Source organism: Mesorhizobium sp. M0676, from assembly GCF_040320535.1.
In the GTDB taxonomy this organism is placed as follows: Bacteria; Pseudomonadota; Alphaproteobacteria; order Rhizobiales; family Rhizobiaceae; genus Mesorhizobium.
Window position 1 is genome coordinate 114,257 of sequence record NZ_JAMYPU010000007.1, and the last position, 55,611, is coordinate 169,867.

Annotated in this window: 57 protein-coding genes and 1 pseudogene (2 of these 58 only partly in view); 25 read left to right on the plus strand and 33 right to left on the minus strand. The window is 63.4% G+C overall.

What is annotated here, in order from left to right; all coding sequences use genetic code 11:
• Positions 1–114 carry the 5' end (the start) of a LysR family transcriptional regulator gene (locus NKI35_RS09825; RefSeq protein ID WP_023725309.1) on the minus strand. The gene continues 765 nt to the left of window position 1, outside the view, so 114 of the gene's 879 nt are visible here — the first part of the coding sequence; the start codon lies at positions 112–114; its stop codon lies off the left edge, out of view.
• A gap of 151 nt (positions 115–265) precedes the next feature.
• Between NKI35_RS09825 and NKI35_RS09830 the strand changes: the two genes are divergently transcribed.
• The 4 genes from NKI35_RS09830 to NKI35_RS09845 all read left to right on the plus strand — a co-directional run bounded on the left by NKI35_RS09830 (position 266) and on the right by NKI35_RS09845 (position 2,605).
• Entirely contained in the window at positions 266–877 is a 612-nt protein-coding gene (locus NKI35_RS09830; protein ID WP_352739762.1) for a LysE family translocator, read from the plus strand.
• Between the two features lie 120 nt (positions 878–997).
• The gene (locus NKI35_RS09835) at positions 998–1,594 is read left to right on the plus strand and encodes an NADPH-dependent FMN reductase (protein ID WP_023673195.1); all 597 of its coding nucleotides are present in this window, start codon (positions 998–1,000) and stop codon (positions 1,592–1,594) included.
• Positions 1,591–2,304 (plus strand): orotidine-5'-phosphate decarboxylase, encoded by a 714-nt coding sequence (pyrF, locus tag NKI35_RS09840; protein ID WP_023755354.1) that lies wholly within the window; start codon positions 1,591–1,593, stop codon positions 2,302–2,304. The genes NKI35_RS09835 and pyrF overlap by 4 nt, the downstream gene beginning before the upstream one ends.
• Before the next feature lie 13 nt (positions 2,305–2,317).
• On the plus strand, positions 2,318–2,605 hold the full coding sequence (locus NKI35_RS09845) for a DUF1330 domain-containing protein (RefSeq protein ID WP_023681317.1): 288 nt from the start codon (positions 2,318–2,320) through the stop codon (positions 2,603–2,605).
• Between the two features lie 18 nt (positions 2,606–2,623).
• Here the strand turns inward: NKI35_RS09845 and NKI35_RS09850 are convergent.
• The 8 genes and pseudogenes from NKI35_RS09850 to NKI35_RS09885 form a co-directional block, all read right to left on the minus strand.
• A pseudogene (locus tag NKI35_RS09850) lies at positions 2,624–3,876 on the minus strand (low temperature requirement protein A).
• Between the two features lie 91 nt (positions 3,877–3,967).
• Positions 3,968–5,029 carry a D-alanine--D-alanine ligase family protein gene (locus NKI35_RS09855; protein WP_352739764.1) on the minus strand — a complete coding sequence of 354 codons (1,062 nt, stop codon included), beginning with the start codon at positions 5,027–5,029 and terminating at the stop codon, positions 3,968–3,970.
• Positions 5,030–5,132: 103 nt separating this feature from the next.
• Positions 5,133–6,008 carry an SMP-30/gluconolactonase/LRE family protein gene (locus tag NKI35_RS09860; protein WP_352739901.1) on the minus strand — a complete coding sequence of 292 codons (876 nt, stop codon included), beginning with the start codon at positions 6,006–6,008 and terminating at the stop codon, positions 5,133–5,135.
• A complete protein-coding gene (locus NKI35_RS09865; RefSeq protein ID WP_352739766.1) occupies positions 6,008–6,649 on the minus strand; it encodes a 2-dehydro-3-deoxy-6-phosphogalactonate aldolase in 642 nt (213 codons plus the stop codon). Before NKI35_RS09865 ends, NKI35_RS09860 begins: the two co-directional genes overlap by 1 nt.
• Positions 6,650–6,671: 22 nt before the next feature.
• Positions 6,672–7,616 carry a 2-dehydro-3-deoxygalactonokinase gene (locus tag NKI35_RS09870; protein ID WP_352739903.1) on the minus strand — a complete coding sequence of 315 codons (945 nt, stop codon included), beginning with the start codon at positions 7,614–7,616 and terminating at the stop codon, positions 6,672–6,674.
• A 5-nt stretch (positions 7,617–7,621) separates the two neighbouring features.
• Positions 7,622–8,389: an SDR family NAD(P)-dependent oxidoreductase gene (locus NKI35_RS09875; protein ID WP_352739768.1), complete on the minus strand. Its 768-nt coding sequence runs from the start codon at positions 8,387–8,389 to the stop codon at positions 7,622–7,624.
• A 169-nt stretch (positions 8,390–8,558) separates the two neighbouring features.
• A complete protein-coding gene (locus NKI35_RS09880) occupies positions 8,559–9,908 on the minus strand; it encodes a putative bifunctional diguanylate cyclase/phosphodiesterase (RefSeq protein WP_023673185.1) in 1,350 nt (449 codons plus the stop codon).
• A 100-nt stretch (positions 9,909–10,008) separates the two neighbouring features.
• Positions 10,009–11,808: a GtrA family protein gene (locus NKI35_RS09885; RefSeq protein ID WP_352739770.1), complete on the minus strand. Its 1,800-nt coding sequence runs from the start codon at positions 11,806–11,808 to the stop codon at positions 10,009–10,011.
• Between the two features lie 124 nt (positions 11,809–11,932).
• On the opposite strand from NKI35_RS09885, the gene NKI35_RS09890 reads away from it, so the two are divergent.
• The 3 genes from NKI35_RS09890 (at position 11,933) to gshB (ending at position 14,349) form a co-directional block, all read left to right on the plus strand.
• Positions 11,933–12,937, plus strand: coding sequence for a glycosyltransferase (locus NKI35_RS09890; RefSeq protein ID WP_023673183.1), 1,005 nt, complete (start codon positions 11,933–11,935; stop codon positions 12,935–12,937).
• A 4-nt stretch (positions 12,938–12,941) separates the two neighbouring features.
• Positions 12,942–13,316 (plus strand): GtrA family protein, encoded by a 375-nt coding sequence (locus NKI35_RS09895; protein WP_023681308.1) that lies wholly within the window; start codon positions 12,942–12,944, stop codon positions 13,314–13,316.
• Positions 13,317–13,395: 79 nt separating this feature from the next.
• A complete protein-coding gene (gene gshB / locus NKI35_RS09900; protein WP_352510691.1) occupies positions 13,396–14,349 on the plus strand; it encodes a glutathione synthase in 954 nt (317 codons plus the stop codon).
• 92 nt (positions 14,350–14,441) lie between these two features.
• Here the strand turns inward: gshB and NKI35_RS09905 are convergent, their stop codons facing one another.
• On the minus strand, positions 14,442–15,515 hold the full coding sequence (locus NKI35_RS09905) for a glycosyltransferase family 2 protein (RefSeq protein WP_352739773.1): 1,074 nt from the start codon (positions 15,513–15,515) through the stop codon (positions 14,442–14,444).
• A gap of 184 nt (positions 15,516–15,699) precedes the next feature.
• On the opposite strand from NKI35_RS09905, the gene NKI35_RS09910 reads away from it, so the two are divergent.
• Entirely contained in the window at positions 15,700–16,764 is a 1,065-nt protein-coding gene (locus tag NKI35_RS09910; RefSeq protein ID WP_352739775.1) for a glycosyltransferase, read from the plus strand.
• A 247-nt stretch (positions 16,765–17,011) separates the two neighbouring features.
• Positions 17,012–18,544, plus strand: coding sequence for a YifB family Mg chelatase-like AAA ATPase (locus NKI35_RS09915; RefSeq protein WP_023701949.1), 1,533 nt, complete (start codon positions 17,012–17,014; stop codon positions 18,542–18,544).
• A 205-nt stretch (positions 18,545–18,749) separates the two neighbouring features.
• On the opposite strand, the gene NKI35_RS09920 is transcribed toward NKI35_RS09915, so the two are convergent.
• Positions 18,750–20,921 (minus strand): malate synthase G, encoded by a 2,172-nt coding sequence (locus NKI35_RS09920; RefSeq protein WP_352739777.1) that lies wholly within the window; start codon positions 20,919–20,921, stop codon positions 18,750–18,752.
• A 123-nt stretch (positions 20,922–21,044) separates the two neighbouring features.
• The gene (locus tag NKI35_RS09925; RefSeq protein WP_352739779.1) at positions 21,045–23,066 is read right to left on the minus strand and encodes a hydantoinase/oxoprolinase N-terminal domain-containing protein; all 2,022 of its coding nucleotides are present in this window, start codon (positions 23,064–23,066) and stop codon (positions 21,045–21,047) included.
• Between the two features lie 195 nt (positions 23,067–23,261).
• On the opposite strand from NKI35_RS09925, the gene NKI35_RS09930 reads away from it, so the two are divergent.
• The 3 genes from NKI35_RS09930 to NKI35_RS09940 are packed head-to-tail and all read left to right on the plus strand — an operon-like array spanning position 23,262 to position 25,245.
• On the plus strand, positions 23,262–24,239 hold the full coding sequence (locus tag NKI35_RS09930; protein WP_352739781.1) for a threonine ammonia-lyase: 978 nt from the start codon (positions 23,262–23,264) through the stop codon (positions 24,237–24,239).
• Between the two features lie 8 nt (positions 24,240–24,247).
• The gene (locus tag NKI35_RS09935) at positions 24,248–24,628 is read left to right on the plus strand and encodes a nuclear transport factor 2 family protein (protein ID WP_023681284.1); all 381 of its coding nucleotides are present in this window, start codon (positions 24,248–24,250) and stop codon (positions 24,626–24,628) included.
• 17 nt (positions 24,629–24,645) lie between these two features.
• Positions 24,646–25,245, plus strand: a complete 600-nt coding sequence (locus NKI35_RS09940) for a DNA-3-methyladenine glycosylase (protein ID WP_352739783.1) — start codon at positions 24,646–24,648, stop codon at positions 25,243–25,245.
• Positions 25,246–25,249: 4 nt separating this feature from the next.
• On the opposite strand, the gene NKI35_RS09945 is transcribed toward NKI35_RS09940, so the two are convergent.
• From NKI35_RS09945 to NKI35_RS09960, 4 genes are read right to left on the minus strand one after another with little or no spacing between them, the layout of a single operon-like run.
• A complete protein-coding gene (locus tag NKI35_RS09945) occupies positions 25,250–26,386 on the minus strand; it encodes an ABC transporter permease (RefSeq protein ID WP_023681282.1) in 1,137 nt (378 codons plus the stop codon).
• Entirely contained in the window at positions 26,383–27,303 is a 921-nt protein-coding gene (locus NKI35_RS09950; protein ID WP_023673289.1) for an ABC transporter ATP-binding protein, read from the minus strand. The genes NKI35_RS09945 and NKI35_RS09950 overlap by 4 nt, the downstream gene beginning before the upstream one ends.
• On the minus strand, positions 27,300–28,253 hold the full coding sequence (locus tag NKI35_RS09955) for an HlyD family secretion protein (RefSeq protein ID WP_352739785.1): 954 nt from the start codon (positions 28,251–28,253) through the stop codon (positions 27,300–27,302). The genes NKI35_RS09950 and NKI35_RS09955 overlap by 4 nt, the downstream gene beginning before the upstream one ends.
• The gene (locus tag NKI35_RS09960) at positions 28,250–28,954 is read right to left on the minus strand and encodes a CerR family C-terminal domain-containing protein (protein WP_352739787.1); all 705 of its coding nucleotides are present in this window, start codon (positions 28,952–28,954) and stop codon (positions 28,250–28,252) included. The genes NKI35_RS09955 and NKI35_RS09960 overlap by 4 nt, the downstream gene beginning before the upstream one ends.
• Before the next feature lie 91 nt (positions 28,955–29,045).
• Between NKI35_RS09960 and NKI35_RS09965 the strand changes: the two genes are divergently transcribed.
• The 3 genes from NKI35_RS09965 (at position 29,046) to NKI35_RS09975 (ending at position 31,410) form a co-directional block, all read left to right on the plus strand.
• Positions 29,046–29,543 (plus strand): CYTH domain-containing protein, encoded by a 498-nt coding sequence (locus NKI35_RS09965; protein ID WP_352739789.1) that lies wholly within the window; start codon positions 29,046–29,048, stop codon positions 29,541–29,543.
• A gap of 86 nt (positions 29,544–29,629) precedes the next feature.
• Positions 29,630–30,568 (plus strand): CHAD domain-containing protein, encoded by a 939-nt coding sequence (locus tag NKI35_RS09970; RefSeq protein ID WP_352562441.1) that lies wholly within the window; start codon positions 29,630–29,632, stop codon positions 30,566–30,568.
• 41 nt (positions 30,569–30,609) lie between these two features.
• Positions 30,610–31,410, plus strand: coding sequence for a YiiX/YebB-like N1pC/P60 family cysteine hydrolase (locus NKI35_RS09975; RefSeq protein ID WP_023732784.1), 801 nt, complete (start codon positions 30,610–30,612; stop codon positions 31,408–31,410).
• Between the two features lie 7 nt (positions 31,411–31,417).
• Here NKI35_RS09975 and NKI35_RS09980 read toward each other — a convergent pair whose 3' ends face one another.
• The gene (locus tag NKI35_RS09980; RefSeq protein ID WP_023732785.1) at positions 31,418–32,008 is read right to left on the minus strand and encodes a TetR/AcrR family transcriptional regulator; all 591 of its coding nucleotides are present in this window, start codon (positions 32,006–32,008) and stop codon (positions 31,418–31,420) included.
• Between the two features lie 123 nt (positions 32,009–32,131).
• Here NKI35_RS09980 and NKI35_RS09985 point away from each other — a divergent pair, with 123 nt between their 5' ends.
• Together NKI35_RS09985 and NKI35_RS09990 are read left to right on the plus strand one after the other, a co-directional pair.
• On the plus strand, positions 32,132–32,959 hold the full coding sequence (locus tag NKI35_RS09985; RefSeq protein WP_023673282.1) for an oxidoreductase: 828 nt from the start codon (positions 32,132–32,134) through the stop codon (positions 32,957–32,959).
• A 64-nt stretch (positions 32,960–33,023) separates the two neighbouring features.
• Entirely contained in the window at positions 33,024–33,320 is a 297-nt protein-coding gene (locus tag NKI35_RS09990) for a YciI family protein (protein WP_023703852.1), read from the plus strand.
• Between the two features lie 142 nt (positions 33,321–33,462).
• Here the strand turns inward: NKI35_RS09990 and NKI35_RS09995 are convergent, their stop codons facing one another.
• Together NKI35_RS09995 and NKI35_RS10000 are read right to left on the minus strand one after the other, a co-directional pair.
• Complete coding sequence (locus tag NKI35_RS09995; protein WP_023673280.1) at positions 33,463–34,839, minus strand: adenylate/guanylate cyclase domain-containing protein; 1,377 nt, start codon at positions 34,837–34,839, stop codon at positions 33,463–33,465.
• Between the two features lie 174 nt (positions 34,840–35,013).
• A complete protein-coding gene (locus NKI35_RS10000) occupies positions 35,014–35,814 on the minus strand; it encodes a helix-turn-helix domain-containing protein (RefSeq protein ID WP_352739793.1) in 801 nt (266 codons plus the stop codon).
• A 116-nt stretch (positions 35,815–35,930) separates the two neighbouring features.
• Between NKI35_RS10000 and NKI35_RS10005 the strand changes: the two genes are divergently transcribed.
• Positions 35,931–36,788, plus strand: coding sequence for an NHL repeat-containing protein (locus tag NKI35_RS10005; protein ID WP_023692976.1), 858 nt, complete (start codon positions 35,931–35,933; stop codon positions 36,786–36,788).
• A gap of 18 nt (positions 36,789–36,806) precedes the next feature.
• Here NKI35_RS10005 and NKI35_RS10010 read toward each other — a convergent pair whose 3' ends face one another.
• The 4 genes from NKI35_RS10010 to NKI35_RS10025 form a co-directional block, all read right to left on the minus strand.
• The gene (locus NKI35_RS10010) at positions 36,807–38,528 is read right to left on the minus strand and encodes a SulP family inorganic anion transporter (protein ID WP_352739795.1); all 1,722 of its coding nucleotides are present in this window, start codon (positions 38,526–38,528) and stop codon (positions 36,807–36,809) included.
• Between the two features lie 79 nt (positions 38,529–38,607).
• Complete coding sequence (locus NKI35_RS10015) at positions 38,608–38,877, minus strand: helix-turn-helix domain-containing protein (protein ID WP_023825831.1); 270 nt, start codon at positions 38,875–38,877, stop codon at positions 38,608–38,610.
• Positions 38,878–39,165: 288 nt separating this feature from the next.
• The gene (locus tag NKI35_RS10020; RefSeq protein WP_023687516.1) at positions 39,166–39,876 is read right to left on the minus strand and encodes a phosphatase PAP2 family protein; all 711 of its coding nucleotides are present in this window, start codon (positions 39,874–39,876) and stop codon (positions 39,166–39,168) included.
• Between the two features lie 4 nt (positions 39,877–39,880).
• Complete coding sequence (locus tag NKI35_RS10025) at positions 39,881–40,222, minus strand: hypothetical protein (RefSeq protein WP_023673273.1); 342 nt, start codon at positions 40,220–40,222, stop codon at positions 39,881–39,883.
• A 240-nt stretch (positions 40,223–40,462) separates the two neighbouring features.
• Here NKI35_RS10025 and NKI35_RS10030 point away from each other — a divergent pair, with 240 nt between their 5' ends.
• Positions 40,463–40,687 carry a hypothetical protein gene (locus tag NKI35_RS10030; RefSeq protein ID WP_023673272.1) on the plus strand — a complete coding sequence of 75 codons (225 nt, stop codon included), beginning with the start codon at positions 40,463–40,465 and terminating at the stop codon, positions 40,685–40,687.
• Positions 40,688–40,702: 15 nt separating this feature from the next.
• Here the strand turns inward: NKI35_RS10030 and NKI35_RS10035 are convergent, their stop codons facing one another.
• From NKI35_RS10035 to NKI35_RS10045, 3 genes are all read right to left on the minus strand, one after another.
• Complete coding sequence (locus NKI35_RS10035; RefSeq protein WP_352739797.1) at positions 40,703–41,383, minus strand: GNAT family N-acetyltransferase; 681 nt, start codon at positions 41,381–41,383, stop codon at positions 40,703–40,705.
• Entirely contained in the window at positions 41,380–41,865 is a 486-nt protein-coding gene (locus tag NKI35_RS10040) for a MarR family winged helix-turn-helix transcriptional regulator (RefSeq protein ID WP_352739799.1), read from the minus strand. The genes NKI35_RS10035 and NKI35_RS10040 overlap by 4 nt, the downstream gene beginning before the upstream one ends.
• A gap of 394 nt (positions 41,866–42,259) precedes the next feature.
• Positions 42,260–43,462, minus strand: coding sequence for a flavin-containing monooxygenase (locus tag NKI35_RS10045; protein WP_352739801.1), 1,203 nt, complete (start codon positions 43,460–43,462; stop codon positions 42,260–42,262).
• A gap of 132 nt (positions 43,463–43,594) precedes the next feature.
• Between NKI35_RS10045 and NKI35_RS10050 the strand changes: the two genes are divergently transcribed.
• Complete coding sequence (locus tag NKI35_RS10050) at positions 43,595–44,626, plus strand: phosphatidylglycerol lysyltransferase domain-containing protein (protein ID WP_352739803.1); 1,032 nt, start codon at positions 43,595–43,597, stop codon at positions 44,624–44,626.
• A 192-nt stretch (positions 44,627–44,818) separates the two neighbouring features.
• Here the strand turns inward: NKI35_RS10050 and NKI35_RS10055 are convergent, their stop codons facing one another.
• Positions 44,819–45,580, minus strand: a complete 762-nt coding sequence (locus NKI35_RS10055) for an ABC transporter permease (RefSeq protein ID WP_023703863.1) — start codon at positions 45,578–45,580, stop codon at positions 44,819–44,821.
• Positions 45,577–46,503, minus strand: a complete 927-nt coding sequence (locus NKI35_RS10060; protein ID WP_023692970.1) for an ABC transporter ATP-binding protein — start codon at positions 46,501–46,503, stop codon at positions 45,577–45,579. Before NKI35_RS10060 ends, NKI35_RS10055 begins: the two co-directional genes overlap by 4 nt.
• 270 nt (positions 46,504–46,773) lie before the next feature.
• Here NKI35_RS10060 and NKI35_RS10065 point away from each other — a divergent pair, with 270 nt between their 5' ends.
• Positions 46,774–48,135 carry a cytochrome ubiquinol oxidase subunit I gene (locus NKI35_RS10065; protein WP_352595227.1) on the plus strand — a complete coding sequence of 454 codons (1,362 nt, stop codon included), beginning with the start codon at positions 46,774–46,776 and terminating at the stop codon, positions 48,133–48,135.
• Positions 48,136–48,243: 108 nt separating this feature from the next.
• The gene (locus NKI35_RS10070; protein WP_023739830.1) at positions 48,244–49,248 is read left to right on the plus strand and encodes a cytochrome d ubiquinol oxidase subunit II; all 1,005 of its coding nucleotides are present in this window, start codon (positions 48,244–48,246) and stop codon (positions 49,246–49,248) included.
• A gap of 246 nt (positions 49,249–49,494) precedes the next feature.
• On the opposite strand, the gene msrA is transcribed toward NKI35_RS10070, so the two are convergent.
• From msrA to NKI35_RS10085, 3 genes are all read right to left on the minus strand, one after another.
• Positions 49,495–50,220 carry a peptide-methionine (S)-S-oxide reductase MsrA gene (gene msrA / locus NKI35_RS10075; RefSeq protein WP_352739806.1) on the minus strand — a complete coding sequence of 242 codons (726 nt, stop codon included), beginning with the start codon at positions 50,218–50,220 and terminating at the stop codon, positions 49,495–49,497.
• A gap of 111 nt (positions 50,221–50,331) precedes the next feature.
• On the minus strand, positions 50,332–50,616 hold the full coding sequence (locus tag NKI35_RS10080) for a hypothetical protein (RefSeq protein ID WP_023824047.1): 285 nt from the start codon (positions 50,614–50,616) through the stop codon (positions 50,332–50,334).
• 81 nt (positions 50,617–50,697) lie between these two features.
• Positions 50,698–51,399 carry a DUF1223 domain-containing protein gene (locus NKI35_RS10085; protein ID WP_352739808.1) on the minus strand — a complete coding sequence of 234 codons (702 nt, stop codon included), beginning with the start codon at positions 51,397–51,399 and terminating at the stop codon, positions 50,698–50,700.
• A 194-nt stretch (positions 51,400–51,593) separates the two neighbouring features.
• On the opposite strand from NKI35_RS10085, the gene NKI35_RS10090 reads away from it, so the two are divergent.
• Together NKI35_RS10090 and lepA are read left to right on the plus strand one after the other, a co-directional pair.
• Positions 51,594–51,965, plus strand: a complete 372-nt coding sequence (locus tag NKI35_RS10090; protein WP_023681256.1) for an endonuclease domain-containing protein — start codon at positions 51,594–51,596, stop codon at positions 51,963–51,965.
• Positions 51,966–52,104: 139 nt separating this feature from the next.
• The gene (gene lepA, locus NKI35_RS10095) at positions 52,105–53,910 is read left to right on the plus strand and encodes a translation elongation factor 4 (protein ID WP_023687530.1); all 1,806 of its coding nucleotides are present in this window, start codon (positions 52,105–52,107) and stop codon (positions 53,908–53,910) included.
• On the opposite strand, the gene NKI35_RS10100 is transcribed toward lepA, so the two are convergent.
• Positions 53,894–54,319: a very short patch repair endonuclease gene (locus tag NKI35_RS10100; protein ID WP_352626622.1), complete on the minus strand. Its 426-nt coding sequence runs from the start codon at positions 54,317–54,319 to the stop codon at positions 53,894–53,896. The two genes, lepA and NKI35_RS10100, sit on opposite strands and share 17 nt — an antisense overlap.
• Positions 54,320–54,328: 9 nt before the next feature.
• Positions 54,329–55,441, minus strand: a complete 1,113-nt coding sequence (locus tag NKI35_RS10105) for a DNA cytosine methyltransferase (protein ID WP_352626624.1) — start codon at positions 55,439–55,441, stop codon at positions 54,329–54,331.
• Positions 55,442–55,576: 135 nt separating this feature from the next.
• Here NKI35_RS10105 and NKI35_RS10110 point away from each other — a divergent pair, with 135 nt between their 5' ends.
• Positions 55,577–55,611, plus strand: the 5' portion of a protein-coding gene (locus NKI35_RS10110) for an ATP-binding protein (RefSeq protein WP_352626626.1). 1,390 nt of this gene lie beyond the right edge of the window; only the first 35 of its 1,425 coding nucleotides appear in the window; the start codon lies at positions 55,577–55,579; its stop codon lies beyond the right edge, outside the window.

The following is a 55,611-nucleotide window of genomic DNA, read 5'->3' on the forward strand; positions in this document are numbered from 1 at the left end:
GCTTATGGCCGATTGAGAAAGACAGAGCCGCTCGGCGGTTTTGGTGAAGCTGCGCGTCTCGCTGAGCGATGTCAGGACGCGCACCATCGTGATGTTGATATTAGCTTTGTTCATGGCTGCCGAAATATGTTCATTTCGCTCATATTAAAGAGCGCTGTAGGTTTTGTGAAGGTGAGGGAAACGACCCTCGAAATCGGCGAGCGGCTTTCCTGGCCTCTCCGGCATGTAGGCGTGCGGTACGACGAGCCTGAAATTGGAGCATCGCATGAGCTACCTTCCGCAATTCCTGACCCTTGCTTCGGTCTTCCTGCTCGGCGCCATGAGCCCCGGACCCGATTTTGTAGCCGTGACTTCCCATGCGCTGATCAGCCGTCGCGCGGGGTTCCATGTGGCGCTTGGCATTGCCGCAGCGATCATGGTGTGGGCGGCTCTCGCGATGTTTGGCCTGGGCCTCGTGCTGACGCAGATTGCATGGGCTCACCTTGCCGTCCGGATCGCCGGTGCCGTGTATCTCGGTTACCTGGGCAGCAAGATCCTTTTGTCGGCTTGGCAGGCGCGGCCACCGCTGGCCGTCGGTGGCGCAGAGACTACGGCTCCTTGGCGAAGCGGATTCGTTGTCGGAATTACAAATCCGAAGACGGCCGCGTTCTTCGCGAGCCTGTTCATATCGGTATTGCCGATGCAGGCTCCGATCTGGGTCCAGGCAGTGTCGCTGGCCATAATCGGGCTGGTCGCGATGGCGTGGTTTGGGCTTGTCGCGCTAATGTTCTCCACAAGAAGGGTTCGGTCGGTATATGGCAGCGTCCGCAGGCCGATAGATGCCTTGCTCGGAGTTGCACTCATCGCGCTGAGTGCAAGAATTGCGGTCACCCACTAGCAATAGCCCAGCTGCTCGGCACACCTTCGCGCGCTTGCCCCCCGATCGTTTCCGTTTTTTGAGCCAGTGCGTTGATTTGCGCAGCCTCTGGCTGTACCTGTCCGGGAACAAGAGTGGCCAATGGCTGTGATCGCGAAAATCCTCGTCTTCGCCGGCTCGGTGCGCAGCGGCGCCTTCAGCGGCAGGACCGCCGATGTGGCGCAGAAGGAGCTGGCCATGCAAGGCGCCGAGGTGACGCGCATTTCGCTGGCCGACTATCCGCTGCCGATCATCGACGAGGACCTCGAAAAGGAAAAAGGCGTTCCCGACAACGCCGTGAAGCTCGGCCGGCTGATCGCCGCCCATGACGGGCTACTGATCGCGACGCCGGAATATAATGGCTCGATCCCGCCACTGCTCAAGAACACGATCGACTGGGTAAGCCGGGTGCGCCTCGATGGCGGCTGGCCGGTGAGGCCGCTTGTCGGCAAGGTCGCCGGCCTGTGCTCGTCTTCCAACGGACATTTCGCCGGGATCCGCTGCATCAACCATCTGCGCGCCGTGCTGGTGCGCTGCCAGCTGGAGATGGTGACGCCGGAATGCTCGGTATCCGATGGCGGCAGTGCCTTCGACGGCGACGGCAATTTCAGGGATGAGAGACTGACCAAATCGATGGAGCACCTATGCCGCACGCTGATCGAAACCTCGCGCATGCTGTCGACCCGGACCGGGGCATGATTTCCACAGCCATGCAGGCCCATACCATGAGAGAAAGGCTGATCGTCGGCCTCGACGTGCCGACGGTGAAAGAGGCCGAACAGGCGGTGCAGGAGCTCGACGGCGTCGTCTCCTTCTACAAGATCGGCTATCAGCTGGCCTTCGCCGGCGGGCTCGACTTCGCCAGGGAGTTGGCCAGCGGCGGCACGAAAATCTTCCTCGACATGAAGCTGCTCGACATCGACCACACGGTGGCGAAGGGTGTCGAGAACATCGTGCGCATGGGCATGACCATGCTGACCATCCACGCCTATCCCAAGGCGATGCGAGCCGCGGTGGAGGCCGCCAGGGGCAGCGACCTCTGCCTGCTGGCGGTCAGCGTGCTGACCTCGATGGACGAGCAGGACGTGATCGACGCCGGCTATGAATACGACCCTCACACGCTGGTGCTGAGACGCGCCGAACAGGCGTTGCATGCCGGCATGGGCGGCGTCGTCTGCTCGGCCGAGGAGGCGGAAGCGGTGCGCCGCATCGTCGGACCCGACCTGGCGGTGGTGACACCGGGGATACGGCCCAAGGGCAGCGACCATGGCGACCAGAAACGCGTGGTGACGCCCGGCCAGGCGATCCGCAACGGCTCCAGCCATCTTGTTGTGGGCCGGCCAATCGTGGCGGCAAGCGACAGGCGCGCGGCGGCGGAAGCCATACTGGAAGAGATGCGCGCCGCGTAACGAGGAGAAGAAAATGCCCAAGGGATACTGGATAGCCCGCGTCGATGTGCGCGACGCCGAAGGCTACAAGGACTATGTCGCTGCCGCCAAGCTCGCTTTCGACCGTTTCGACGTGAAGTTCCTTGCCCGTGGCGGTGAGCATGAAAAGGCCGAGGGGCCTGGCCGCGCCCGCAATGTCATTATCGAGTTCGAATCGCTCAGCGCGGCGCACGATTGCTACCACTCGCCGGAGTACCAGCGCGCCGTCGCCATCCGTCAGAAAGTAGCCGATGGCGAGATCGTGCTGGTCGAGGGTATCTGACGCGCGAAGCTGCTCTGCTCAGTGCGGCGCTTCCTCCTGCGCCAGCACCTCCAGTTGATGGCGGTGCCCCGACAGCTCATAGCCGACAACGGTGACGGCCGGCGCTAGCGTGAGTAAGATGAGGCAGACCGCCATGTCGACGCCGGCAAGGGCGGCGATGATGGCAAGTGCGACGACCGCAGCCGTTCCCGCCAGCAGCCAGACATGGAGGGGATCGAAGCGCTGGACGAGATAATAATACAGCGCGTAGATCGCCCCCAGGAACACGCCTAGCGGAATGGCGACCGAGAGCAGGGTCGCTACCGGGCCGATATGGGCCTTGTGCTCGATGAAATAGGCCGCGACATGCAGCCCGGCGCCGGTGGCGACGATGGCCGCCACGATCAGCATCTGGCCATAGCCCCAGACAAAAGAGCGATTGCGGTGCTGGTGCAGCACCGTCCCCGAGGGCAGCATGTAATAGACCCACCACATGCCGAAGGTGAGACCCATTCCGGCAATGCCGATCAGGCGGCATCGAGGTTCCAGCCCTGCTCCTCGACCACGGCCGACAGCGTCGCCAGCGTGCCGACCACCCCTTCGCCCAGCGCGATGATGGCGAAGAGGCTGTAGCGCTCGGCGACGTGATGCGCGTGCCAGGGCGTGCCGCCATCCCGGCGTTCGGCGATGACCGGTCCGGCAAGCTCGATGAGAAGCAGGACCGCGCCGAAAGCCAGGCTCGTCGCCAGCGAGAAATCGACCAGGATCTGAACCACCCAGCCGATCTGGGCGATCGCGATGGCGATGGCATAGGTGAGACAGGCACGCCGCCGCCCAGGGTCCTGCCGCGCCGCGCGCAGCCATTGGAAGATCATGGCGACGCGCATGATGACGTAGCCCAGCACCATCACCGAATTGTTGAGGTGTTCGCCATGCTCGATCGAGGCGAACATGCGCGGCAGGCCGATGGCCAGCACCAGCACGCCGATCATCTGCACCATGGTGACGAGGCGGAAGATCCAATCGTCGGTGTCACAGGCGGAGGAAAACCAGGAGAAATTGATCCACGCCCAGCAGATCGCGAAGCTGGCAAAGCCGAAGCCGATCAGCGCCGCCGCGTAGTGGCCCTCGGCCAAGGCATGCGCCAGTTGCGACGAGGCAAGGCTGAAGGCGGTGACGAAGGTCAGATCGAACAGCAGCTCGAGCGGCGTGGCGACGCGATGCGCCTCATGCGGATCGCGCCCGGCCATGCGCCTTATGTGATGATGGAGGGAGCTTGCTGGTGTGCTCATCGCGCGGCCTTGCCTGAGGACTGTCCCGCGACACTAAAGGTGGAGCAAAAGCCGTCAAGGCGCGGTAGGTCGTGCCGGTCCCCGCGGCCTTTCAGATCGCCTGTCGGTTCAGTCGGTTCGCCGCCGTCTCGGCAACCGCATCGGCCAGCGTCATGCTCCATTGCAGCCGGCAATAGGCGCGGAAATCGAAGCAGGGCAGGCCGGGACAGACTTCGAACTCGATGAGGTGGGCATGATCGGTGGCCTCGACCCTGAAATCGATGGAAAACACGTCGCGCAGGCCAAGTCCGCTGACCAGCCGCTCGGCGATGCGGCGGATGGTTGCCGCGGCTGCCGGCTGGGTGTCGGCAACCGCCTCCAGCACCGGCTCGCTGTATAGTCCAGCCGCCTTGGCGGCCTCGCCGGTGTCGCCGTAAAGCGCCATCGAGTCCGCCATGGTCTGGAAATCGCCGCCGGAGTCGACGAACGCAATGCCGAGCGCTTCCGCCCCGGCATCCGTGTGCAGCCCAAGGAAGCTGGCGCGGACATTGCGACCGCCGACATAGGGCTGGACGACGACATCGTCGCGATAAGCGGCATAGACCCGCCGGCTAAGCTCCAGCGCATGGGCCAGGTCGTTGCAGCGTGAATCCGGCCAGATGCCTACCTTGGAGCCGAGCCGGTTCGGCTTGACGAACCAGCCGGCTTCCGAAGCTGGCGGGTCGGCCAGCCAGCGGCCGTCGCGGGCCAGGCCTGCCTGCGGCGCCGGCAGGCCGAGCGCGCAAAGCACGGCGCCGGAGCGGAACTTGTCCTGGCAAAGCGCGAACAGCGCATCGTCGGCTCCGATGGTTCTAAGCCCATTCAGCCTGGCAAGTGCGGGCGCTGCAGCACCGCGGAAATAGGCAATGCCGTCGGTCAGCGTCCAGACCAGCGTGGTTGCGGGATCGGCCTTCGCCAGCGCGCTTGCCGCATCGTCGAGTGCAACCGGCATAAAGGCGAGGCCGCGCTTTTCACAAGCGGTCGCCAGTTGATCGAACTCAGGAGCGAGATCGGTCGACTGCGCCAGATAGGACGAGATTTCCAAGGCGCGCTCGGCGGGAAAGCCGTCGGCGACCAGCCTGTCGAAACAGGCCTTTTCCGGCTCATGGACGAGGATCAAGGTCGGGCGCGGCATGGGTCAACGCTTCTCGGTGATGCAGCCACACCATCGCACGGCCAATGCGATCGGCTTGCGCGAAATCGACCCGCGCCCGACGCCTGCACGACAACCGGTACGCTCAGGCGATCAGCACGCGCGGCTCGAAGCGGCCGTTGACGGGGATGTCGAGCAGGAAGGTCATGCCGGCCTGTGGGTCAAGCTTGCGCTGCTTGTCGTCCTTGCCTTTCCAGGCCGAGGTCACCGCCAGCCGATCGGCCTTGGCGCCGACAAAGGCCGGGCACGAGGACTGCCCCGCCGGCGTGGCAATTTCGCGCAACAATGTGCCGTCCGGCGCATAAGCCTTCACCGCCTTGCCGCCCCAGACCGCGTTCCACAGCACGCCGTCACGGTCGACAACCGAGCCGTCGACATAGCCCCGCGACGAGCGATGGTCGACGAACACTTTCGACTCGCCGATCGGCAGGCCCGTCGCCGGATCGCAGGCGACGCGCATCAACAGGCCGGTCGAGGTATCGGTGTAGTAGGCGATCGTTCCATCCTGCGAGAAACAGATCGAGTTCGACACGGTGATGCCGGTGTAAAGCGTGCGCAGCTCGCCCTTGAAGAACCAGTAGATGGAGCCGGCGCCCTTCTCCTCACCCTTGCCCATCGTGCCGACCCAGAAGGCGCCACAAGGGTGGACGCGCGAATCGTTGGAGCGGGTCAGCGCATTGTCAGCCTCGATGGGCGTATGCAGCGTCAGCTTGCCGGTCGAGACGTCGCGGACATGCAGGCCAGTCTCGGTGGCGATGAGCTGGCGATTATCATCGATAATGGCGATGGCGCTGGCCATCTGGCCGAGCTCATGGACTTTCCGCGCGCCGGACGTGACACCCTGCTCCAGCAGCAGGCCGTTGACAATGTCGAACCAGAACAGCGTATCGGTGGCGGGATCGTAGCTCGGCCCCTCGCCGAGTTCACAGACATGGTCCGAAAAAACCGAAACGTTTCCCATCATGCCGCTCCGCCGAAGGCCGCATCCCAGGCCGTCACCGCCGCCTGCGCGCGCGAGGCCACCTCGTCGACGCTCATGCCGGGTTTGAACAGGCTGGAGCCAAGACCAAAAGCAGTCACCCCAGCGGCTTTGTAGCCGGCAAAGTCTTTGTCGGAAACGCCGCCGACGGCGCCGACCACGGTATCGGCCGGCAGCACGGCGCGCATCGCCGAAATGCCGCTAGGCCCGAGCACGCTTGCCGGGAAGAATTTGAGCGCCGAAGCCCCAAGCCTAATCGCCTGAAAAGCTTCGGTGGGGGTGAACACGCCTGGCATCGTCACCATGCCATGGTGCATGGCGCGGGCCATGACGTCGGCATCGATGTTGGGGCTGACCAGCAGCCTCCCGCCGGCCTTGGCCAGGGCGTCGACCTCGGCTGAAGTCAGCACCGTGCCGGCGCCGACCAGCGTTGTCTTGGGCAATGCGGTGACAATGCTGGCGATCGATGAAAACGGCTCCGGCGAATTGAGCGGCACCTCGATGGCTTCGATGCCGGCGTCAAACAGCGCCTGGCCGATGGCAACCGCCTCGCTGGGTTTGAGGCCGCGCAGAATGGCGACAAGACCACGCTTGAGCTTCGGGAAGGGGGCGGTCCGGGTCACGCTGTCACTCCACTCTGGTGAGTCATTTGGCGATCATGCCATTTTCCCGCGCCGCTTCGATAAGGCCGGCACGCACCGCCTCGTCGGCGTCGACCGTCCTGACGGCAAGCCCTGCAAGGTCGAGCGCCTGGCGGTAGAGGGCTGCTAGCGACCCCGAGGCGACCAGCACGATTGCGGTGGTGCTTTCGCCATAGCGGCGGCCCGCCGAGGCGATCTCGCCGCCGATCAGCAGGCCGGACAGGCAAGCGGCGGCATCGTCGGCCTTGAGGTCCTGCAGCAGGCCGACGGCGCGGATCGAGAACAGCCGCGAGGTGACATCGCCGCCCTCGGCCAAAGCCTTGCGGCACCATTCCTGGAAGAAGGGATTGTCCGGAATGACCGGCTTCGGGCTCTCGCCCAGCGAATGGCGCAGGATCGAGTGAGTGGCCAGCACCGAAAACAGCTCGCCGGTCGGCCAGGTGCAGAAGCCGTCGACCGCGCCGTCTTCGACCAGAACCCATTTCGAATGGGTGCCGGGCATGCAGACGAGATGGCGACCTTTTGCCGGCAAACCGGCGCCGGCAAGCTGGGTTTCCTCGCCGCGCATTACGTCCGGCGCATCTTCCAGGCGCTGCGCCAGGCCAGGCACGATGCGGATGTCGCGGCTCTGGCCGGGAATGCGGGCGGCCCCCGCGAGGATGGCACTGAGCGGCGCCGGCACGGTGACGTAAGGCGCTTCCAGCCAACCCTGGCGCGAGCCGGCCATGCCGCAGATGATGACCGGCAGTGTGTCAGGTGCGCCGAGCGCCGCCAGATGGCCCTCGAGGATGGTCGAAAAGCCTTTTTGCTGCGCGGTGATCAACCCATCATCGCCGCGACGCTCGGCAAGCACCCCGCCCGCCTCGTCGACCAGCCAGACCCGCATGCGGGTCGTGCCCCAGTCGACGGCGGCGACTGCCGGCGTGCCTTTTGCCGGATTTTGATTCACCGGGCTCACAGGAAACCCCCGTCGACGATCAACATCTGCGCCGTCAGCATACGCGAGGCGTCGGAGGCCAGGAACAGCACCGTGCCGACGATGTCGTCGGGCTGCATGACCTGCTTGATGCATTGCTTGGCGACATGGGCGGCGAGCCTCTCCTCGGAGACCCAGAGTTCCCTTTGCCGGTCGGTGATCACCCAGCCCGGCGCAACGGCGTTGACGCGAATGCCGTCGACGCCGAGCTTGCCGGCCAGCCCCTTGGTGAGGCCCAGAATGCCGGCCTTGGCGGCGGTGTAGGCCGGCATATCAGGATGGTTGATCAGATAGGAGGTCGAGGTGAAGTTGATGATCGACCCGCCGCCGGCCCGCTTCATGCCCGGCGCCACCGCCTGTGCGGTGAAGAAATGCGGGCGCAGATTGACGGCGAGATTGTTGTCCCAGAACTCGACGGTAACGTCGGCGACGTCGTGGCGTTCGTCCCAGGCGGCATTGTTGACCAGCACGGTGACGTCGCCATGCGCCTCAGCCGCTTTGGCGGCCGAAGCGCGCAACGCCTCGACGTCACGCAAATCGGTCTTGAGGTAGAGCGGTCGCCGGCCAAGTTCTTTTTCGACGCGGTCGGCAAGCAGCGTGCTTGGGCCATCGGCGATGTCGATGAAGGCGACATAGGCGCCTTGGCGAACGAAGCCCTCGGTCAGTGCCGCACCAATTCCGGAACCGCCGCCGGTGATCAGCACCGAGGCTCCCCTGAGGTCGGCAAAATCGGCCGATGGCATCATATCTTCATCTCCCGGTTCCGGTCGGCGCGCATCCTATCCAGCCAAGTCCGGGGAGCAAGGGCGAAAACGGCGATTTGATTGGCTTATGTCAGACAAAAGGCCGCAAGATGGCGGGCACAGTCGATCTGGCTCGCACCGCTGACTTGCTCGACGCAGGCCAGACCGCCGGTCAGACTGCCTTGGCGTAGAGGGCGCCGCGATAGGAATCGCGGAGGTAACCGAGCGTGGCGTCGGCATCGACCGGTTTGCCGAAGAGATAGCCCTGGCCGCCGGCGCAGCCGAACTGGACGAGGCGGTCGGCCTGCGCCTCCTCCTCGATGCCTTCGGCGACGACATCCATGCCGAGCCCTTCGCACATGGCCAGAATGGCGCGGATGATGTGTTCCGACGGGCGGTCGTCGAGGATCGAGGAGACGAAGGCGCGGTCGATCTTGAGCTTGTCGAAATGGAATTCGCGCAAGCGGCCGAGCGAGGACTGGCCGGTGCCGAAATCGTCGAGCGAGACTCGGATGCCGACGCGACGCAGGTCCTCGACGATCTTCTCGGCCGAGGCCGGATCGTTCATCAGGCCGGTTTCGGTGATCTCGATCTCCAGCCGTCGCGGATCGAAGCCGGTGCGGTCGAGGATCGACAATATGTGCAGGCCGGTGTTCTGGTCGACGAGCTGCGAGGGTGACAGGTTGAAGGACAGGAACAGGTCCTTCGGCCAGCTGCGCGCCGCTTCGGCCGCCTTGCGCAGCACCAGCTGCGATAGCGGGCCGATGATGCCGCGCTCTTCGGCGATGGGGATGAACACGGTCGGCGGGACGACGCCGAGGTCGCGATCGGTCCAGCGCGCCAGCGTCTCGAAGCCGATGGTGCGGCGGGTGGTCAGATCGACGATGGGCTGGAAATGCGGCTCGACCTCACCGGCCGAGACGGCGCGGCGCAGCGCCTGTTCGATGCGGGTGACGCGCTTGGCCGCCTCTTCCATTTCGCGGGTATAGACGACGACGCGGCCACGGCCCGAACGCTTGGCGTGGTAGAGCGCCGTTTCGGCCTTGTTGACGAGGATTTCCGTGGTTTCGTCGCCGGAATAAAAGAGCGAGCAGCCGACCGAGGCCGAAAGCCTGGCGGTGCGTTCGCCGACATCGTAGGGCGCCGACAGGATTTCGATCATCATGCGCGACTTCTCGGCCGCCGCCTCCTCCGAGAACACCATCGGGTAGAGGAAGGCGAATTCGTCGGCGCCGATGCGGCAGACAGTAGAGTGGCTGTCCATCGAGGCGCGCAGCCGCATCGCCACCTGGATCAATATGTCGTCGCCGGCCTTGTGGCCGAACAGATCGTTGATCGGCTTGAAGCCGTCGAGGTCGAGAATGCCGACCGTGAACGGCGCGGGATCGTCTGCACGGTCGCTGATCAGGCGATCGACCTTGTCGAAGAAGCGGCGATGGTTGCCAAGCCCGGTCAGCGCATCGGTGAACGCCAGATCCGAGTTTTCCCTGCTTGCCTGCCCGGTGCCAAACGTCGTTTGCATCGGTATCCCTGTTTGTGACGCCCGAAATTTAGGCTGAGATTGGCAGCAAAGCGTTTAGGAAGCGTATCGCGAAATCGATTTTTCGCTGGCGAATGATGCTTTAGCGGACGCGGTAGAGTTCGACCGGGGTTCCGCGCGTTTCGGCCACCGGTTCGAGCCAATCGGGGACGCTTCCCTGCATCAGCCTGGCCAGGAAGCCTTGCGGCGCCTTGGCGGCAAGCATCTTGCTTTCGGCGCTGCCGCGGCAGAGCGCCATCAGGCCGACGTGGTGAGCCGCCGCGATCATCCTCGCCTGGTCCGCCGATCCGAGGAAGGCATCGAGCGCAAGCAGGTCGCCGGCGATGTTGCGATGATAGGGGCCGGCAAAGACGCGGTGCCCGGAATAGGCCAGGATGGGCGAGCCGAGATTGGAAATGGCAAGCACCGTGGTGTCCGGCAGCCGGGCCAACGCCGCGAAGGAGGCTTTGCGCTCGCAGGACGGATCGCTGTCGGTGTCCTGTGCCTCGACCGAGACCTTGCTGGCCTCGAATACGCTCGACGTCGCGGCGGCAGCACCGGCCCAGACGGCATTCACCGACACCACCCAGACCGCCGCCATGCGCAGCGATACGCTGCCCGCAGGGCTGATCCTCGCCCGTTCGCGCCAGCTTGCGATCCAGGCCGACAGCGGGATGACGGCAAAGGCGATCGAGAATGTCGAACCGCGGACCTGCCAGGCGCTGACGATGAAGGCGCCGACCAGCAAGGCGCCGACGAGGCTGTCCTGGCGGCGCCATGGTCCGCGCAGGCGAAGCGCCATCAGCGCCATCGCCACCAGCGGCGTGACATAGCGCGCCGCCAGCGAGGCCGGCTCATTGACGGCAATACTGAACAGCGACTGCGCCTCGTCGATGTGATCGAGCCACAATTCCTTGAGGCGCGGATCGAGGTTTGCGTAGGGAGCCGCAAGGCATTGCGGAAACAGCACCACGACGACGGCGCCCAACACAAGCGCGAGCAGGCTAAGCGAGATCAGGCGGCGGCTGGCCGTGCCATTGGACACCGTGAGTGACGTCACGGCGGCAAGCCCCAGTCCGGCGATTGCCGCCACCACGAACTGCACAGCCGAGAAGGCATCGCACTGCGCCTGGCCCCAGGCCGATGGCGGGATGGTGGTGACGAAGACCAGGGCTGAAACCCCGGCAAAGCCGAGACCGAAATCCCTGGCGATCCGGCGTTCGCCGCCGGGATCGACGACGAACAGCAAAGCGATGCAGGCGCCGATGGTGGCGACATAGGGCGCGGTTTCCATGCCGACAGCCAGCGTCAGGGCCGCGCACAGGCCGGAAATCAGGGCCGCCCAGCGACGCGTCGGCGCCTCGAGCAGCAGGCTGAGGCTGGCCATGGTCAGCGTCAGCTGGACATTGTGATGATCGAGCGCACCCGGCAAGAAAATGCCGATGAAATGCAGCGCCGCCGCGCCGATGACGATAGCGGGCAGCACGGCGCCGACGCCGGCGAAGCTTCGTGCCGCACGGGCTGTAAAAAACACCGCCAGGCAGAACAGCAGCGACGGCCACAGCACCTGTGCGATCGCTTCGGCCATGGCCATGCTGCCAGTTAGCGCCGAGGCGGCGAGGATGATGGCGGCGAGCGGTGCGTCGACCAGCCGCGACCAGTGCATGATGAAACCGCCTTCCGGCCCCATCCTGTACTGATGCAGGTCGAACCAGCCCTGGCCGGCCAGCATGTCGCGAACCTCGACAAGCCGCAGCAGGCTGTCATTGTCGCCGCCGGCATCGCTCAATTCGCGAAAGCCCGTGGCGGCATTGACCGCCAGCACCACCAGCATGGCAAGCAGCGCCAGCGTCATATCGGACTTCCAGGAGGAAGCACCCGCCTTGGCTGCGTTCATCATCATGACCTTCGTCGGAAAGACTGCGGCCTTAAACCTAGCCTTAACAGCTTCAATAAATAGTAAAGCCGCCTGAGCGAGGCCGCATATGAGCGCGGCCGGAGGCTCCGCCGGGCGTCGGGAGACGGAAATGCCGCACGAAGTCCGCCACGAGCCGGCCATTGCCGTGCTCCTGCCTTGTTACAATGAGGAACTGACCATCGCCGAGGTGGTGCGGCGCTTTCGCGAGACGCTGCCATCGGCCGACATCTATGTCTATGACAACAATTCGCGCGACCTGACGGCATTAAAGGCCCGCGCAGCGGGCGCCATCGTCGTCCGCGAGCCGCGCCAGGGCAAGGGCAATGTCGTGCGGCGCATGTTCGCCGACATCGATGCGGACATCTATCTGATGGCCGATGGCGACGGCACCTATGCGCCGGAAGATGCCTCGCTGCTGATCAACATCCTGCAGACCGAGCGCTGCGACATGGTGGTAGGCACCAGGCGCGGCGTCACCGACGATGCCGGCCGTTCCGGCCATGCCTTCGGCAACCGCATCTTCAATAGCCTCTACAAGCGGCTGTTCGGCGCCGACTTCACCGACATCTTCTCAGGCTACCGCGTCTTCTCGAGGCGCTTCGTCAAGAGCTTTCCCGCCGTTTCCGGCGGCTTCGAGATCGAGACTGAAATGTCGGTGCATGCCTCGCAGCTGAAACTGCCGGTGAGCGAGATCGCGCTCGATTATGGCCGCCGGCCTGAGGGATCGTCGTCGAAGCTGTCGACCTATCGCGACGGCGCCAGGATCCTGTGGATGTTCGCCATGCTGATGAAGGAGACGCAGCCGCTGCGCTTCTTCGGCGCCTTCGCCATTTTCTTCCTGGCATCGAGCCTTACCCTGATGACGCCGGTGCTGATCGAATTCGCCCAGACCGGCCTCGTGCCGCGCATGCCGACCTGGGTGCTGTCGGTCGGCCTGCTGCTCTTGTCGATGCTTGCGATGGTGACCGGACTGATCCTCGATTCGGTATCGCGCGGACGCGCCGAGCAGAAGCGCATTTTCTATCTCTCCGTCCCGTCGGGCCGGGTCGAACGGCGCGAACGCACGAGCGAAACAGCGAAGGCCGAACCGGGCAAGACGCCCCGGGCGGCCTGAGGCCGTGAGCCGGCTCGCCCGCTTCGTCCTGGCCGGCGGCGTTGGTTTCGTCGCCGATGCCGCGGTGCTCTGGCTGCTCTTGGCGGTGACGCCGCTCGGTCCCTTCGTCGCCCGTGTCCTGTCGATCGGCTTTGCGCTGTGCGTCACTTGGCAGATCAACCGGCACCTGACCTTTTCGCCGTCGAGCCGCGGCGTGGCGCAGGAGGGCGCGCGCTATGGCGGCGTCGGCATCGCCACCAGCATTGTCAACTATCTCGTCTACTGCGCCATCCTGTTCGCGCTGCCGGCAATGCCGCCGCTGGCGGCACTTGCCGTCGCCTCGCTGGTCGCCATGGCGCTGTCCTTCCTCGGTTACTCCCGGCTGGTCTTCGACCGGTAAAGGTCTGGGCCAAGCAAGCGCGATTGGCAGAAGCCGCCAAGTTCCGTATATCGGCGACAGAGCCCGCGGAGACCGGAAGATGCCCCTGAAAATCGCCGTCCAGATGGACCATGTCTCTACCGTCTCGATCGCCGGCGACACGTCGTTTGCGCTGTCGCTGGAGGCGCAGCGGCGCGGGCACCAATTGTTCCACTATACGCCGGACCGGCTGTCGATGCTGGGCGGCAAGGTGTTTGCCCGCATCGAGGAGATGAAGCTCCGCGACGAGAAGGGCAATCATTTTTCGCTGGGCGACAAGGTGCGCACCGACCTGTCGGAGATGGATGTGATCCTGCTGCGCCAGGATCCGCCCTTCGACATGAACTACATCACCACGACGCATATTCTGGAGCGCATCCACCCGAAGACACTGGTCGTCAACGACCCGGCCTGGGTGCGCAACAGTCCGGAAAAGATCTTCGTCACCGAATTCCCCGATCTGATGCCCGAAACGCTGATCACCAAGGATCCCCAGGAGGTCGCCGCCTTCCGCAAGGAGTTCGGCGACATCATCGTCAAGCCGCTCTATGGCAATGGCGGCGCCGGCATCTTCCATCTCAAGGAAGACGATCGCAACCTCGCCTCACTGCTCGAAATGTTCGCCCAGCTGTCACGCGAGCCGTATATCGTCCAGCGCTATCTCAAGGATGTGCGCAAGGGCGACAAGCGCATCATCCTGATCGACGGCGAGGCGGTCGGCGCCATCAACCGCGTGCCGGCCGACCACGATTCTCGCTCCAACATGCATGTCGGCGGCCGCGCCGAAAAGACTGAGCTGACGGAGCGCGAACGGGAGATTTGCGCCCGCATCGGCCCGTCGCTGAAAGAGCGCGGCTTCATCCTGGTCGGCATCGACGTGATCGGCGACTACATGACCGAGATCAACGTGACCTCGCCAACCGGCGTGCGCGAAGTGCAACGCTTTGGTGGCGCGGATATCGCCAGCCTGTTCTGGGACGCGGTGGAGGAAATGCGGCGCAATTCGGCCGCGTAGTGTGCGTTGCTACGGAGGACTTTGGTGGGTCCAGAGAAGCATCGAAGGATGCTCTTTATCGGGTAAGACTGCCGAGCAAGCGGCTCATCAGATCAAACTATGTCCCGGAAGCGCCGAGGCCTCAGTTTCGGAGGAAGGAGACCGATAAGTCTGGTCTGCAATTTTCGCTGTGGTGTTGCCCAGTCTTTCAGCAGAAAACCCGCATCGGAGTTCTTTTCCAGCAATGCAAAAGCTGCAGACAGTCCGATCAGGTCGACCAAGGTCCTGCGCATTGAGTGGCGGGAGATTAAATGCTCCAGTCCCGGCGCCACTTCGCACCAACGATTGGCCAGTGCCCGCCGTATCGCTATTTCAGTATCAGGCGACATCCTGCCGAGGCCAACTCCGGTACCCAGGATGCGCCCGTCCGCCCAGCCATTGCCGCCGTGAAGCCGATAACTGCCAAGAGCCCGCCCAATCCTCACGGTTCCGCCGATCATATGGGCGGCACGAGCCATATAACCATCGGCACATATCTTTATTTCGTCCGGATCGGATGGACGCATGATTTCAAGCGGAGCTCGACGAAACATCATCCCCGATGTGGTTGACCAAAACCAACCCACGGTGCCCCGATCAATAAATAATAATGTCGGGTCAGCTTCGGTGTCGACATGCAGGTAGCCGCTCATTTTCGGCATCGATCGCGGGTCATTCAGGTGGAATACGGGATGACCGCCCGCAAGCAGTTTGCCGGCCGTATCTATCACCACCTCATCGGAGCTCGACATCGCCGCGATACGGGTGTGGCTGAGATGGGCTCTCACATGGCATTCTATGAAGTCAGGGTGCCAAGCATCGTCACCGTCAAGAAACGAGATCAGGGGCCCGGCTGTCGCGTCAAGCCCGGTCATCATTGTTGCCATTTGCCCGCCATTTTGCAGTCGGGGCAGAAAGCGGAAACGACTGTCACCAAGCTGGGACAGACACTCTTCAATCCTTCGGCGGGAAGCGTCGGTCGAAAAATCATCGACCACCACGCACTCGAACGCAGTGTATGTCTGCGCCGCTACGGATCGGATCGCAGTGTCGATGAATGCCTCTTGATTGAAACAGCCTACGCAAACGGATACGGTTGGTAGCGCGATGTGAGAACCAGCCCCGCTTGGGACGATGTTTTCTTTCAAGAGGCGCTTCTCCGTACACCAGATTTGATCGCCTGAGATATTCCGTCGATCAACTGGCGATGTTTCTTTGCCAAATTTCTCTCTGTCGAAGCGAGTTTTGCCCCGCACTCAAGATCGCAATTGCCGCATGTTGACCCTACAGCACGGGTATCGCCCTCCTACCAAATTCGAGATTGTCAGAGCCATGCTGCGTCATGGCCACAAACTCAGAAAGGGGCACCCTTCCGCGAAGTCGCAACCTGCTCTTCAGGCCAGTTTGCTGTCTGACGATCCGTTCATATCCTATTCGGGAATGTCCGGTACGCCGCTCGGATTAGCAAGTCATATGCCTTTCCTTCCACGCGGCCACCGCGCCTGGTTTCTCATCTCGCCAACCTGGTCCATCGAAAACAGTGCTAGCGTCAAAACCATCCGGACCTATGCCGTTCTGCATAGACTCAAGAACCCCCGTCACTCGCTAATCTTCCTATCCAACACTCAGGCCGAGGCTGATCTGTTGAATCAGTCCGGCGAGGCCGCCGTCCTGCACAACAAGACGTCAACAACCTCCGAACACATATTCAGGCCTCTCGATGACGTCCCTGTAGAATTTGATGCAATCTACAATGCGCAACTGGCTCCGTGGAAGCGCCATGACTTGTCGCTTGGCATCCAGCGTTGCGCATTTGTCTTCTATCGAGATTCAAGCGGATCCTCCACGACGGAGTCGGAAAGAGCGCGAATAAATCGGCATAGGGAGCTCGCGCCGCATCACGTCTTTATCAACGAGTTTGACGGCACCGGCAAGCCGGTCCGATTGGCACCGGCTCAGGTGAACACGCATCTAAATCGTGCAGCCGTGGGAATCTGTCTCTCTCACCTGGAAGGACCAATGTTCGCCAGCACGGAATATCTTCTCGCGGGCCTTCCAGTGGTCACGACGCCGAACCATGGCGGCCGAGACCTTTATCTGGATGACGACTATTCGCTCACAGTTCCACCCGATCCTCGATCCATCGCGGAGGCTGTCTTAGCGCTGAAGGAGCGACGAATTCCCCGGGATTACATTCGTTCGCATACTTTGAAACGAATCGAACGAGACCGCGGGCGGTTCATAGACCTTGTAAACGAGATTTTTCTGGAGAGCGGCTCTTCGCGCCGGATCGCCATGCCTTGGCCTTTCCGATATCCTGTCATGGAGTGGCTTCCCCCGCAGGTCGCGATCGATCGATCGCTTTCAGGTTCGGTCGATGCCTTCATCACCGCTTAGAAAGCAACAGCCTCAGATTGCCGAAGGGCCTAGTCGCCTTGTTAACGCGGTCGAGGAGGCGGAGCAGCCGTTCCATTGCTTAACCATCTTCCGTTTTTGCAACCGGCACAGCGCGCTGCAACCACCACGAATGCATGTTCCTGTAATGTTCTTGCGTTGGCCTAAAATCTATGGTTGTCTTGTCCTGACGTCGCTCGCGGTCTGAACCACAAGGCCGAGGCGAGCCGATATCCGGGGGCAGAGCAAGATGGTGGCGCGGGTTCGCACGGTGGCTTTCCAGGGCATCGAGGCCGTGCCGGTCGATGTCCAGGTGATGATCGCGCCGGGCAAGGTCGGCATGCAGATCGTTGGGCTGGCCGACAAGGCGGTGGCCGAAAGCCGCGAGCGGGTGCAGGCGGCACTGCATGCGTCGGGCCTGTCGATGCCGTCGAAGAAGGTGACGGTCAACCTGGCGCCTGCCGATCTGCCCAAGGAAGGCAGCCATTACGATCTGCCGATCGCGCTCGGCCTGATGGCCGCGCTCGGCGCTATTCCCGGCGACATGCTGGCCAGCTATGTCGTGCTCGGAGAATTGTCGCTCGACGGTACCATTGCCGCGGTGGCCGGTGCGCTGCCAGCCGCGATCGGCGCCAATGCCGAGGGAAAGGGCCTGATCTGCCCGTTCGGCTGCGGGCCAGAAGCGGCCTGGGCGGGCAAGGATTTCGACATATTGGCGCCACGCAGCCTGATTGCCATCGCCAATCATTTTCGCGGCACGCAGGTGCTGTCGCGGCCCGAGCCCGGCATCCATGTCTCGGCCCGCGACCTGCCTGACCTTTCAGACATCAAGGGCCAGGAAAGCGCCAAGCGGGCGCTGGAAGTGGCGGCGGCCGGTGGCCACAATCTGTTGATGGTCGGGCCTCCCGGCTCGGGAAAATCGATGCTGGCGCAGAGGCTGCCTTCAATTCTGCCACCACTGGCGCCCAAGGAACTTCTTGAAGTCTCGATGATCGCCTCGGTGGCCGGCGAGCTCGGCGAAGGCAAGCTCACCGACCGGCGGCCGTTCCGCGCCCCGCACCATTCGGCCTCGATGGCGGCAATGGTCGGCGGCGGCATCAGGGCGCGGCCGGGCGAAGTATCGCTTGCCCATAACGGCGTCCTGTTCCTCGACGAGTTTCCCGAATTCACGCCGCAGACCTTGGATGCGCTGCGCCAACCGCTGGAGACCGGCGACTGCATGATCGCGCGCGCCAACCACCGCGTCACCTATCCAGCGCGCATCCAGCTGGTGGCGGCGATGAACCCGTGCCGTTGCGGCATGGCCGGCGAGCCCGGCTATCGCTGCCTGCGCGGCGAACGCTGCCGCACCGATTACCAGGCGCGCATCTCAGGCCCGTTGCTCGACCGCATCGACCTCAGGATCGAGGTACCGGCGGTCTCGGCCGCCGACCTGATCCGGCCGGACCGAGCGGAGAAAAGTGCAGCCGTCGCCCAGCGCGTGGCGCGCGCCCGCACCATCCAGCGCGAACGTTTCGAGCGGCTGGGCGTTACCAGCGCCACCACCAACGCCCATTGCTCGCCTTCTGTTATCGAGGACATCGCCGCGCCGGACGCAGCAGGCCTGTCGCTGCTGAAAGACGCCAGCGAGAAACTCGGCTTTTCTGCGCGCGCCTATCACCGCGTGCTCAAGGTGGCGCGCACACTGGCTGACCTCGACGCCAGCGAAACCGTCGGCCGAATTCACCTGGCCGAGGCGATTTCCTACCGCATGATGTCGGAGCGGGTAGCGCAGGCGGCGTAACGCTCCTCCTTGAGGGGAAGGTGGCCCCGAAGCGGCAGGGTGGGGGTCGCCGAAGAATGGTCGATCTTTTTGGAGCCGAGCCGAGAAGGGGCCTCTGCAATGACATTGCTTGTAGTGTCGTCCGAAGGGAGTCGCCGCACTTCACGCAGTACCCCACCCGGCCCTTCGGGCCACCCTCCCCTCAAGGGGGAGGGAAACGCAGGCGCTAATTCGCCCGCTCTTTCGCCTTCAGCTCCAGCCTCCGCGCGTGCAGCACCGGCTCCGTATAGCCGTTCGGCTGCTCGCGACCCTTGAACACCAGGTCGCAGGCGGCGTGGAAGGCGATGGAATTGTCGAAATCGGTGGCCATCGGGCGGTAGAGCGGGTCGCCGACATTTTGGAGGTCGACGATCGCTGCCATGCGCCGCAGCGAATCCATCACCTGAATTTCGGAGCAAACCTTGTGGTGCAGCCAGTTGGCGATGTGCTGCGAGGAGATGCGCAGCGTGGCGCGGTCTTCCATCAGGCCGACATCGTCGATGTCGGGCACTTTCGAGCAGCCGACGCCCTGGTCGATCCAGCGCACGACATAGCCCAGAATGCCTTGCGCATTGTTGTCGAGCTCGCGCTGGATCTCGTCGGGGGTCCAGTTCGGCCGCACCGCCACCGGCACCGACAATATATCATCGAGCTTCGCCTTCGCCCGGCTCTTCAGCGCCGCCTGGACGGCGTGGACATCGACCTTGTGATAGTGCGTGGCGTGCAGCGTCGCCGCTGTCGGCGACGGCACCCAGGCGGTGTTGGCGCCGGCCTTGGGATGGGCGATCTTCTGTTCCAGCATCGCCGCCATCAGATCCGGCATCGCCCACATGCCCTTGCCGATCTGGGCATGACCGGCGAGCCCGCATTCGAGCCCGATGTCGACATTCCACGCCTCATAGGCGGAGATCCAGGCGGCCTGCTTCATGTCGCCCTTGCGGATCATCGGCCCGGCTTCCATCGAGGTGTGGATCTCGTCGCCGGTGCGGTCGAGGAAGCCGGTGTTGATGAACACGACGCGCTCCTTGGCGGCGCGGATCGCCTCCTTCAGGTTGACGGTGGTGCGCCGCTCCTCGTCCATGATGCCCATCTTGATGGTGTTTGCCGCCATACCGAGCAGCGCTTCGACGCGGTCGAAAATCTCGACTGCGAAGGCGACTTCCTCCGGCCCATGCATCTTCGGCTTCACCACATACATCGAGCCCGTGCGGGAATTCATCCGACGCCCGTTGGCGCCGACATCGTGCAGCGCGATCAGCGCCGTCATCGCCGCATCCAAGATGCCTTCAGGCACCTCGTTGCCATCGCGGTCGAGGATGGCCGGATTGGTCATGAGGTGACCGACGTTTCGCACCAGCATCAGCGAGCGGCCAGGCAAGCTCAGCGCGCCACCACTGGGCGCGGTCCAGGCGCGGTCCGGATTGAGCTTGCGCGTGAAGGTTTTGCCGCCCTTGCTGATTTCCTCCGCCAGATCGCCCTTCATCAGGCCGAGCCAGTTGCGGTAGACGATGACCTTGTCCTCGGCATCCACTGCCGCGACCGAATCCTCGCAGTCCTGGATTGTGGTCAGCGCCGATTCCAGGATCACGTCGGCAATGCCGGCCGGGTCGGTGCGGCCGATCTGGTTGGTGCGGTCGATGAGGATCTCGATGTGCAGGCCGTTCTGGACCAGCAGGATGGCTTCCGGGTTGGCGCCGTCGCCGCGATAGCCGGCAAATTGTTTCGGGTTGGCCAGCGTGGTGCCGCCGGCGCCGGCGCCGAGCCGCAAGGTGCCACCCGAAACCGTCAGCCCGTTCACGCCGGCCCATTTGCCCGAGGTGAGCGGCACGGACTCGTCCAGAAAACTCTTCGCCCAGGCAACCACCTTGGCGCCGCGCACGGGGTTGAAGCTTTTGCCCTTCTCGGCGCCACCGGTCTCGGCAATGGCGTCGGTTCCGTAGAGCGCATCGTAGAGCGAGCCCCAGCGAGCATTGGCGGCGTTGATCGCATAACGCGCATTCATCACCGGCACCACCAGCTGCGGCCCGGCAACGCTGGCGATCTCGGGGTCGACATTGTCGGTCGACACGGAGAAGGCCGGCCCTTCGGGCACGAGATAGCCGATCTCACGCAAGAAGCTTTTGTAGGCCTCCATATCGATGGGCGCGCCATTGGCGCGGTGCCAGGCGTCGATCTGTTCCTGCATGGCGTCGCGTTTGGCCAACAGCGCTCGGTTCTTCGGCGCCAGATCATGCACGATGGCCGAAAAGCCGTTCCAGAAAACGTCCGCGGCAATACCGGTACCCGGCAGCGCTTCGCCGACAAAGTCATGCAGTTCGCGGGCAATCCGCAATCCGGCGATCTCGACGCGATCGGTCATCAGGGCTTCTCCAGATGAAGGCTTTGCGGCCTTTGGCATTTCAGGGGCGAAGGGTCAATTCAGCTTAGGGTGAAGTCGGGGATTTTGAAGCTGCTGATCTCCCCCCTCGTGGGGGAGATTACCCTAAACCGCGATCCTCGGCCGACCCGATGCAACCGCCACCACATGCGCTTCGATAAACATCCGTTGGGCCTCAACCGTAGACACCTTGAACTCGGTCGAAACGTCGATCTCGGCATTATCCGTGCCGGCATCCTTCGCGCGCGCGGCTACGATCGCCCGCACATCAGCCTCCGCTGCCGCGATCGCCTTGGCCTCGTCGGTGAAGTCGCGCACCGTTTGCCCCGACGCGACCCGGAACAAACCTTCCTTGGGCTGGTTGACGCGGGCTTCGGCCGAGACGCGGACCTGGCCGACGACGGCGCCGAGCGCGTTGGCGACGTCGGTATCCTCCGGCACCACGCACTCATTACCGACCAGCTCGGCCAAGCCGGCATAGTGCAGCGGCGCCGAGGCGCCGAGGCCAATGACCGGACGATCGAGCGCGACGCTGAGCCTTGCGATGCCGGGATGGGAATCGACGGCGCGCTGCACCAGCGCGTGCGCGACGGTGGCGGCGCCATCCAGCCCATCCTCGGCAAAGGCTGTCTCCAGAATGTATTCGGCCGACCAGCGCGTGAGCGTCAGCAGCACGCGTTCGGAAATCACCTCCGGAGACGGCGCGATGTACTGGCCTCGCCCATCACGCTTGCGGGCAAACAGTTCGGCGCCGAGCCGGGCCGCAAGCGGGTCCCAATTGGCCTGCTTGCCTAGCATATGGGCGGCATCCGAGGGCGTGAAGCCCGAGATATGCACCAGCCCGCGCGACACCAGCCGGTTTAGCGTCGCGTTCTGGGCGTTCGAGGTCAGCAGCCTATCGATGGCGAGCGGCACAGCGCCGATCTGCTCGTAGAGCTTTGCCTCGGGCGCGGTCAGGCCGGCGGCGAGCCTGTCCGGCACGCCGGTGCGCAACGCGAAACGGCCATCCATGCGGCCGGGATTGGGCGCGCGCAGTTGGCGTTCGAGTTCGGATGTCACTGAAGCACCATGCATCATCCCGGCCAGCGCCAGCGGCACCAGGCGACGCGGCCCGAGCAGGATCTTCGGGTTGAGCGCGCCATCTTCCAGCGCCACTTCGGAATCGCCGCCGAGGCCGAAGGTGCGCATGGCGACCGCCTCGACCATGGTGCGGAAGCCGCCGACGGTGGCGCCTTCGGGATCGAGCCGGGGACGGCCGCCGTCGAGCACGGCAACATCGGTGGTGGTGCCGCCAATGTCGGACACCATGGCGTTGTCCAGGCCCGTCATGTGGCGGGCGCCGACCAGGCTGGCGGCCGGGCCGGAGAGGATGGTCTCGATCGGCCGCTGGCGGGCAAACGCCGCCGAAACCAGCGCGCCATCGCCGCGCACCACCATCAGGGGGGCTACGATGTTGCGGGCTTCCAAAAATCGTTCGGTTGCCGCCACCAGCCGGTCGATCATCGAGATCAGCCTGGCGTTGAGCAAGGTGGTGAGCGCGCGGCGCGGACCGCCGAGCTTGGCCGACAATTCATGGCTGGCGGTCACCGGCAGGCCGGTCTTTTCGCGGATGAGGTCGCGCGCGGCGAGTTCATGCGCCGGGTTGCGGGTGGCGAAATAGGCGCACACGGCAAAGCCCGACACCGAGGCGCCGAGTTCAGGGAGTGCTGCTTCCAGCCCCGACAGATCGAGCTTGGCCGCATTGCCGTGCACGTCATGGCCGCCCGGACAAAACACCACCGGATCGGTGCCGAGCGCCGTCTTCAGCCCGTCGCGCGCAAGGTCGGCCCCGGTAAAGCCGATCATGATGAGCGCCACACGCCCACCCTGGCCCTCGACCAGCGCATTGGTGGCGAGCGTCGTCGACATCGACACGAGTTTGATAGCGGCCGGATCGGTGGCGGATTTTCCTAGCACCGCATCGACCGCGCCGGAAATGCCGACAGCAAGATCGTGCCGCGTGGTCAGCGCCTTGGCCTTGGCCAGCACCTTGCCTTTTGGCCCGCCTTGTTCCGACCACAGCACGGCATCGGTATAGGTGCCACCGGTGTCGATACCGAGGAACAGGGGTTTTGGCTTGGCGGTCATGTCTGGCGGTCCGGGATTCTGCTCCCCCGCCCTTAGCCGATACGGCCCGACGGATAAAGGCGGGAGAGGTGGGCCAGTTTGACCCTCGTCGCCGCTCATGCCCGCCAAACTTTGTAACGGTCACATTTTTTCATTGGTGCGTGGCCTGCCTTTGCGTGCACCATGCGCCGATCTCATCCCTTTCAGGACTTCGCCATGACCACGCTTCCCGGCATCGCCGACATCCATGCCGCCGCCGCGCGGCTCTCCGGCCTGATCGCCGAAACGACCTTGATCGAATCGCTGGAACTCAACAAACGCTTCGGCGGCCGCATCCTGTTCAAGCCGGAGACGCTGCAGCGCACCGGCTCGTTCAAGTTCCGCGGCGCCTACAACAAACTGTCTTCGCTGAGCGAAGAAGAGCGCAGCCGCGGCGTCGTCGCCTTCTCCTCAGGCAACCATGCTCAGGGCGTCGCCGCGGCGGCTGCCATGTTCGGCGTCAAGGCGGTCATTGCCATGCCGGCCAACGCGCCGGCGATGAAGATCGCCAATGTCCGCAAGATGGGCGCCGAAGTGGTGCCGTTCGACCGCTTTCGCGACGACCGCATGACGGTGGTGCGACCCTACATGGACAAGGGCATGGTGCTGGTGCCTCCTTTCGACGATCCGGCCATCATCGCTGGCCAGGGCACGATCGGTCTCGAACTGATGCGCCAGGCAAAAGCGCTCGGCGTCAGCCTCGATGCGGTCGTCATTCCCTGTGGAGGCGGCGGCCTGACGAGCGGCATTTCGATCGCCGTCAAGGATGCCTCGCCGGCCACAGCAGTCTGGGCCGTTGAGCCCGAGCATTTCGACGACACCCGCCGCTCGCTGATCGAAGGAAAAAGGGTTTCCAACGAGCCCGGCCACAGTTCGATCTGCGATGCCATCCTCACCGCAGAGCCCGGTGCCATCACCTTCGAGATCAACCGCAAGAACCTCGCCGGCGCCATCGCCGTCTCCGACAAGGCGGCCGCACAGGCGGTGCGCGACGCCATGGCCCATCTCAAGCTGGTGGTCGAACCCGGCGGCTGCGTGGCGCTGGCGGCGCTCTCGTCAGGCGAGATCGAACTGTCGGGCAAATGCGTCGCCGTCGTGCTGTCAGGCGGCAATGTCGATTTCACCACCTATGCCGAGATCATGGCCGCGGCCTGAGAACCGATATGGCAGACGCTGAGATAAGGGCGGCTCTCGATCGCCATTGGGCTGCCTCCGATGCCAATGATCTCGAGACGGAGCATCAGATCTATCGCGAGGACGCGGTGCTCGATTATCCGCAATCAGGCGAGCGCATCAGCGGACGGCACAACATCCAGTCGTCGCGCGCCACGCAGCCCAACCGGAAGCGCTTTGCCGTGCGGCGGATCACCGGGTCAGGCGACCTCTGGATCACCGAATATGTCCTGACCTATGACGGGATTCCGTCCTATACGGTGAGCATCATGGAGTTCGTCGATGGCAAGGTGGTTCGCGAGACCCAGTATTTCGGCGATCCGTTCGAGCCGGGGCAGTCGCGCGCGCAATGGGTCGAACGGATACCTTGAAACACGGCGGCGGTAGCATGACCGGCCACCATCCGCTCGATCGTGCCGAACTGCCTGATGATACGGCCGATCTCGCCCGCTATCTCATCGGCAAGCTCGTGGTGCGGGAGCTGCCGGAAGGCATCGTCAGCGGCCGTATCGTCGAGACCGAGGCCTATGTCACCGGCGACGCCGCCGGGCACGGCTATCGCGGCATGACGCCGCGCAACCGTTCGATGTTTCTTGAGGCCGGGCACGCCTATGTCTATCTCGCCTATGGCGTCTCCTGGATGCTCAATGTTTCGAGCGAGGGGCCAGGGACCGGCACCGGTGTGCTGATCCGGGCGCTCGAACCGCTCGAAGGCATTGCCATCATGCGGCAGAACCGGGGCGTCGAACGCCTGCGCGACCTGGCGCGCGGGCCGGGACGGCTCGCCCAGGCATTGCGGATCGACCGTTCGCTGGACGGCCTCGATCTGTGCCGCCAAGGCCCGCTATGGCTGGCAGCCGACGAGCACGAGCCCGGCGACATCGGCCAAGGCATCCGCATCGGCATCACGAAGGATGCGGACCGCCCGCTGCGGTTCTATGTCAGGGGCAGTCCGTTCGTCAGCGGTCCGCCATCGCTCAATTCCTGAACGCTCAGTCGAGCGTGCGCCTGAACCGCACCAATGCGACGCCGGCAAACAAGGCCACGAACCCGACCAGCCAGGCGATCTCGCCCGCAACCGCCGGCAGTTCGGCGCCCTTCAGCATCACCGCGCGGGTGATGCGCAGAAAATGAGTCAGCGGAAAAATCTCGCCGAAGGTCTGCGCCCAGCCCGGCATGCCGCGATAGGGGAACATGAAGCCGGACAGCAGGATCGACGGCAGGAAGAAGAAGAAGGTCAGCTGCAGCGCCTGCATCTGCGTGCGGGCGATGGTCGAGATGGTGTAGCCAAGCAGCACCAGCGCCAGCACGAACACCAATACGGCTGTAAGCAGCAGCGACATGGAACCGGTGAAGGGGATGGCGAACAAGAGCTTCGACGCCGCCAGCACCACCACCACCTGGACGCCACCGACCACAAGATAGGGCAGCACCTTGCCCAGCATGATCTCGAACGGGCTGGACGGCATGGCGAGCAGGTTTTCCATCGTGCCGCGCTCGGTCTCGCGGGTCAGCGCGATCGAGGTCATCATCACCAGGGTCATCTGCAGGATGACGCCGAGCAGGCCGGGCACGATGTTGTATTGCGAGATGCCTTCCGGATTGTAGCGCTGGTGCACCACCACATCGAGCTGGCCCCTGGCGGCCTCACTCGCCGCCTCCTGCATGCCTTGCGCCCGAAGCAGCGCCTGGCTGGCCACTTTGCTTAGCGTCGAGATGGCGCCGCTGGCGGCGGCCGGGTCGGTGGCGTCGGCCTCGATGAGTATCTGCGGATTGTCGCCGCGCTCCACCCGGCGGCCGAAATCGGCCGGGATGGTGACGACGAAGGCGACATCGCCGCGCGCCATCAGGAATTCGGCAGCCTCGGCACTTTGCGCAACATGGTCGAAGCGGTAGTAGCCGGTCGTCTGCAGGGCCGCGACAATGGCGCGGGTGTAGGGGTCGTTGCTGGTCGCCACCAGTGCGGCAGGCAGGCTTTTGGGATCGTTGTTGATGGCGTAGCCGAACAGCACCAGCTGCAAAAGCGGCACGCCCAGCATCATGGCGAAGGTGATGCGGTCGCGCCGCATCTGGATGAATTCCTTGATCAGCAGCGCACCGAGCCTGGCGAAGGAGAAGACGCTGTTCATGCCATATTGTCCTTCGAGCCGGACATGAACTGAATGAAGACGTCCTCGAGGCTGGTCTCGCCGGGTTTTACGCTGACACCCTTGTGCTCCTTCTCGACATCGGCGAGCGCCTTTTCGAGCTTTGCCTTGTCGGAGCCGACGACATGCAGCGTCGCGCCGAACGGCGCCACCTGGTCGACGCCGGGCCGGTCCCTGAGTGCATCGGCGACCTGGTCGAGGCGCGGTCCCTGCAGCACGAAGGTGGTCAGACCGGCATTCGTCACCACCTCGTCCACCGTGCCGGTGGCCAGCATCTTGCCGTAGGAGATGTAGCTGATTCGGTGGCAGCGCTCGGCTTCGTCCATGTAGTGGGTGGACACCAGCACGGTCAGACCGCCGCTCGCCAGCCGGTGGATCTCGTCCCAGAATTCGCGCCGCGCCTTCGGATCGACGCCGGCAGTCGGCTCGTCGAGCAGCAGCAGCTTCGGCTTGTGCATGATGCAGGCGGCCAGTGCCAGCCGCTGCTTCCAGCCGCCCGACAGCGTGCCGGCGAGCTGGTTGCGGCGGCTCGTCAGGCCAAGCTCTTCCAGCGTTTTCGACACATGCTCCTCGACCGGCTTCAGCCGGTAGAGCCGCGCCACGAATTCGAGATTCTCGCCGATCGTCAAATCCTCGTAGAACGAGAATTTCTGCGTCATGTAGCCGACTTCGCGCTTGATGCGGAGCGACTCGGTGCGGATGTTGAAACCCAGCACCGTACCTTCGCCCTCGTCGGGCGTCAGCAGGCCGCACATGATGCGGATGGTCGTCGTCTTGCCGGACCCGTTGGGCCCGAGAAAGCCGACGATCTCGCCCTCGGCCACCGTCATCGTCACATGGTCGACGACAGTCTTGTCGCCGAAACGCTTGACCAGGCCATGAACGTCGATGGCGTTCATTTTGCGGAGGCCGCCAGCTCGACATCGACGATCTGTCCCGGCTGCAGCGCTTGCGCCTTGCCCTCAGGCCGCGCCTCGACGAGGTAGACCAGCTTCTGCCGGTTCTCGAGCGAGTAGATCACCGGCGGGGTGAATTCCGGGTCGGGCGAGACATAGCTGACGCGCGCCTTCACCTCCGGCCCGCAGCCGTCGCAATGGACGACAAGCAACGTGCCGACCTTGATCGACGAGAACGCACTTTCCGGGACATAGACGCTGAGCTTTACCGCACCGTCCGGCAACATCGAAATGACAGGCGCGGTCGGACCGGCGGTGTCGCCGGGATCGCGGATGACGTCATTGATGCGGCCGGGCGATGGTGCCGCCAGCACGCGCTTCGATAGCCGCCACTCAGCCTGCTTCAACGCCGACTGTGCCTGTTTGACCTGATTGTCTGCCGCCTTGATCGTTTCGGGACGCGCAGGCAGACCGCCGACGGCGAGGTTGGCCTGCGCCTGGCCGACCTGCGCATTGGCGGTCTCCAGCGTCGCGGCGGCGGTGTCGTAGTCGGCCTGCGTGCCGGCACCGCGCTTGAACAGGTCGGCGGCGCGGTCGTATTTGCGCCTGGCATCCGTGGCCTGGGCCTCGGCCATGTCGACCTCGGCCTTCAGCACCGCGATCTCCTCCGGCCGCTTGCCGATCTGCAGGTCGGCCAGCTGCGCCTGCGCCTGGGCGAGCGCGGCCTCTGCCTGGGCGACGGCGATTTTTGCGTCGGCGCTTTCGAGAGTCACCACCGGCGTGCCTGATACAACACGGTCGCCGCGCTTGACCGCGACGGTCTCGACCTGCGCCACTTCGATCGGCGCCAGCAAGACATAGTCGCCCTCGACATAGCCGACGGCAAGCGGCGCTGCCGGCGCGCAGGCGCCGAACAGCTGGGCCGCGAGCGGCAGGGAACAGAGAAAACTCATCGCTTGCCCTCCTTGCGGGCGACCGGATTTCGGGCCGCCAGTATGGCGCCAAGATTGCTTGTGACCGCCGCCACCACCTTGGCGGCTTCGGTGTTACCGATCTCGCGCCAGCCCATACGACGCATCACTGCTTCGCGGCCGATGCGGAAATAGATGACCTGGCCGATCAGCGTGAAGACCACGAGCTTGGTGGCCTCGCTTTCGGCCGGCTCGCCCGTCGCCTGTTCCCAGATCTGGCAGAGGCGGCGATGCGTCGGTTCGAACACCCCGTCATAGATGCGGTCGAGGCCGGCCGTCGGATGCGACAACTCTCTAAGTACGAATTGTACGATCTCGCCCGCCTCCGGCCTGGCGACGATAAACGCCACCATCGCTTCCAGCGCGGCGAACAATTGTGCCCTCGCCGCCTCCGGGCCGGCTTGACCCGGCAATTGCGTGCCGCCGAGCGCCTGGCCGGCAACCGACTGGATGGTTTCGACGATGTGGTCGGCGGCGGCCGCGCGCAACCCTTCCTTGCCGCCGAAATGATAGGCGATCGAGCCGATGTTGGCCTTGGCCTCGGCGGCGATCTCACGCGTCGACGTGCCGTCGAACCCTTGCCGTCCGAACAGCTTGAGCGCCGAAAGCACGAGTGCGGCGCGCGTCTGCTCTGCGGGGGATGTCTCCTGGCGGGGCGTTTTATCGGCTACGGTTTTGATCATGCTGGGCACTTAATCAATCGATTGATTAAAGTCAAATTGATTATCCGCGGCGGCTTGCCATGTCGGGCCGCAGACGCTTTAGTGGGCGGCCATGGGCAAGGAAGTCGAACGCAAGTTCCTGGTCTCCAGCGCCGAATGGATGGAAATGGCCGAGGCGAATATACGCATTCGCCAATTCTATCTTGCCGCAACACCCGGCCGCACCGTGCGCGTGCGCATCAGCGACGGCAGTTCGGCGAAGCTGACGCTTAAATTCGGCAGCAAGATCCGCGAGCGTGACGAATACGAATATGAAATTCCACTGGCGGACGCAGAGGAGATGCTGGCCTTCGCCATCGGACATGTCATCGAGAAGACACGCCACCATGTTAGGCATCGCGGCTATCTCTACGAAGTCGATGTTTTCGGCGGGATTCTAGCCGGCCTTGTGGTGGCCGAACTGGAGACGCCGGAGGATGTACCTGACGAAATGCTGCCTGATTGGCTCGGCCGCGAAGTGACCGGCGAGCAGAGATTTTACAACGCGTCGCTCGCCCTAGAGCCGGATGATTTTAGGTCGGGTCGACCTAAAATCGGAATCCGGCTCTAAATCAAAAGAGATGGAGCATGATGTCGTCCGAAAACCGCTTCACACTTTTCGGCATCATGCTCTAGGGGGATTCCGGAGATCGCCGCATGAGCTTTCGCATCGATCCGCGCCTGCCGCTGACCGGCGAGGTCAGGCGTATCCTTGGCGAGGAGATCGGCAAGGCGCTTGCCCATCTGGCCGTCGCGCGCGACCAGCCGGAGCAGGCATTGCACAAATGCCGCAAGCGGCTGAAGAGCGCGCGCGCCTTGCTGCGGCTGGTCCGTTCCGGAAATGAAACATTCTGTCGGACTGAGAACCAATGCTACCGTCAGGTGGCGGCGCTGCTTGCCGGGCCGCGCGAGGCGACCGCGCTGGTCGAGACCGTCGACCGGCTGGCAGCCGCCTTTCCCGAGCAGGTTGCCGGCGGCGGCCTCGACAGCGTGCGCGACCGGCTGATTGCCCGCCAGCATGAAATGCATGCCGGCGCCGGCCTCGACGCCGCCATAGGCGCGGCCACCGCCGCCTGCGAGGAAGGCCTCATCAGGATAGAGCGGCTGCTGCTCCCCGATCTGCCTGAGCATGCAGCCGATGTGCTTGCGGAAGGCGCTCGCAAGACCTTGCGCCGTGCCAGGAAGGCGCTGGACCGGGCGGGATCGCGCGGCGAAGCAGAGGATTTCCACGATCTGCGCAAGGCTGCCAAGACCCATTCGATGCATTTGTCGCTGCTCGGCCGGCTGTGGCCGACGCCGATCAAGGTGCGGCGCAAGGCGGTCGACGAACTGGGCGAAAGGCTCGGCGAACTGCACGACGTCTTCGTCATGCGCGTGTTGCTCGAGGCCGACGGTGAGCCGCTCGGCGATGCGCAGGACACAAGGCTTCTTGGCAAGCTTTTGAAGCGCTCGGAAAAAAGCCTGAAGAAGAGCTGCCTCGCCGGAGCGGCCGAGCTGTTCGGCGACAGCCCCAAGCGCTCGACAAAGAAACTCGCGCGCAATGCGCGCGACGACCTAGCCGGCCCGGTATTGTCGAAAGAGGTCCCGGTCGGTTGATCATGGCCGAGGACGTCACCTCGTGCTAGTCACACTTTACCATGACCGCGCCGCGCGACACGCTTCTCGACCGACTTGGCCGCTGGCTTGCCGGCCGGCTGCAGGACGAATCCTCGGGCTATGAGCCCTACACGCCGTCCGACGCCGAGACGTTGCGGCGCACGCTCGAACCCGGCGACATCCTGCTCATCGAAGGCAACCAGAAGATCTCCGCGGCCATCAAATACCTGACACAGTCGACTTGGTCGCATGCGGCCTTCTATATCGGCGATGCGTTGTCCGAACCGGAGGACGGATCGGAACGGCGTCGGCTGATCGAAGTCACGCTCGGCGAAGGCTGTGTCGCCGTGCCGCTGTCGCGCTACCGCACCTACAACACCCGTATCTGCCGGGCGAGCGGGCTGACCCCGGAAGACCGCGACCATGTCGTCGCCTTCGTGATCGGCAAGCTCGGCCTGAAATACGATCTCAAGAACATTTTCGACATGCTGCGCTTTTTCCTGCCGACGCCGCCGGTGCCGGTGCGCTGGCGCCGCCGCATGCTGGCTTTCGGTTCCGGCGATCCGACGCGCGCCATTTGCTCGACGCTGATCGCCGAAGCCTATGGCGAGATCCGCTACCCGATCCTGCCCGAGATCACCCGCGCGCCCGGCCGCGCCTCGGCGCAGTCGAACTATTCGCGCCGCGAAATCCTGCACATCCGCCACCACTCGCTTTACACGCCGCGCGACTTCGACCTGTCGCCCTTCTTCCGCATCGTCAAACCGACGCTGGAATTTGGTTTCGACTACCGGGCGGTGACCTGGGAAGATAGGGCCGCTGAGGCGAAGGCCGCCGAATAGCAACCATTCAAACCGGCGCCGGTGGCGAGTGGCGCCCTATGAGATCATTCGAGACAGTGTCGATGATCTCAGCGGAAAGCGTCGGATCGGGCACGACGCGGGAGAGGATCACCGATCCGACCATTTCCGCTAGGAATGCGATCGCGGCACTCCGCTTCGCGGCCGGGTCGCTTCCCGGCAGGAGTGAAATGATCAACGCGACATAATTGCTGACGATGCTTCCGAAGAACGATCGAAGCGCTGGATCGTCGTGCCGGGCGGCATCGGCCGCCAGTGCGGTGAGGCTGCATCCGTGCCCCGGATTGTCGCGATGATGGTCCGAGATGTAGTGGCGCACGAGCGTCTCAAACGGAGTATCGGTCGAAGCGAGCCGGGCGGATAGATCGGCGCTCATGTCACTGAAGGCCCGCTGCATGGCCTGAACGATGAGGTCGTCCTTCGACTTGAATTGTCGGTAGAAGCCTCCGTGGGTAAGCCCGGCCGCGCTCATCAGATCGGCAATGCCGATCCCGTCGATCCCTTGTTCGCGGAAGAGCTTTGCGGCGGTATCGATGACCCGCTCTCGATTTAACTCGACCATCTCCTTGCTCACCTTCACGACCGCATCCTCTCCTATTGATGATGATCGACATATAAGACGTGGCGGAGGCGCTTGACAATGATTATGGCGGTCATTATCACCTAATGATTACGATCATAATCATTAGGCAGGAAAGTTGAGATGACACAAGTTCAGTCGCGCGCCGAGAAGATCGCGCTGATCACCGGCGCTTCGGGTGGCATCGGGCATGCGGCCGGACTTGCGCTCATCCGGGCGGGGTATCGCGTGTTCGGCACCAGCCGCCGAGCTGCGCCCAACGAAGTGCGTCAGGGCATTCACATGGTCCCTTGCGACGTCACCGATGATGGGTCCGTCAGAGACGCCATCAAGCAAGTTGTCGCCCTCGCCGGCCGGATCGACGTACTGGTAAACAATGCGGGCCGCAGCCTGATCGGCGGCGCCGAGGAATCATCGGTCGCTCAAGCCCAAAGCCTGTTCGACATAAATGTCTTCGGCATCGTTCGCATGACCAATGAAGTGCTGCCCATCATGCGCAGACAGGGCGAGGGCCGGATCATCAACATCAGTTCGGTGTCCGGTTTCCTGCCGGGGCCATTCACCGCCCTCTACACCGCCACCAAACACGCAGTCGAAGGATATTCCGAGTCGCTCGATCACGAACTTCGAACGTTCGGCATCAGGGTTTCCCTTGTCGAGCCCGCCTTCACCCGCACCGGACTGGAAGAGAACGCCGAACAGCCTGACCGGATTTCCGGCGTCTACGAACAGGGGCGCTCAGCCATGAATTCGACCTGGCGCAACAGAATCGCGAGCGGCGATCCGGTGGAAGCCGTGGCCGACAAAGTGGTACAGGCAGCCACCGAAAAGACGCCGAGCATGCGCTATACGCCTGGCAAAACGGCAGGCCGTCTTCGCTTCATGCGGCGCTTCGTGCCCGAAAACATGTTCGACAAGAGCTTCCGCAAGCAGATGGGCGTGGCCGATTGATCTAAAATCACGGCATCGCCAGGCCAGTCCGGCAGGCGAGCCTCCTTTCGCCGAGGAGCGACGAATGAAGTCCTATTTGTGCAAATATATTCCGCCGCGTTCCGACTTTCTGGCAACGATGACCACCGATGAGGAAGAGTGGATGAAGCAGCACGGAGCATTCCTGGATGACCTGCTTGAAAAGAGGCTTATCGTCGCGCACGGCCCCGTGATGGACCCGGCTGGCGGTTATGGGGTGTCGCTCTATCGGATTGCCGATGATCTGGACATAGAGGCGATCACCTCGGAGGACCCGATCGTGAAGAATGGCGCCGGGCACTACGAACACCATCCGATGCTGCATTTGAAAACGCACGGCTAACCATTTCGACCAAACCGCATCGATGCGGCAGCGAAAGTCGCTCTCGAACGGGCCAGCTTTGCGCACGCTGGCGGGCGCGATCCTGTCGAGGTTTCTGGCGTCCATCCTGCCGAGGTGCAGGCGTCTCACATGGCGGCCTGCATCACGCCGAAACCGCAATAGCGCCCTGGTTTTCGGCTCTGTGTTCGACCCAGACATGGACCGGTTCGTCCCGGCCGCGGATGCTAACCGGTCCATGATCGCGCGCATTCAGCTGTGTCCCGAGCGATTCCGCCTTCGCGGCCTCAATCAGTCGTGACCCAAAGCAAATATTCGCCTGAAGCTCCCGGCAGAGCGCCTGCAAACGGCTGGCGACGTTGACGGTGTCGCCCACCACCGCGAAGGACAGGTTGCGCTCGCTGCCGACCGCGCCGAGGACGACGGCGCCATATTGTGCACCGATCCGAACGTCCAGCGGCGGATATCCTCTGGACACACGCTGGACATTCCAGTCTTCGATAGCGGCGATCATCGCTTCAGCGCACCGGATGGCCCGGGTTGCGTCGTCATGGCTGGCTTGCGGAACCCCGAAGGTCGCCATGATGCAATCGCCGATATAGTTGTCGACGGTGCCATGGTGGTCGAAAACGACCTGCTCCATGCGACGGTGGAACTGACGCAGTAGTTCGAACACTGCTTCGGCCGGATGATCCTCGGAATAGTGTGTGAAGCCGACGATGTCGGCGAACAGCACCGCGATATCCTGCCGGCGGACCGGGCCGAAGGGCTCGTCATCCGTGGCGAGCTGGTCGACGACATTGGGCGAAAAATGCCGGGCGAGATTGGCGCGGGCGCGCTCCGCCTTGACATAGTCTTCCGACAGATGTCGGGAACGAGAGACGACCAGCGCCATGATCGCGCCGATAATCAGCACAACCAACACATTGGTCGCCTGCGCGAACGTATCGACGAAATTGGGGTTGAGATAGAGATTCAGTCGCTCTGTCATCGGCAGCGAATAGAGGTTCGTTGCCGGAATGACGGTTCCCGCATGAAAAACCACCCATCCCACCCCGATCGTCCACGTCAAGGCCGCGAGCGCGCCGAGATAGAGCGCCAATCGTGTCGAAAGGGTCAGCGCGCCAAGGCATACGAAAATCAGCAGGAATTTGAAGCTGCCCTCGCGCAGTTGCATCGCGGCCGGCGCGACCTCGAGGGAAAACGGGTTGGGCGTTACCAGCAGAACGGTCAACAGAATGATGTCCAGCGTACCGACGAGGTAACCGATCCACCATGGCGCGTTGCGACGGCGCGCAAAGCGAAACTGGATCAGGCCGACGAGTTGGAACAGCGCGAGGCCCGCCAGCACGAAGAGCAGCGAGGCATCCCAGCGGCTGATCAAGGAAAAGAAGCAGGAGATCACGGCGAGCGATGCCGTGCGCGCCCAGAACTGCAATGCAGCACCCTGGCGTTCTGCGCGCTCCCGCAAATTTTTCAGGCGCGAATAGCGGCGAAGTTCAAGTGTTGGCGCGGTCGGCATAGGATCACTTCGATTTTGCGGGGACGGTCACGCATTCGGCAAACCCGCCCCGTACAGTCTGGCAAATCAGCGCGCGAACTCTATCATGAATGTGGCTTCATTTTTGAAGCACCTCCGGACTGGAGCGCGACAAGCTCAGCCGCCAGATGCAATCCTGCTCGGATGATGGCCCAGTCAGGCCGGCAACGGGCGGCGTCCCTTTGCCGGAGCGGTGGGCCGGTCGGACGCACCGGCATCCCTGGGGTGCGGGCCGATCGGCATGATCGCCGGAAACGGGGTTGCGCCAAAAGCAAACGTCCATTTGTAGCCGGTCAGCCCGTCTTCCGGCGTCGTGTGCTGGTCGTGATGGGCGAGCAGTTTGGCGCGCTCGGCCAGTTCCTCCGCCTCGCGCTTCACCATCTCCGCCGTCTCCGGCCGCATCCGCCTGGAGAAAGAGACGAAGGTCGCTTCCCGCTCCAGATGGGTGATCGCCCAGCCGATGAAATTCTTGTTTGTCATCTCGAATAGCGGCCTGAGCGGCCCTTCGAAATTCCACTGGATCGGTGTGTCGACCAGCAGCCGTGCCGACAGCCCGCTGCCCAATGCGATCAGGCCGATCGCTTCGAGATCGCGCAGATAAAGGAACATCGAGGCTTCGCTCAAGCCTTGCGAGCGCATGACGCCTTCGGGCGTGAACTTCTCCGACAGCATGACGAAGATGAACAGCAGCGCCGGCCGTCCCGCGAGCTTGCGCTCGATCTGCGGCGCGATGCGATTGACCGGTCCCGGCCCCCGGTTCATCGACCCCAGCACGTTTTCCAGCTCGACGCCGGCGGCAGCGCAGATCCCGATGAGACGGTCGAGCTTGCAGTTGCGCTCGTGGAAGATGCGCTTCACCGTCGGCTCGGAAATGCCCATACGCCCGGCTAGCTCACGATAGGTGACGCCCTTGGCCTTCAGCGTCCGCTTCAGCGCCTCGAAGATCAGGCCGTTCATGGAATGCACCTCTTTTCTCGCGGTTTGGTATCGCGTTTCGATACTAGCGGCAATCGCCCTTCCGGAAAAGTATCGACATCTCTAGCTCTCCGCCATCCACCACAGGAGACCTGGCCGTGAAAACCCTCATCCCCTCTATTTGTCTCGCCGCCTTCGGTATCGCGCTCGTGCCTGCGGCCGAGGCCGCCGAACTCTGGCGCGCCTCGGGCTTCGAGCAACCCGAATCGGCGCTGTTCGATGCCGCCAACAATCGCATTATCGTCTCCAACATCGTCGGCAATCCCGGGGAGGCCGACGGCAACGGCTATCTCTCGGTGCTGTCGCTGGACGGCAAGGTCGTTAGCCGGCACTGGACCGCCGGCATGGATGCACCGAAGGGCTCGGCGATCTCTGGCGGCAAGCTCTACGTCGCCGACATCACCAAGGTGCGCATCGTCGATCTCGCCAGCGGCAAGCTCATCTCGACGATCGATGTGCCCGGCGCCGTTTTCCTCAATGACGTGACATCGGACAGTTCGGGCAAGGTTTATGTCACCGACATGCTGGCCGATGCGATCTACCGCATTGACGGCGACAAGCCGGAACTGTTCGTGAAGGATGCGAAGCTCGCCGCACCCAACGGCATCTTTGCCGATCGCGATCGGCTGATCGTGGCGTCCTGGGGCAAGGGCATCAAGCCGGACTTCAGCACTGCCGCGCCCGGGGGCCTGCTGTCGGTCGATCTCGCGACGAAAGCCGTGACGCCGCTGCCTGGCGCACAAAACTTTGCCGACCTCGACGGCGTCGTCGCCATCGGCGACAGCATCTACGCCACCGCCTTCATGACCGGCACGCTCTATCGGTACAAAGTCGGCGAGGCGCCGAAGGCTGTAGAGCAGTTCAAGCCGGGCAGCGCCGATATCGGCACAGACGGCACGCGGATCTTCGTGCCGCTGATGAACGAGGGCGAGATCGCGGTGCTGAGCCTGGACTGACGGCGCACACTTGCCGGCTCAGCCAGCGGGCGCGGCTTTGAGTTGCGCCCGCGAATCCTTGATCGAGGCGGCAAAGGTCACCAGCGGCCGCTTGACGCCGTGGTTGATCAGCATGCGCCGTGTCTGCGGCGAGGCACCGGCGATGATGAAACGCACCCCTGCGCGCTTCGCCTTGTGCGCCGCGCCCTCGATGACATTGGCCGCGGTGGAATCGAAGAACGGCACCGCCGAGCAATCGAGGATGAAGTTCTTGCGCTGGTCGGCGATGCGGTCGAGCACCGTGCCGACAGTCGAGGCGGCGCCGAAGAAGAAGGCGCCGGAGATGCGATAGACGACGGTGTCGGCGTCGCTTGCCTCGCTTGCATCGTAGGCGCGGCCGCTGCTGTCGGCGACATCGTCCTGCACCAGCGGCAAATCCGCCTCCACGGCGATCGACTTGGCCATACGGTCGATGAACAGGATCGAGCCTAGCGCGAAGCCGACGACGATGCCTTCGGTGAGGTCGCGGAAGACGACGATCAGGAAGGTTGCCATCAGCACCAGGGCGTCGCCGCGCGAAGCGCGCAGCAACGTGGCGAAGGCCTGCTTCTCGAACATGTTCCAGCAGACAACCGCCAGCACCCCGGCAAGGGCGGCAAGCGGGATGTAGCTGGCCAGCGGTGCGGCCACCAGCATGAAGACCAGCAGAAAAAGCGAATGCAGCATGCCGGAAACCGGCCCATGCGCGCCGGCCCGCACATTGGTGGCGGTGCGGGCGATGGTGCCGGTGGTGCAGATGCCGCCGAACAGGGCAGACGCGATGTTGGCAAAGCCTTGCGCCACCAGTTCGCAATTGGAACGGTGACGCCGCCCGGTCATGCCATCGGCGACCACGGCCGAGAGCAGCGATTCGATGGCGCCGAGCAGCGCAAAAGCCACCGCATCCGGCAGCACCGCAAGCGCCTTGTCGAGGTTGAGTGCCGGCAGTGCCGGCAACGGCAGGCTGCTCGGAATGCCGCCATAGCGGGTGCCGATCGTTTCCGCCGGCAGCGAAAGCAGCGCCACGACAAGGGAGGCCAGTCCGACGGCGATCAGCATGCCCGGCCAGCCGGGCCGCCAGCGCTTCACCCCGACGATGGTGGCGATGGTCAGCGCCGCCACCAGCGTTGCCGAGATATTGAGCGTGCCGGCCGCGTGGCCGATCGCCATCAGCTTCGGCAGCAGCGGCCCGGGCTCCGGCCCGGCAAGCCTCAGCCCGAACAGTTCGACGATCTGGCCGGAGAAGATGATGACTGCGATGCCGGCGGTGAAGCCGACCGTCACCGGGTAAGGGATGAATTTGATATAGGTTCCGAGCCGGAGATAGCCGATGGCGAGCAGGAAGATGCCGGCCATCATCGTCGCCAGCAGCAGTCCGTCGACGCCTTCGCGCTGCACCGTCGCCGCCACCAGCACGATGAAGGCGCCGGCCGGGCCGCCGATCTGGAAGCGGCTGCCGCCGAGCGCCGAGACGATGAAGCCGCCGACAATGGCCGTGAACAGGCCGCGCTCCGGCGTCACGCCCGAAGCAATCGCAATCGCCATCGACAGCGGCAACGCGACAATAGCGACGGTCAGCCCGGCCATGAAGTCGGCCTTGAACTGCGGCAGGCGGTAACCTTCGCGCCAGACCGTCACCAGCTTGGGCGTGAACAGCTCTGAAAATGTCGGCTTTGCCGACTTCTGGGCCGGTTGATGCACTGCCCGCCGGATCTGATCCATGGAATGCCTTCCGCTTGCGTGAAGGCGGCGGGATCGTCGGCAGGACTGTCGGCGGTCGCCGTCGCGACTATATGCCGGCTCAGCCTTGCGGGTTCGGCGGCGCGACCGACTTGAGGCGCACGCCCCGGCCGCCGCGCTCGCTGGTCTGGTTCTCGCCGATGAGCTCCACCCCGGCCTCGTCGAGAGCCTGGATAACCTTCATCAGCGTATCGACCACACCCCTGACCACGCCGTCACTCGCTTCCATGCGCTGGATTGTCGGAAGCGAAACGCCGGCACGCTCGGCGAGCGTCTTCTGATCGATGCCGGCCAGCGCCCTCGCGGCGCGCATCTGGGCGGCAGTGATCATCGGTCGGAACCCCCGTCTGAGTCTGCGGAGACGACGTGTAATACAATCATAGTGATGTTTCAACCATCATAAAGCATACATGAAACATGATCTCTCCACAAAGCCGGATGGCGGGATACGGGATGAGCATGCTACGTTAACCGCCTTGGCTCTTATTGGCGGGGAAATATCAGTTGAAGATTTTCAGGACCTTGACGACGTCGGCAGCCTTGCTGTCGGCGGTTTTTCTGCTGGCAGGCTGCGGACACGGGCTGATCAACCGGCTGATTTGAATGTCGCTCCGGATCGTCAGTCTTCGGGCTCGTTGCCATCGGCCACCGCCTTGTTCCGCTGCAGCATTCGCGCCGCCAGCCAGCACAGCGTCGCCCAGGTGAAGCCGGCGCACCATCCGGCCAGCACGTCGGAAGGCCAGTGGACGCCGAGATAGACGCGGCTGACGCCGACCAGCAGCGTTACCAGCACCGCCAGGCTGAGGACATAGATTTTCGTCGTTCGTCCCGGCAGGAAGCGCGCTGCCAGCGAGCCCAGCGTGAGATAGGTCACCGCCGACAGCATGGCGTGGCCGCTGGGAAACGACAGCGACGTCTCGTTGGCCAGGTGCGAGACAAGATCGGGGCGCGGCCGGTCGATGCCGGCCTTGAGCAAGGTCGACAGCAGCTGCCCGCCGGCCACCGCGACAAAGATCAGCAGCGCCGTCCTCGGCCTGCGGATCAGCAGGAGGTAGACGATCACCGCCGTTACGATCAGCACCAGCACGCTGGAGCTGCCGAGGCTGGTGATGTCGCGCATCGCGCCTTCCAGCCATGCCGGGCCGACGGGAACATCCGGCTGACCCACTTTTCGGAAAGCGAGCAGGATCTCAGTATCGAAAGCGTGCGGCGTGGTGGCCCGCGCCACCTCCATCAGTTCCTCGAAGCCCCACAGCCCGGCGGCTATCACCAGCCCGGCCAGCAGCACCGGAAATTCAAGCCAGTTGGTGAACGCACGCGGGGTCTTCATCGGACTACAATCGCCCCTGCAGGTAAGGCCCGAGCGAGATCAGCACCACCGCCGCGATGGCCAGCACGATGCCGGTCGCCTGCAAGGCGTTGACGCGTTCGCCGAAGAACACCAGCGCCACCACATTGACCGCCACCAGCTGGATCACCGCCGACAGGCTGAACGACACCGACATGCCGAACTCACGAACCAGCCGCAGCATCATCAGATTGCCCGCCGTATACAGCGCCAGTGTCAGCACGATCTTGCCAAGGCTTGGCGCCAGCCCCCATTGCTTGGCCGCGATTGCCGCCAGCAGGAAGATCACCGTCGAAACGACGAGCTGCGCCAGTCCCCAGAAACTCACTTTTGTGTCTCGCTGTCGTTTGTGGCAGCCCTTGTTTCGCAAGCGCGCCGACACGTCAAGCAGACTGCGGCGAGACAGGCCCGACGATGACGAGAGGTGGCTGAATGAATGGCAGCACGATCGCGGTCTGATTGCAACGCTCGGGCCGGATTAACGCAAACCCAGGCAGCTGCCCACCCAAGCCCCGGAAAAGAATGGACATTTAAACATGGCGCCCTACCTCTTCTGGAGGAGAGTGCCATGCCAAAGTCCGTCTATGACCGTGGCCTGCTGAAACCCGACGACATCGCCAGGCTGCAACGCGTGTTCGACGAAGCCTGCCGCAGGCGCGACGTGCATCCCGATTCGGCGGAGGCGCGGGAGATCGCGCTGAACCTGCTTGCGCTGCACAATGCCGGGATGGTCGAGGAAGATATGCTTATGGAAACCGTGGGTTTCCGCAGGTTGGAGCCGAAATCAGCCTGAGGCCCGCAAGGCGGCCTATCCGGCGCGCTGCACGACGGCCACATTCATCTCTGCCCTCAGCCTGAAGCCGATGGACTCGTACAACCGGACCGCGCCGGCATTGCTGGCATAGGCATGCAGGTAGGGAACTTCGCCGCGCGCAAAAATTCGGTTGGCCACGAACACCGACAGCAGCCGGCCGAGGCCGCTGCCGCGAAATTCGGGATGCGAGCAGACGCCGCTGAGTTCGCTGTAGCCGGGCTGCTTCATGCGCTCGCCGGCCATCGCCGCCAGCCGGCCGTCGATCTTCACGCCCCAGAACTCGCCGAGGCTCAGCGCCTTGAGCGTGAACGGGCCGGGCCTGGTCAGTGACGCCAAAGCGAGCATCCCGGCCGCGTCGTCCTGCGTCAGCTGCTGCACACGCTCGTCCGACACGGCAGGCAATGGCGCCGCAGCAACCATCTGAACACCGAAGGCGGTCACGGTCGCGGTCAGTTCCGGCGGCAAGGCAATGGGGTCCGCCTGGAGCATGAACACGCTCTCACCCGCAGGAATGAGGCTTGCGAGCGCCTGCAGGCTCTCAGCGTCGTCTGTCCCGGAAGCCGCGAAGGGGACGATCGAGGAGGGATAGCGCCTGGCGAGCCTGTCGCCATACGCAAAGATCCGATGCCGCGTGTCGAGCGCGCTCCAGACCGGACGATCGAGGACATGGCTCATGGCGCGACATCCTGTTTCACACGACGGTCGAGTGGGGCCGCCGCCAGGCCGTCCTCTATTGCCGAGAGTTGTTGTAGAAGCGGCCCTGCGATGCCTTTGCACAAGTCGGCAACGGCGTTCTCGATGCGCGGCCAAACGTCTCGCTTCGCCTTATCGACCAGGCGCTGGCCGTTCGCGGTCAGCGAGATCATCCTGCGGCGCTGGTCGTCGTTCGATGGCGCGGCCTCGACCAGCCCCAACTCGGCCAGCAGCGCCACGCTGCGCGTCACCCCCGGCTGGGTGATCCCCAGTGACTGCGCCAGTTCGCCGACAGGCAGCGGCCCGAGCCGGTCGAGCGCGGCCAGCAGAGGATACTGGCTGGACTGCACCGGCACCTCCAGCCCATCGAGCATGCGCTGCGTATCGGCCTGCAACTGCTCGCCGATACGCTTCAGCCTGCTGCCGAGGGTGAGGTAGCCAAGGGATCGAATGATGTCTTCCATGGGTGATCCGCCTGCTGGATAACCATAACATGTTATATAACGATGCAATGAACGAATTCAAGCGCCTGCTTTGGAGGTTGGCCGCACGCATCTCGACTTCGTCATCCTTGGGCGAAGCAGGAGCGAAGCTCCGTCGCGGAGACCCAGGGATCATGCCTTGGCCGTGGAAGCAGCGGAGCAGAACCTGCAACGCAGCGTAGCTCAGAAGTCACGGCATGGATCCTCGGGTCTGCGCCGCGTCGCTACGCTCCTTGCTTCGCCCGTGGATGACGACGGGATGGCGTTTCGCCCAATCGCCAGGATATTCGATCCCGTCTTGCAGATGCGTTGAACCACCAGTCCGCGCCACAGCAGCAGCCCGAAGTGCGGTGGTTCTCCGTCCAGAAGCGCTCGTCTACAACCCCTTGGCGATCTGACGGGCAATCGCTTCGGCCTGCAGGCCGGCGCTGTGAAAATAGCTGGTCAGGCTTGGCCGCATGCCGATGAACCACAGGCCGGGCTGGCCGCTCGGGGTGCCGCCATTGGCCTTCGGCACGCCCTTGGCGTCGAGCACGCCGAGATCGCCCAGCATGGCCTCCAGGCCGGTGCGATAGCCGGTTGCCGCGATCACCACATCCGGCTCGAGCACCGTGCCGTCGTTCAGCCGCACGCCGGCGCCTTCGAAAGCCGCCACCGGCGCCACCACCGAAATCCGTCCGGCCTTCAGCGCGGCAACCGCGCCGTCGTCGACGGCGATCGCGATCTGCTCGACGCCGAGCCGGCTGGCGCCGCCTTTCGGCGCCGGCGGCAGGCCGAAGCGGGCGAGGTCGCCGAACACCAGCCGCTGCGTCGCGGCAATCGCGGCATCGGCAATCCACGTCGGCAGCATCGCCATGAAACCGCCGAAGCGCGCCACGGCGACCTTGCCGATCCGTTTCGGCATCAGCGACGGACCCTGCCTGGCTGACAAGCAGATGGCCTTGGTGTCGGCGCGGGCGAGGTGGTTGAGCACGTCGAAGCCGGAATTTCCGGCTCCGACCACCAGCACGCTTTTGCCCACATAGTCCTGTGCTGTGCCGAAATCGGCGGCGTGGATAAGTTTGCCGGTGAAAGTCGCCTTGCCTTGCCAGTCCGGCGTCCATGGCAAGCGGTCGCGGCCGGTGGCGACGATGACATTGCGGGCGCTCAGCGTTTCCCGGCCCGTATGGACGAGCCAGCCATTGCCTCTGCGTTCGATCCGCTCGACGGCGGTGCCGAATTCGACCCTTATGCCGCGCGCGCGGGCAAAATCCTCGAGATAACCGACGATGGCATCCTTGTTCGGAAAGGCGGCGGTGCGTGGCGGATAGGCAAGGCCGGGCAGGGCCGATAGCGCGCGATGCGTGTTGAGGGTCAGCTTCTCGTGCCGCCGTCGCCACGGTTCGGCGATCCGCGGCTCCTTTTCAAGCACGACGACTCGCACGCCGCGCCGGCCAAGCGCGTCGGCGGCCGCCAGCCCCGCCGCTCCGGCGCCGATGACGATAACCGTATAGTCGGGTCCTTTCGGCCCCAGGACGATAGGCATCGTTTCGCTTGTCGTAGCCGCCATTCGGTCGAGATTTCCTTTCAGGTGCGCCATGGGACCCGTCCTATATGGCACGTCCCATATGGCACAGGGGCGATATGATCGATAATGAGGTCGCGTCAATGCGACTGATTCGAGGCCTTGGGGGCAAGCCTCTGTTTATCATCGGCACGCGGAAGCTCGACCATGCCCTCCTTGCGCATCTTTCTCGACAGACTGCTGGAGGGCGCCGCAGCCAAGGTGCCGCGCCAGGATTTTTCGCATGTCGAGCGGCTGGCGCTTGTCCGCCAGCACGGCGACTTCTCGCTGGCCTATTCGACCGCCGTGCAGCAAAAACTGTCCTATTTCGGCGACGCCGACGGCTACATCGCCTTCGGCACCAAGATGAAGCGCCATTTCGCGCTCGGTGACCCGGTGGCCCATCCGGCCGATCGGCCCGACTATATCAGGCGCTTTGTCGAAGCCGCCGACAGCCCGTGGTTCGTGCAGATCGGCGAACCGACGGCGCGCGTTCTGGCCGGGCTCGGCTACCAGGTCAACCGTCTCGGCGTCGACACGCGGCTGGAACTGCCGGCTCACGATTTTTCCGGCAAGCGCAACGAAACCGTGCGGTATTCCGAACGCTGGCTGTTGAAGAAGGGGTTTTCTTTTGGCGAAGGAGCGGTCTATCTCGACGAGGTCCAGCGCCTGTCACAGAACTGGCGGGCCGACCGCATCGTCAAGCGCTGGGAGATGGCGTTCCTCAACCGCCCCTTTGCCGATCATCTCGGCATCGATATGCGCCGTTTCGTGCTCTACAGCCCGGAAGGCGAGCTCGTCGCTCTGCTCGATTTCGATCCGATGTTCCGGGATGGCAAGGTGATCGGCTACACCACCTCGTTCAAGCGCAAGCACATCGATGCCTCGCCGCATGCCGAAATCGGGCTGACCAAATTCGCCGTCGACCGGTTTCGCAATGAGGGCATTTCGGTCGTCACGCTCGGCCTGTCGCCGATGCTCGAGGTCGGAGCCAACGGCTTTGCCGAATCGAGCTTCTGGCGCAACGCCTTCGCGCGGGCCTATGAGTCGCCCTGGGTCAACCGCAGCAAGTTCAACCTCAAGGGCCAGGCGGCGTTCAAGCGCCGCTTCCACGGCATCGAGGAACCGACCTACATCGCCTTCCGCCAAGGCAGGCTGATCGAGATGCTGGGGTTGCTGCGCCTCATCAAGGCGATCTAGCAAGAACCGTGGCGGCCAACGTGGCCAATTTGCCCTCAGCAAAACTGTTGATTTGACCGGCGCACGGGCGATCGCCTATTTGCATGTCGCTCAAAAGTGGTCCCGATTTGAGCAAACGACATGCATAAAAACAAAGACCTAATGCGCGTCGCCTGAGTCCGTTCAAACGCGACGCGCTTTAGAGCGGCAGGGTCAGTTGCGCAGCCGGTAGCCGGTGCGGAAGATCCAGGCGACGATGGCGATGCAGATGGCGAGGAACACCGTCGTCATGCCCAGGCTGACGGCGACCGAGACATCGGACTTGCCGTAAAAGCTCCAGCGGAAACCGCTGATCAGGTAGACGACCGGGTTGAACAGCGTCACCGTGCGCCAGGTCTCGGGCAGCATGTTGATCGAATAGAAGCTGCCGCCGAGGAAGGTCAGCGGCGTGATGATCAACAGCGGCACCAGCTGCAATTGCTCGAAGCTTTTCGCCCAGATGCCGATGATGAAGCCGAACAGGCTGAAGGTCACCGCCGTCAAGACAAGGAAGGCCAGCATCCAGAACGGATGCTGGATGGTGAGCGGCACGAACAGCGAGGCCGTCGCCAGGATGATCAAGCCGAGGATGATCGACTTGGTCGCGGCGCCGCCGACATAGGCGATGACGATCTCCAGATACGACACCGGCGCCGACAAGAGCTCGTAGATGGAGCCGACGAATTTCGGGAAATAGATGGCAAAGGAGGCGTTGGAGATCGACTGCGTCAACAGCGACAGCATGATCAGGCCGGGCACGATGAAGGCGCCGTAGCTGATGCCGTCAATCTCGGTGATGCGCGAGCCGATGGCCGAGCCGAAGACGACGAAATAAAGCGATGTCGAGATCACCGGCGAGACGATGCTCTGCAGCACGGTGCGGAACGCACGCGCCATCTCGACCCGGTAGATCGCCCATACTGCTCGCCAATTCATGGCTCTTGCCTCAACAGATTGACGAAGATCTCCTCGAGCGAGCTGTTTTGCGTGTCCATGTCGCGGAACTGGATGCCTGCCGTCTCGAGTTCGCGCAGCAGCGATGCGACGCCGGGGCGTTCGCTCTGGTTGTCATAGGTGTAGGTCAGCTGTGTGCCATCGCCCGACAGCTCCAAGGCGTAGTGCGAGAATGCATCGGGAATGGCGGTGAGCGGGTTGCGCAATTCGACGATCAGGCGCTTGCGGCCGAGCTTGCGCATCAGTTCGGCCTTGCCCTCCACCAGGATGATCTCGCCGCGGTTGATGACGCCGACACGGTCGGCCATCGCCTCGGCCTCTTCGATATAGTGCGTGGTGAGGATGATGGTGACGCCGTCGTCGCGCAGCCGTCGCACCATCGCCCACATGTCCTGGCGCAGTTCGACGTCGACGCCGGCCGTGGGTTCGTCGAGGAACAGGATGCGCGGCTCATGTGACAGCGCCTTTGCAATCATCAGCCGCCGCTTCATGCCGCCCGACAGCGTGATCGCCTTGGCGTCCTTCTTGTCCCACAACGACAGGTCGCGCAGCACCTTTTCGACGAAGCCCGGATTGGGCGCCTTGCCAAACAGGCCGCGGCTGTAGGTTACGGTTGCCCAGACGCTCTCGAACGCGTCGATGGTCAGCTCCTGCGGCACCAGCCCGATCAGGCTGCGCGCGGCGCGGTAGTCTCGGTTGATGTCGTGGCCGTCGACGGTCACCGTTCCCGACGAACGGTTGACGATGCCGCAGACGATCGAGATGAGCGTCGTCTTGCCGGCGCCGTTCGGCCCCAGCAGCGCGAAAATCTCGCCGCGTTCGATGTCGAGGTTGATTTCCTTCAGCGCCTTGAAGCCGGTGGCGTAGGTCTTGGTGACCCCGGAAATCGAAATGATGGAAGGCAAATTAGTGGAAGACATGAGGCCGAAAACGACTGTTTGAAAGAGGCGGGGATTATTATTGCGCTGAATGTCGGTGCGCACGGCGCGAAGTCAATGCCGCTGCTGACAATTGTGGACAAACGTTCCCCTTTTGCCGTTTCGTCATGGGGGTATCGGGGCACTGACGGATTGATCCCATCTGCTGCGACAACGCGCCCCGCGTGACGCCAAGCCGCTTTGACCGGACCGCATCCGCCGCCTATTCTGCGCCAACAAACAGCAGCCGGAGCCCGCATGGACCCGCTCATCCTGTCGCGAATGCAGTTCGGGGCGAATATCTCGTTCCACATCCTGTTTCCGACCATCACGATTGCGCTTGGCTGGGTGCTGCTGTTCTTCAAGCTCCGCTACAACGCCACCAATGATTCCGCCTGGATGCGCGCCTATTTCACCTGGGTGAAAGTGTTCGCGCTGTCCTTCGCCATGGGCGTGGTCTCCGGCGTCACCATGAGCTTCCAGTTCGGCACCAACTGGCCGGGCTATATGGAAAAGGTCGGCAACATCGCCGGGCCGCTGCTTGCCTACGAGATCCTCACCGCCTTCTTCCTCGAAGCGGCCTTCCTCGGCATCATGCTGTTCGGGTTCCGCCGCGTCTCCAACCGCGTCCACACGCTGGCGACGGTATTGGTCGCCGGCGGCACCACGCTGTCAGCCTTCTGGATCATCGCGCTGAACTCCTGGATGCAGACGCCGGCCGGCTTCGAGATGATCGACGGCAAGGCGCATCCCGTCGACTGGTGGGCGATCGTCTTCAACCCGTCCATGCCCTACCGTCTGACGCATATGCTGCTTGCCTCCGGCCTGACGGTGTCGTTCCTGATCGCCGGCCTGTCGGCGCTGCGCTACCTCACCGGCGACCGGTCGGAATCGATGTGGAAGGCGCTGCGCACCGGCGTCTTCACCGCCGCCATCCTAATCCCGATCCAGATCTTCGCCGGCGACCAGCACGGGCTGAATACGCTGGAGCACCAGCCGCAGAAGATCGCCGCCATGGAGGCGAACTGGAACACCGGCCCCAACGTGCCGCTGGTGCTGTTTGCGCTGCCCGACGAGGCGGCGAAGGAAAACAAATTCGAGATCGCCATTCCCGACGGCGCCAGCCTGGTGTTGCGCCATTCCACCAGCGGTATCGTGCCGGGGCTCAACGACTATCCCGGCCTGCATCCGCCGGTCTTCCCGGTGTTCTGGGGCTTCCGCATCATGGTCGGCACCGGCATTTTGATGCTCATCGTCTCGTGGTCGGCGACCTTCTTCCTCAAGCGCCGCCACAGCCTGCCCAAGCCGCTGGCCTTGCTGATGGTGCCGATGGCGCTGTCGGGCTGGCTGGCGACGCTCGCCGGCTGGTACACCACCGAAATCGGCCGCCAGCCCTGGCTGGTCACCGGCGTGCTGAAAACCGCCGACGCTATCGGCCCGGTCGCCGGCAGCCATGTCGCGCTGACGCTCGCCATCTATCTCATCCTCTATGTGCTGCTGTTGATCGCCTATCTCGGCGTGCTGGTGCACCTGGCGCTGAAGGCCGCCAAGGACGGCGATACCTCGCCGCTCCCGGGGGTGATGAAGACGGCCATGTCGCAACCGGCCGCAGCGGAGTGAGGAATGGTCCGCGTAGCGGACGAAAAGCCAACGATTTGGCTTTTCGAATGACGAACGCCCGGAGCAATAGCGAAGGGCAGAACCGTTGATGAGAGGGATGACAGACCGATGAGCTTCGACTGGCCAACCGCGCTGCCCCTGATCTTCGCCGGCCTGATGGGCCTCGCCATCCTGATCTACGTCATTCTCGACGGTTTCGATCTCGGCATCGGCATCCTGTTCTCGGTCGCCGAAGATGCCGAGCAGGACACCATGATCGCGGCAATAGGCCCGTTCTGGGATGCCAACGAGACATGGCTGGTGCTGGCCGTCGGCCTGCTCCTGGTCGCCTTCCCGCTGGCGCATGGCGTCATCCTCACCGCGCTCTACATTCCGGTCTTCGTGCTTTTAGTCGGCCTCATCCTGCGCGGCGTCGCCTTCGATTTCCGCGCCAAGGTGCCGGCCGGCAAGAAGCATCGCTGGAACCGCATTTTCTTCCTTGGTTCCGTCATCGCCTCGCTGGCGCAAGGCTATATGCTCGGCGTCTATGTGCTTGGCCTCGATGTCGGCTTTGGCGGCATCGCTTTCGGGGCGCTGGTGGCGCTCTGCCTGTCGGCGGCCTATGCAGCGATGGGCGCGGCCTGGGTCATCTACAAGACCGAGGGCGAATTGCAGAGGAAGGCGGTGGCCTGGCTGCGCACGGCCCTGGTGCTGACCGCGCTCGGCATGGCGGCGGTGTCGCTGGCGACCCCATTCGCCAGTCCGCGCATCTTCGCCAAATGGTTCGTCTGGCCCGAAATGCTCTATCTGTCGCCGCTGCCGATCCTGTCGGCGCTGCTGTTCCTGTGGCTGTGGCGGCAGACCTTCCACCTGCCCAAGCCCGACGATCGCCACGCGCTGCGGCCGTTCCTGACGCTCGCCGCCATCTTCGCGCTCGGCTTTGCCGGGCTTGCCTGGTCGTTCTACCCCTTCGTGGTGCCCGAGAGGCTGACCATCTGGCAGGCGGCGTCGGCGACGGAAAGCCTGGCCATCATCCTCGCCGGCACGGTGGTCGTGCTGCCGGTGATCATCTTCTATTCGTTCTATGCGTATCGGGTGTTTGGGGGCAAGGCGACGGATCTGACGTATGATTGAAGGGCTCTCTAATCGCGGTTTGCGCGAGGCACCCCCCTCTGGCCTGCCGGCCATCTCCCCCTCAAGGGGGGAGATCAGCTCCTCACTGCGGCCTTCGCCAACCTTGCAAGATGAGCACCGTCAGCGACGCTGCCAATCTCCCCGCATGAGGGGGAGATGCCCGGAAGGGCAGAGGGGGGTGCTGTCCCGCTGGCGTCTCAGGTAGGGCGTCGCCGCTCTCTGCGTCCGGCCAAGTCCTATCGCCCCTCAGCTCTTGCCCGCCAGCACCAGCACCGGCTTCTCGCTATACAACCCCGGGAACAGCGCCTTCAAATTCGCCACCTTGGGCAGGTCGTTGTAGACGATGTAGGGGTAGGTCGGGTTCAGCGTCAGAAAGTCCTGGTGATATTCCTCGGCCGGATAGAAGGTTTTGCCCGTCTCCAGCGTGGTGACGATGGGCTTGGCAAACACTTTCGCCTGGTCGAGCTGGGCGATGTAGCTCTGCGCGATCTTCTGCTGCTCGCCATTCTCGGCAAAGATGGTCGAGCGGTACTGGGTGCCCGAGTCCGGGCCCTGGAAGTTCAACTGCGTCGGGTTGTGGGCGACCGCGAAATAGACCTGCAGCAGCTGGCCGTAGGTCACCTTGGACGGATCGTAGGTGATCTCGACCGATTCGGCGTGGCCGGTGCGGCCGCTGCCCACCGTTTCGTAGACGGCGTCATCCTTGGCGCCGCCGGTGTAGCCGGAGACGGCCTTGGTCACGCCCTTGACGTGCTGGAACACGCCCTGCACGCCCCAGAAGCAGCCTCCGGCGAAGATAGCCTTCTCGCTGCCGCTGGCGGCCTTCTCGTCCATTGCCGGTGGCGGGATCACCACCGCGTCCTCTGCCGAGCGCGCCGGGCTCTGCCAGAGGGCAGCCGCCGCGGCGGCGACGATGAGCGCGGCAAGCGCGCTCTTGAAGATCGGCGTTCTAGTCCTTGCAATGCCGGTCATGTCTGATCTCCTTGATGGTGGCGAAGACTATACGACAGAACGTCCCGCCAGGTTTCTCAAATTGCTGTGCGCCGGCCCGGCCACTGTGCGGCCGGGCCATGGGATCAAGTCTTATTGCGCGGGCGCCATGGCGTCCGCCGGCTTCATCGCATCCGTTGCGGGTTTCATGGCATCGGCCGGCTTCATGGCGTCGGTGGCGGGTTTCATCGCATTCGTCGCCATTGGGTCGGCTGGCTTCATGGCATCGGTCGCCGGCGCCATGGCATCGGTAGCGGGCTTCATCGCCTCGGTTGCCATCGCCGGCTTCATGGCGCTGGTCGCGTCTTCGGCGCGGGCGCCGGCGGCGAAGGCGGTCATCGAAAGCGCAAAGGCGAGTGCGGTCAGGATCTTGGTCATGATGGTATTTCCTCCTTGAAGAGGGCGCGCGGATGCGGGCCCGGTTATGCCGCGCTAGCGGCGTTGCGTAGAAAAGGAAAATCAGTCGGCGGCTGCAGCCAGGATCGGCCCACCACCCGGCGACTGCACCAGCACGGCGGTGCTCAAGCCGCCGGAGGCTGCCGGCAATGGCAGCGTGGTGGCGTCGCCGCTCCAGCTGCCGAGTTTCTCCAGCGAGTGCACGACATTGGCATGCGGCAGCGTGCGCCCGGTATTCTCGCCGCGCGCCACCGGCACTTCGACGACGCCCTTGTTGTAGCGAACCAGCCAGACATCGGCGCGGCCGGCCGGCGCGGAACCGGCGCCGATGCTGATCTTGCCGCCGTCGAGCGACAGCGTCGGCCCGTTCGTGTGACCGCTCGCGGAAATCAGCTGCTCGATCTCGCCGGGCGCCGCGCCCACCGCATCGGCACCGCCATTGACCACCACCTGCGGCGTGAACGGGCCGGAGCGGCCGAGCGACGGCTCATAGCGCACCTGGCGCTGGGTGAACTCCTCGCGGCCGAAAATGTCCTTCCAGCCGAGATAGTCCCAGTAGGTGACGTTGAACGACAGCGCCAGAACGCCCGGCTCGTCCTTGACCTTGATCAGATTGGCATTGGCCGGCGGGCAAGACGAACAGCCCTGGCTGGTGAACAATTCGACCACGGTGAGCGGCTGGGCGAAGGCGGTGCCGCCAAGCATCATCAGCGCGGCGCCTACGGCAGCCAGCATGCCGGCGCGTTTTGGGTTGGATCCAGTCATCGGGGGTCTCCGTTGCGGCGGGTTCATCCCACACTTCGTCGCTGCCCGAGGCTTCGTTACATGGTTCACCGCTTCGTGATTGGGGGCGGACGCGTCGTTGCCTTCTCCCCTTGTGGGAGAAGGTGGATCGGCGCGAAGCGCCGAGACGGATGAGGGGTGTTCCAGCGGAGTGAGACGTTGGTTAATCTAACGTCATGCCACATCAGCCCGTCGCTCCTGCCAAACGAAACTTTGCCCGTTCGCTCCGACGTGAAATGACGGAGGCGGAAGACAAACTGTGGCACGAACTACGTGACCGCAGGCTCGATCGGATCAAATTTCGGCGCCAAGTTCCTGTTGGAAAATACGTCGCCGATTTCGCTTGTCTTGAATCACTCCTCATCATCGAGATCGATGGGAGTCAGCATGCGGACTCAGAGTCAGACCAGGCCCGTAGAACGGAACTGGAGGCGAGAGGCTTTCGTGTGTTGCGCTTTTGGAACGACGATGTCCTGAAAGACATGGACAGCGTCTGCACCACGATAATCGCTTATGTAAGGGATGTCAGTTTGCAGCCATGGCGGTGAAAGAACGCCGGCGTCAAGCTGGAACACCCCTCATCCGTCTCGGCGCTGCGCGCCGATCCACCTTCTCCCACAAGGGGAGAAGGCAAGGGCACCGCCACCCCGCTTGCCCCTGCAACCCGCCCCTGCTAAAGCGCGCGCCATGAGCACGCCTCTCGACCACATCCGCAATTTCTCCATCGTCGCCCATATCGATCATGGCAAATCCACGCTTGCCGACCGGCTGATCCAGTCCACCGGCGGGCTGGAGCTGCGCGACATGAAGGAGCAGGTGCTGGACTCGATGGACATCGAGCGCGAGCGCGGCATCACCATCAAGGCGCAGACCGTGCGGCTGAAATACCGCGCCAACAATGGCGAGGACTATATCCTCAACCTGATCGACACGCCCGGCCATGTCGACTTCGCCTATGAAGTGTCGCGTTCGCTGGCCGCCTGCGAGGGCTCGCTGCTGGTCGTCGACGCCTCGCAAGGCGTCGAGGCGCAGACGCTGGCCAATGTCTACCAGGCCATCGACAACAACCACGAGATCGTCGTGGTGCTGAACAAGGTCGACCTGCCGGCCGCCGAGCCCGAGCGCATCCGCGAGCAGGTCGAGGAAGTCATCGGCATCGACGCTTCCAACGCCGTGCTGATCTCGGCCAAGACCGGCCTCGGCATTCCCGATGTGCTGGAGGCTATCGTCCACCAATTGCCGCCGCCGCGCGAAGGCGATGCGTCAGCACCCCTGAAAGCCATGCTGGTCGACAGCTGGTACGACGCCTATCTCGGCGTCATCGTGCTGGTGCGCATCATCGACGGCGTGCTGAAAAAGGGGGCGACCATCCGCATGATGGGCACCGGCGCCAAACATCTGGTCGAGCGCACCGGCGTGTTCACGCCGGCCCGCATCAATGTCGACGAGCTCGGCCCCGGCGAGTTCGGCTTCTTCACCGGCTCGATCAAGGAAGTAGCCGACACCCGCGTCGGCGACACCATCACAGAGGACAAGCGCCAGACCGCGCACGCCCTGCCCGGCTTCAAGCCGGCGCAGCCGGTGGTGTTCTGCGGCCTGTTCCCGGTCGACGCCGCCGATTTCGAGGATCTGCGCGCCGCCGTCGGCAAGCTGCGCCTCAACGACGCCTCCTTCTCCTATGAAATGGAAACCAGTGCGGCGCTCGGCTTCGGCTACCGCTGCGGCTTCCTTGGCCTGCTGCATCTGGAAATCATCCAGGAGCGGCTGGAGCGCGAGTTCAACCTCGACCTGATCGCCACGGCACCCAGCGTCGTCTACCGGCTGCTGCTCACCGACGGCTCGATGAAGGAACTGCACAACCCGGCCGACATGCCCGACGTGGTCAAAATCTCGGCCATCGAGGAGCCGTGGATCCGCGCCACCATCCTGACGCCCGACGACTATCTCGGCGGCATCCTGAAGCTCTGCCAGGACCGGCGCGGCATCCAGGCCGACCTCTCCTATGTCGGCAAGCGCGCCATGCTGATCTACGACCTGCCGCTCAACGAAGTCGTCTTCGATTTCTACGATCGGCTGAAGTCGATCTCCAAGGGCTACGCCTCCTTCGACTATCATCTGACCGACTACAAGGAAGGCGACCTGGTGAAGATGTCGATCCTGGTCAATGAAGAGCCGGTCGACGCGCTGTCCATGCTGGTCCACCGCACGGCGGCGGAAAAGCGCGGCCGCCAGATGTGCGAGAAGCTCAAGGAGCTGATCCCGAACCATCTGTTCAAGATCCCGATCCAGGCCGCCATCGGCGGCAAGGTCATCGCCCGCGAAACCATCTCGGCCCTGCGCAAGGACGTGACCGCCAAATGCTACGGCGGCGACGTCTCGCGCAAACGCAAGCTGCTCGACAAGCAGAAAGAAGGCAAGAAGCGGATGCGGCAGTTCGGCAAGGTGGATATCCCGCAGGAGGCGTTTATTCAGGCGCTTAAGATGGGGGATTGAGGGGCGCGAGGAACCTTTCAAGTTTGGACGTGAGGTCGTCGATACTCCTTGTCTCGCACTCCCAAATTGTAAGCGTCTCCCATCCGTTCGACTTAAGTAATCGTTCAGACAGCTCGTCGCGTTCGATGTTTTTATCGAACTTTATTGCCCAAAAACCGATGTTGCTCTTTGGAAAAGAGGCTTTTACGCAACCCGGATGGCGGTGCCAAAAACAGCCATGAACAAAGATCACCTTGCGTCTTTTATTCATTACGATATCGGGACTGCCCGGCAGCTCTCGCCGGTGAAGTCGGTATCGAACGCCCATCGCGTACAACAAGCGACGGACTCGCATCTCAGGCGTGGTGTCTTTCCCGCGAACTTTGGACATTAGAGCGGATCGACGCTCTGGAGACAGTCGGTCGGCCATCACCAATAGCTATGCAGCTCGAACAAATTTATCCAGACCCATCTTGGAGACAATGACCTTTAGAACTGCCTCTGCGAATGGGGGGGCGACGCTATTGCCGATCATTCGGTGGCTGTGCCACTTGGTGGGGTGGAACTGGAACCAATCCGGGAAACCCTGAATTCTCGCGGCCTCACGAACAGTTATAACCCTCGGTTCTTCCGGATGGACTGGGCGTGCTGCCTGAAAGGATCCCTTTTCACTGCCTGTGCCTGCCCGAAGCACATAGGCGGATCGCTCCCAAGAGAGCTTGGGATACTTGCTGATCTTGTCGCGTCTCCCGGCCTCAAGTTTTGCAAAACGTTCTTCAACAGCAACCGTGTGCACAGTTGGCTGGAAGCCGCTTATCAGTCCCTGAGCCAGTTTCTCGATGGCTAATTTCGATCCCAGCTGTTCGGGAGGTGGCCGCCGCATCCTCGTTCCATACTCTGTCGGCACAATTTTGGCTGGATAAGGCACCCACTCATCTTTTACAGTTGGTCCCGGCAAATCACCGATTGCGTCTCTTACAGTCGGCCTTAACCCCACCTTGGCAGCAACAAGGTCCGCTTTCGTCAAATGATCCATCTCGCTCGGATCGTAGCCGATGACCACAAGTCTTGGTCTAGATGTGGCCGCTCCGTAGTCGGCCGCATCCAAAATGAGCGGATCAAGTACCTTGTAGCTAGACGGAAGAATATCGAGCGCTCGATCAAGCGCGCCCCTATTTGTCTCTTCCATAAGCCCGGGAACATTCTCCATAAAGAAAAACCGAGGTCGCAGAGCGGCAACGTTCCTGAAGTAACTCAGCAACAATGCATTGCGGGGATCGTTCACTTTTCGCCTGCCCATTACGCTAAAGCCTTGGCACGGTGGTCCGCCCAAGATCGCCGTCAAGCGGTCGCTTCCCAAAAAATGAGCTAAACTCGCTGGGTCCAGCGTCAACAGATCTTCATTCAGAATTTTTGAATGCGGAAAATTTAGCGCGTAGGCGGACGACAAAGTTCGATCCACGTCGATCGAAACAGCGGGAAAAAGGCCTGCGTTCGCCGCCCCCAAGGAGAGGCCGCCACAGCCGCAAAAAAGATCAACTACCGTATTCAATCGAAACTCTCCGACTCTTACGGAATAGCCAATACCCGTAATCCTTGCGATCCACAATTTCCGATACAGCAAACAGCCGTCTGCTTGTCTATTAATGTATCCTGTTGCAATGATCGTCGAAACCGGGAGGGGAGAATGGCAATTCCGTCAGCCGCTAAAAACGGGGGGGG

Coding starts and splice junctions, on each gene's coding strand:
- NKI35_RS09830 (WP_352739762.1), top strand. CDS start 266: ATGAGCTACCTTCCGCAATTCCTGACCCTTGCTTCGGTCTTCCTGCTC.
- NKI35_RS09835 (WP_023673195.1), top strand. CDS start 998: ATGGCTGTGATCGCGAAAATCCTCGTCTTCGCCGGCTCGGTGCGCAGC.
- pyrF (WP_023755354.1), top strand. CDS start 1,591: ATGATTTCCACAGCCATGCAGGCCCATACCATGAGAGAAAGGCTGATC.
- NKI35_RS09845 (WP_023681317.1), top strand. CDS start 2,318: ATGCCCAAGGGATACTGGATAGCCCGCGTCGATGTGCGCGACGCCGAA.
- NKI35_RS09855 (WP_352739764.1), bottom strand. CDS start 5,029: ATGCCGCGCCCGACCTTGATCCTCGTCCATGAGCCGGAAAAGGCCTGT.
- NKI35_RS09860 (WP_352739901.1), bottom strand. CDS start 6,008: ATGGGAAACGTTTCGGTTTTTTCGGACCATGTCTGTGAACTCGGCGAG.
- NKI35_RS09875 (WP_352739768.1), bottom strand. CDS start 8,389: ATGATGCCATCGGCCGATTTTGCCGACCTCAGGGGAGCCTCGGTGCTG.
- NKI35_RS09880 (WP_023673185.1), bottom strand. CDS start 9,908: ATGCAAACGACGTTTGGCACCGGGCAGGCAAGCAGGGAAAACTCGGAT.
- NKI35_RS09885 (WP_352739770.1), bottom strand. CDS start 11,808: ATGATGATGAACGCAGCCAAGGCGGGTGCTTCCTCCTGGAAGTCCGAT.
- NKI35_RS09890 (WP_023673183.1), top strand. CDS start 11,933: ATGCCGCACGAAGTCCGCCACGAGCCGGCCATTGCCGTGCTCCTGCCT.
- gshB (WP_352510691.1), top strand. CDS start 13,396: ATGCCCCTGAAAATCGCCGTCCAGATGGACCATGTCTCTACCGTCTCG.
- NKI35_RS09910 (WP_352739775.1), top strand. CDS start 15,700: ATGCTGCGTCATGGCCACAAACTCAGAAAGGGGCACCCTTCCGCGAAG.
- NKI35_RS09915 (WP_023701949.1), top strand. CDS start 17,012: ATGGTGGCGCGGGTTCGCACGGTGGCTTTCCAGGGCATCGAGGCCGTG.
- NKI35_RS09920 (WP_352739777.1), bottom strand. CDS start 20,921: ATGACCGATCGCGTCGAGATCGCCGGATTGCGGATTGCCCGCGAACTG.
- NKI35_RS09925 (WP_352739779.1), bottom strand. CDS start 23,066: ATGACCGCCAAGCCAAAACCCCTGTTCCTCGGTATCGACACCGGTGGC.
- NKI35_RS09930 (WP_352739781.1), top strand. CDS start 23,262: ATGACCACGCTTCCCGGCATCGCCGACATCCATGCCGCCGCCGCGCGG.
- NKI35_RS09935 (WP_023681284.1), top strand. CDS start 24,248: ATGGCAGACGCTGAGATAAGGGCGGCTCTCGATCGCCATTGGGCTGCC.
- NKI35_RS09940 (WP_352739783.1), top strand. CDS start 24,646: ATGACCGGCCACCATCCGCTCGATCGTGCCGAACTGCCTGATGATACG.
- NKI35_RS09945 (WP_023681282.1), bottom strand. CDS start 26,386: ATGAACAGCGTCTTCTCCTTCGCCAGGCTCGGTGCGCTGCTGATCAAG.
- NKI35_RS09950 (WP_023673289.1), bottom strand. CDS start 27,303: ATGAACGCCATCGACGTTCATGGCCTGGTCAAGCGTTTCGGCGACAAG.
- NKI35_RS09955 (WP_352739785.1), bottom strand. CDS start 28,253: ATGAGTTTTCTCTGTTCCCTGCCGCTCGCGGCCCAGCTGTTCGGCGCC.
- NKI35_RS09960 (WP_352739787.1), bottom strand. CDS start 28,954: ATGATCAAAACCGTAGCCGATAAAACGCCCCGCCAGGAGACATCCCCC.
- NKI35_RS09965 (WP_352739789.1), top strand. CDS start 29,046: ATGGGCAAGGAAGTCGAACGCAAGTTCCTGGTCTCCAGCGCCGAATGG.
- NKI35_RS09970 (WP_352562441.1), top strand. CDS start 29,630: ATGAGCTTTCGCATCGATCCGCGCCTGCCGCTGACCGGCGAGGTCAGG.
- NKI35_RS09975 (WP_023732784.1), top strand. CDS start 30,610: ATGACCGCGCCGCGCGACACGCTTCTCGACCGACTTGGCCGCTGGCTT.
- NKI35_RS09985 (WP_023673282.1), top strand. CDS start 32,132: ATGACACAAGTTCAGTCGCGCGCCGAGAAGATCGCGCTGATCACCGGC.
- NKI35_RS09990 (WP_023703852.1), top strand. CDS start 33,024: ATGAAGTCCTATTTGTGCAAATATATTCCGCCGCGTTCCGACTTTCTG.
- NKI35_RS09995 (WP_023673280.1), bottom strand. CDS start 34,839: ATGCCGACCGCGCCAACACTTGAACTTCGCCGCTATTCGCGCCTGAAA.
- NKI35_RS10000 (WP_352739793.1), bottom strand. CDS start 35,814: ATGAACGGCCTGATCTTCGAGGCGCTGAAGCGGACGCTGAAGGCCAAG.
- NKI35_RS10010 (WP_352739795.1), bottom strand. CDS start 38,528: ATGGATCAGATCCGGCGGGCAGTGCATCAACCGGCCCAGAAGTCGGCA.
- NKI35_RS10015 (WP_023825831.1), bottom strand. CDS start 38,877: ATGATCACTGCCGCCCAGATGCGCGCCGCGAGGGCGCTGGCCGGCATC.
- NKI35_RS10020 (WP_023687516.1), bottom strand. CDS start 39,876: ATGAAGACCCCGCGTGCGTTCACCAACTGGCTTGAATTTCCGGTGCTG.
- NKI35_RS10030 (WP_023673272.1), top strand. CDS start 40,463: ATGCCAAAGTCCGTCTATGACCGTGGCCTGCTGAAACCCGACGACATC.
- NKI35_RS10035 (WP_352739797.1), bottom strand. CDS start 41,383: ATGAGCCATGTCCTCGATCGTCCGGTCTGGAGCGCGCTCGACACGCGG.
- NKI35_RS10040 (WP_352739799.1), bottom strand. CDS start 41,865: ATGGAAGACATCATTCGATCCCTTGGCTACCTCACCCTCGGCAGCAGG.
- NKI35_RS10045 (WP_352739801.1), bottom strand. CDS start 43,462: ATGGCGCACCTGAAAGGAAATCTCGACCGAATGGCGGCTACGACAAGC.
- NKI35_RS10050 (WP_352739803.1), top strand. CDS start 43,595: ATGCCCTCCTTGCGCATCTTTCTCGACAGACTGCTGGAGGGCGCCGCA.
- NKI35_RS10055 (WP_023703863.1), bottom strand. CDS start 45,580: ATGAATTGGCGAGCAGTATGGGCGATCTACCGGGTCGAGATGGCGCGT.
- NKI35_RS10065 (WP_352595227.1), top strand. CDS start 46,774: ATGGACCCGCTCATCCTGTCGCGAATGCAGTTCGGGGCGAATATCTCG.
- NKI35_RS10070 (WP_023739830.1), top strand. CDS start 48,244: ATGAGCTTCGACTGGCCAACCGCGCTGCCCCTGATCTTCGCCGGCCTG.
- msrA (WP_352739806.1), bottom strand. CDS start 50,220: ATGACCGGCATTGCAAGGACTAGAACGCCGATCTTCAAGAGCGCGCTT.
- NKI35_RS10080 (WP_023824047.1), bottom strand. CDS start 50,616: ATGACCAAGATCCTGACCGCACTCGCCTTTGCGCTTTCGATGACCGCC.
- NKI35_RS10085 (WP_352739808.1), bottom strand. CDS start 51,399: ATGACTGGATCCAACCCAAAACGCGCCGGCATGCTGGCTGCCGTAGGC.
- NKI35_RS10090 (WP_023681256.1), top strand. CDS start 51,594: ATGCCACATCAGCCCGTCGCTCCTGCCAAACGAAACTTTGCCCGTTCG.
- lepA (WP_023687530.1), top strand. CDS start 52,105: ATGAGCACGCCTCTCGACCACATCCGCAATTTCTCCATCGTCGCCCAT.
- NKI35_RS10100 (WP_352626622.1), bottom strand. CDS start 54,319: ATGGCCGACCGACTGTCTCCAGAGCGTCGATCCGCTCTAATGTCCAAA.